Source organism: Streptomyces sp. NPDC005791, from assembly GCF_042871485.1.
Classification (GTDB): Bacteria; Actinomycetota; Actinomycetes; order Streptomycetales; family Streptomycetaceae; genus Streptomyces.
The window spans coordinates 115,008-172,678 of sequence record NZ_JBIAIP010000018.1; the positions used below are offsets into that span (position 1 = coordinate 115,008).

The 57,671-nt window shown below is 71.8% G+C and carries 46 protein-coding genes and 2 pseudogenes; 32 read left to right on the forward strand and 16 right to left on the reverse strand.

Annotation, left to right across the window (positions count from 1 at the left end):
• Positions 1-164: 164 nt before the first annotated feature.
• From ribD to ACFYSH_RS29530, 10 genes are all read left to right on the forward strand, one after another.
• Entirely contained in the window at positions 165-1,265 is a 1,101-nt protein-coding gene (gene ribD / locus ACFYSH_RS29485) for a bifunctional diaminohydroxyphosphoribosylaminopyrimidine deaminase/5-amino-6-(5-phosphoribosylamino)uracil reductase RibD (protein ID WP_359475651.1), read from the forward strand.
• Entirely contained in the window at positions 1,266-1,886 is a 621-nt protein-coding gene (locus tag ACFYSH_RS29490; RefSeq protein ID WP_359475655.1) for a riboflavin synthase, read from the forward strand. It abuts the gene before it with no gap.
• A complete protein-coding gene (locus ACFYSH_RS29495; RefSeq protein WP_388756420.1) occupies positions 1,883-2,527 on the forward strand; it encodes a nicotinamide riboside transporter PnuC in 645 nt (214 codons plus the stop codon). The genes ACFYSH_RS29490 and ACFYSH_RS29495 overlap by 4 nt, the downstream gene beginning before the upstream one ends.
• Positions 2,524-3,810: a bifunctional 3,4-dihydroxy-2-butanone-4-phosphate synthase/GTP cyclohydrolase II gene (locus tag ACFYSH_RS29500; RefSeq protein ID WP_388756423.1), complete on the forward strand. Its 1,287-nt coding sequence runs from the start codon at positions 2,524-2,526 to the stop codon at positions 3,808-3,810. Before ACFYSH_RS29495 ends, ACFYSH_RS29500 begins: the two co-directional genes overlap by 4 nt.
• A gap of 25 nt (positions 3,811-3,835) precedes the next feature.
• Positions 3,836-4,321, forward strand: a complete 486-nt coding sequence (ribH, locus tag ACFYSH_RS29505) for a 6,7-dimethyl-8-ribityllumazine synthase (RefSeq protein WP_359475664.1) — start codon at positions 3,836-3,838, stop codon at positions 4,319-4,321.
• A gap of 34 nt (positions 4,322-4,355) precedes the next feature.
• A complete protein-coding gene (locus ACFYSH_RS29510) occupies positions 4,356-4,628 on the forward strand; it encodes a phosphoribosyl-ATP diphosphatase (protein ID WP_031097852.1) in 273 nt (90 codons plus the stop codon).
• Between the two features lie 53 nt (positions 4,629-4,681).
• Complete coding sequence (gene hisG / locus ACFYSH_RS29515; protein WP_359475667.1) at positions 4,682-5,530, forward strand: ATP phosphoribosyltransferase; 849 nt, start codon at positions 4,682-4,684, stop codon at positions 5,528-5,530.
• A gap of 68 nt (positions 5,531-5,598) precedes the next feature.
• Positions 5,599-6,078 (forward strand): PH domain-containing protein, encoded by a 480-nt coding sequence (locus ACFYSH_RS29520; protein WP_359475670.1) that lies wholly within the window; start codon positions 5,599-5,601, stop codon positions 6,076-6,078.
• A 187-nt stretch (positions 6,079-6,265) separates the two neighbouring features.
• Entirely contained in the window at positions 6,266-7,660 is a 1,395-nt protein-coding gene (locus ACFYSH_RS29525) for a hemolysin family protein (protein WP_359475673.1), read from the forward strand.
• Positions 7,657-8,742: a hemolysin family protein gene (locus ACFYSH_RS29530; protein WP_359475676.1), complete on the forward strand. Its 1,086-nt coding sequence runs from the start codon at positions 7,657-7,659 to the stop codon at positions 8,740-8,742. The genes ACFYSH_RS29525 and ACFYSH_RS29530 overlap by 4 nt, the downstream gene beginning before the upstream one ends.
• Positions 8,743-8,788: 46 nt before the next feature.
• On the opposite strand, the gene ACFYSH_RS29535 is transcribed toward ACFYSH_RS29530, so the two are convergent.
• Both ACFYSH_RS29535 and ACFYSH_RS29540 read right to left on the reverse strand, forming a co-directional pair.
• A complete protein-coding gene (locus ACFYSH_RS29535) occupies positions 8,789-10,696 on the reverse strand; it encodes an AAA family ATPase (protein ID WP_359476340.1) in 1,908 nt (635 codons plus the stop codon).
• Positions 10,697-11,056: 360 nt separating this feature from the next.
• A complete protein-coding gene (locus ACFYSH_RS29540) occupies positions 11,057-11,677 on the reverse strand; it encodes a hypothetical protein (protein WP_359476343.1) in 621 nt (206 codons plus the stop codon).
• A 186-nt stretch (positions 11,678-11,863) separates the two neighbouring features.
• Here ACFYSH_RS29540 and ACFYSH_RS29545 point away from each other — a divergent pair, with 186 nt between their 5' ends.
• Positions 11,864-13,225 (forward strand): peptidase C39 family protein, encoded by a 1,362-nt coding sequence (locus tag ACFYSH_RS29545; RefSeq protein WP_388756428.1) that lies wholly within the window; start codon positions 11,864-11,866, stop codon positions 13,223-13,225.
• 256 nt (positions 13,226-13,481) lie between these two features.
• Here ACFYSH_RS29545 and ACFYSH_RS29550 read toward each other — a convergent pair.
• A pseudogene (locus ACFYSH_RS29550) lies at positions 13,482-13,751 on the reverse strand (chitinase); the annotation flags it as partial.
• A 470-nt stretch (positions 13,752-14,221) separates the two neighbouring features.
• Between ACFYSH_RS29550 and ACFYSH_RS29555 the strand changes: the two are divergent.
• On the forward strand, positions 14,222-15,394 hold the full coding sequence (locus ACFYSH_RS29555) for an acyl-CoA dehydrogenase family protein (protein WP_388756430.1): 1,173 nt from the start codon (positions 14,222-14,224) through the stop codon (positions 15,392-15,394).
• A 296-nt stretch (positions 15,395-15,690) separates the two neighbouring features.
• Here the strand turns inward: ACFYSH_RS29555 and ACFYSH_RS29560 are convergent, their stop codons facing one another.
• The gene (locus ACFYSH_RS29560) at positions 15,691-16,122 is read right to left on the reverse strand and encodes a hypothetical protein (RefSeq protein ID WP_359476352.1); all 432 of its coding nucleotides are present in this window, start codon (positions 16,120-16,122) and stop codon (positions 15,691-15,693) included.
• A 202-nt stretch (positions 16,123-16,324) separates the two neighbouring features.
• Here ACFYSH_RS29560 and ACFYSH_RS29565 point away from each other — a divergent pair, with 202 nt between their 5' ends.
• The 4 genes from ACFYSH_RS29565 (at position 16,325) to fxsA (ending at position 20,450) form a co-directional block, all read left to right on the forward strand.
• A complete protein-coding gene (locus ACFYSH_RS29565; RefSeq protein ID WP_359476354.1) occupies positions 16,325-16,765 on the forward strand; it encodes an Lrp/AsnC family transcriptional regulator in 441 nt (146 codons plus the stop codon).
• A gap of 67 nt (positions 16,766-16,832) precedes the next feature.
• The gene (locus ACFYSH_RS29570) at positions 16,833-18,473 is read left to right on the forward strand and encodes an amidohydrolase (protein ID WP_359476357.1); all 1,641 of its coding nucleotides are present in this window, start codon (positions 16,833-16,835) and stop codon (positions 18,471-18,473) included.
• A 535-nt stretch (positions 18,474-19,008) separates the two neighbouring features.
• Complete coding sequence (locus ACFYSH_RS29575; RefSeq protein ID WP_359476360.1) at positions 19,009-19,776, forward strand: polyprenol monophosphomannose synthase; 768 nt, start codon at positions 19,009-19,011, stop codon at positions 19,774-19,776.
• Between the two features lie 68 nt (positions 19,777-19,844).
• On the forward strand, positions 19,845-20,450 hold the full coding sequence (gene fxsA / locus ACFYSH_RS29580) for an FxsA family membrane protein (RefSeq protein ID WP_388756435.1): 606 nt from the start codon (positions 19,845-19,847) through the stop codon (positions 20,448-20,450).
• A gap of 135 nt (positions 20,451-20,585) precedes the next feature.
• On the opposite strand, the gene ACFYSH_RS29585 is transcribed toward fxsA, so the two are convergent.
• From ACFYSH_RS29585 to ACFYSH_RS29600, 4 genes are all read right to left on the reverse strand, one after another.
• On the reverse strand, positions 20,586-20,960 hold the full coding sequence (locus ACFYSH_RS29585; protein WP_078598328.1) for an RNA polymerase-binding protein RbpA: 375 nt from the start codon (positions 20,958-20,960) through the stop codon (positions 20,586-20,588).
• 264 nt (positions 20,961-21,224) lie between these two features.
• Positions 21,225-22,589: an MFS transporter gene (locus ACFYSH_RS29590; protein ID WP_359476365.1), complete on the reverse strand. Its 1,365-nt coding sequence runs from the start codon at positions 22,587-22,589 to the stop codon at positions 21,225-21,227.
• A gap of 45 nt (positions 22,590-22,634) precedes the next feature.
• Entirely contained in the window at positions 22,635-23,408 is a 774-nt protein-coding gene (locus ACFYSH_RS29595) for a glycerophosphodiester phosphodiesterase family protein (RefSeq protein WP_388756439.1), read from the reverse strand.
• Positions 23,409-23,425: 17 nt separating this feature from the next.
• On the reverse strand, positions 23,426-24,073 hold the full coding sequence (locus ACFYSH_RS29600; protein WP_359476371.1) for a hypothetical protein: 648 nt from the start codon (positions 24,071-24,073) through the stop codon (positions 23,426-23,428).
• 101 nt (positions 24,074-24,174) lie between these two features.
• On the opposite strand from ACFYSH_RS29600, the gene ACFYSH_RS29605 reads away from it, so the two are divergent.
• A complete protein-coding gene (locus ACFYSH_RS29605; protein ID WP_388756442.1) occupies positions 24,175-25,674 on the forward strand; it encodes a PLP-dependent aminotransferase family protein in 1,500 nt (499 codons plus the stop codon).
• A gap of 29 nt (positions 25,675-25,703) precedes the next feature.
• Here ACFYSH_RS29605 and ACFYSH_RS29610 read toward each other — a convergent pair whose 3' ends face one another.
• Together ACFYSH_RS29610 and ACFYSH_RS29615 are read right to left on the reverse strand one after the other, a co-directional pair.
• The gene (locus ACFYSH_RS29610) at positions 25,704-27,305 is read right to left on the reverse strand and encodes an ATP-binding protein (RefSeq protein WP_388756445.1); all 1,602 of its coding nucleotides are present in this window, start codon (positions 27,303-27,305) and stop codon (positions 25,704-25,706) included.
• 37 nt (positions 27,306-27,342) lie between these two features.
• The gene (locus ACFYSH_RS29615) at positions 27,343-27,537 is read right to left on the reverse strand and encodes a hypothetical protein (RefSeq protein ID WP_033304229.1); all 195 of its coding nucleotides are present in this window, start codon (positions 27,535-27,537) and stop codon (positions 27,343-27,345) included.
• A 322-nt stretch (positions 27,538-27,859) separates the two neighbouring features.
• On the opposite strand from ACFYSH_RS29615, the gene ACFYSH_RS29620 reads away from it, so the two are divergent.
• From ACFYSH_RS29620 to ACFYSH_RS29655, 8 genes and pseudogenes are all read left to right on the forward strand, one after another.
• Entirely contained in the window at positions 27,860-28,252 is a 393-nt protein-coding gene (locus tag ACFYSH_RS29620) for an ankyrin repeat domain-containing protein (RefSeq protein ID WP_359476381.1), read from the forward strand.
• Positions 28,253-28,494: 242 nt separating this feature from the next.
• Positions 28,495-29,913 (forward strand): HEAT repeat domain-containing protein, encoded by a 1,419-nt coding sequence (locus ACFYSH_RS29625; RefSeq protein WP_359476384.1) that lies wholly within the window; start codon positions 28,495-28,497, stop codon positions 29,911-29,913.
• 133 nt (positions 29,914-30,046) lie between these two features.
• Positions 30,047-31,177 (forward strand): glycosyltransferase family 4 protein, encoded by a 1,131-nt coding sequence (locus ACFYSH_RS29630; protein WP_388756449.1) that lies wholly within the window; start codon positions 30,047-30,049, stop codon positions 31,175-31,177.
• Positions 31,161-31,636 (forward strand): annotated as a pseudogene (locus ACFYSH_RS29635) (glycosyltransferase family 1 protein); the annotation flags it as partial. The gene ACFYSH_RS29630 and the pseudogene ACFYSH_RS29635, both read left to right, overlap by 17 nt.
• 59 nt (positions 31,637-31,695) lie before the next feature.
• The gene (locus ACFYSH_RS29640) at positions 31,696-35,307 is read left to right on the forward strand and encodes a hydantoinase B/oxoprolinase family protein (protein ID WP_388756452.1); all 3,612 of its coding nucleotides are present in this window, start codon (positions 31,696-31,698) and stop codon (positions 35,305-35,307) included.
• 57 nt (positions 35,308-35,364) lie between these two features.
• Positions 35,365-36,891, forward strand: coding sequence for a hypothetical protein (locus tag ACFYSH_RS29645; RefSeq protein ID WP_359476392.1), 1,527 nt, complete (start codon positions 35,365-35,367; stop codon positions 36,889-36,891).
• A 67-nt stretch (positions 36,892-36,958) separates the two neighbouring features.
• Positions 36,959-37,870, forward strand: coding sequence for a hypothetical protein (locus tag ACFYSH_RS29650; RefSeq protein WP_359476395.1), 912 nt, complete (start codon positions 36,959-36,961; stop codon positions 37,868-37,870).
• Between the two features lie 60 nt (positions 37,871-37,930).
• Positions 37,931-42,670 carry a hypothetical protein gene (locus ACFYSH_RS29655; RefSeq protein WP_388756457.1) on the forward strand — a complete coding sequence of 1,580 codons (4,740 nt, stop codon included), beginning with the start codon at positions 37,931-37,933 and terminating at the stop codon, positions 42,668-42,670.
• Between the two features lie 21 nt (positions 42,671-42,691).
• On the opposite strand, the gene ACFYSH_RS29660 is transcribed toward ACFYSH_RS29655, so the two are convergent.
• Positions 42,692-43,195, reverse strand: a complete 504-nt coding sequence (locus ACFYSH_RS29660; RefSeq protein ID WP_388756459.1) for a hypothetical protein — start codon at positions 43,193-43,195, stop codon at positions 42,692-42,694.
• A 483-nt stretch (positions 43,196-43,678) separates the two neighbouring features.
• On the opposite strand from ACFYSH_RS29660, the gene ACFYSH_RS29665 reads away from it, so the two are divergent.
• The 4 genes from ACFYSH_RS29665 to ACFYSH_RS29680 are packed head-to-tail and all read left to right on the forward strand — an operon-like array spanning position 43,679 to position 47,884.
• Positions 43,679-46,411 (forward strand): nitrate- and nitrite sensing domain-containing protein, encoded by a 2,733-nt coding sequence (locus ACFYSH_RS29665; RefSeq protein WP_388756462.1) that lies wholly within the window; start codon positions 43,679-43,681, stop codon positions 46,409-46,411.
• Positions 46,408-46,851: a roadblock/LC7 domain-containing protein gene (locus tag ACFYSH_RS29670; RefSeq protein WP_359476406.1), complete on the forward strand. Its 444-nt coding sequence runs from the start codon at positions 46,408-46,410 to the stop codon at positions 46,849-46,851. The genes ACFYSH_RS29665 and ACFYSH_RS29670 overlap by 4 nt, the downstream gene beginning before the upstream one ends.
• Before the next feature lie 9 nt (positions 46,852-46,860).
• Positions 46,861-47,298, forward strand: a complete 438-nt coding sequence (locus ACFYSH_RS29675; protein WP_359476409.1) for a DUF742 domain-containing protein — start codon at positions 46,861-46,863, stop codon at positions 47,296-47,298.
• Entirely contained in the window at positions 47,279-47,884 is a 606-nt protein-coding gene (locus tag ACFYSH_RS29680) for an ATP/GTP-binding protein (RefSeq protein WP_359476412.1), read from the forward strand. The genes ACFYSH_RS29675 and ACFYSH_RS29680 overlap by 20 nt, the downstream gene beginning before the upstream one ends.
• Positions 47,885-48,007: 123 nt before the next feature.
• Here the strand turns inward: ACFYSH_RS29680 and ACFYSH_RS29685 are convergent, their stop codons facing one another.
• Entirely contained in the window at positions 48,008-48,355 is a 348-nt protein-coding gene (locus ACFYSH_RS29685) for a DUF962 domain-containing protein (protein WP_359476415.1), read from the reverse strand.
• A 127-nt stretch (positions 48,356-48,482) separates the two neighbouring features.
• A complete protein-coding gene (locus ACFYSH_RS29690) occupies positions 48,483-49,289 on the reverse strand; it encodes a M15 family metallopeptidase (RefSeq protein WP_359476418.1) in 807 nt (268 codons plus the stop codon).
• Between the two features lie 60 nt (positions 49,290-49,349).
• Between ACFYSH_RS29690 and ACFYSH_RS29695 the strand changes: the two genes are divergently transcribed.
• Positions 49,350-49,847 carry an NUDIX domain-containing protein gene (locus ACFYSH_RS29695; protein WP_359476421.1) on the forward strand — a complete coding sequence of 166 codons (498 nt, stop codon included), beginning with the start codon at positions 49,350-49,352 and terminating at the stop codon, positions 49,845-49,847.
• Here ACFYSH_RS29695 and ACFYSH_RS29700 read toward each other — a convergent pair.
• The gene (locus ACFYSH_RS29700; protein ID WP_359476424.1) at positions 49,838-52,201 is read right to left on the reverse strand and encodes a glycoside hydrolase family 31 protein; all 2,364 of its coding nucleotides are present in this window, start codon (positions 52,199-52,201) and stop codon (positions 49,838-49,840) included. The two genes, ACFYSH_RS29695 and ACFYSH_RS29700, sit on opposite strands and share 10 nt — an antisense overlap.
• 217 nt (positions 52,202-52,418) lie before the next feature.
• On the opposite strand from ACFYSH_RS29700, the gene ACFYSH_RS29705 reads away from it, so the two are divergent.
• Both ACFYSH_RS29705 and ACFYSH_RS29710 read left to right on the forward strand, forming a co-directional pair.
• Complete coding sequence (locus ACFYSH_RS29705; protein WP_359476427.1) at positions 52,419-54,395, forward strand: acetoacetate--CoA ligase; 1,977 nt, start codon at positions 52,419-52,421, stop codon at positions 54,393-54,395.
• A 78-nt stretch (positions 54,396-54,473) separates the two neighbouring features.
• Positions 54,474-55,388, forward strand: a complete 915-nt coding sequence (locus tag ACFYSH_RS29710; RefSeq protein ID WP_388756467.1) for a hypothetical protein — start codon at positions 54,474-54,476, stop codon at positions 55,386-55,388.
• Between the two features lie 75 nt (positions 55,389-55,463).
• On the opposite strand, the gene ptsP is transcribed toward ACFYSH_RS29710, so the two are convergent.
• Positions 55,464-57,134, reverse strand: coding sequence for a phosphoenolpyruvate--protein phosphotransferase (ptsP, locus tag ACFYSH_RS29715; RefSeq protein ID WP_359476433.1), 1,671 nt, complete (start codon positions 57,132-57,134; stop codon positions 55,464-55,466).
• A 74-nt stretch (positions 57,135-57,208) separates the two neighbouring features.
• Positions 57,209-57,658, reverse strand: a complete 450-nt coding sequence (locus ACFYSH_RS29720; protein ID WP_033304207.1) for a PTS glucose transporter subunit IIA — start codon at positions 57,656-57,658, stop codon at positions 57,209-57,211.
• Positions 57,659-57,671 lie beyond the last annotated feature (13 nt).

Here is a 57,671-nt window from a genome sequence, read left to right on the forward strand (position 1 = left end):
CGGGTTGTCACAGGTACGCCGCCGTCGGCGGACGTGGGTTTTCCGGGATGCTCCGGAGCGCCTCGTCCGTGCAACCGGTTTTCGGCGTTCCCCTGTTGCCGTCCGCTTCATCTGTCGTCATCGACAGGCCCCGGAGTCCGTGCCCGAAGAGGCAGGAGGACCCGGTGGCCACCGCAGCCGAAACAACCGCCATGCGGCGGGCAGTCATGCTCGCGGCCCGCGGACTCGGCGCCACCAGCCCGAATCCGGTCGTCGGATGCGTCATCCTCGACGCCGCCGGGGAACAGGCCGGCGAAGGCTTCCACCAGCGCGCCGGCGGGCCGCACGCCGAGATTCACGCCCTGCGTGAGGCCGGCGAGCGGGCCCGGGGCGGCACCGCCCTCGTCACCCTCGAACCCTGCAACCACACCGGCCGCACCGGCCCCTGCGCCCAGGCACTCGTCGAGGCCGGTGTGCACCGTGTCGTCTACGCGGTGGGCGATCCGAACCCACAGGCCATGGGCGGCGCCGACACCCTGCGCGCCGCAGGCGTCCAGGTGGAACAGGGCCTCCTCGCCGACGAGGCGGAGGCCGGCAACACCGCCTGGCTCACCTCGGTCCGCCTCGGCCGCCCGTACGTCCTGTGGAAGTACGCGGCTACCCTCGACGGCCGTATCGCCGCCGCCGACGCCACCAGCCGCTGGATCACCTCCCCCGAGGCCCGTGCCGACGTCCACCGGCTGCGCGCCCAGGCCGACGCCGTCATGGTCGGCTCCGGCACCGCCCGCACCGACGACCCCCAGCTCGGCGTACGCGGCATCGAGGGCGCCACCCAGCCGCTCAGAGTGGTCGTCGACACCGGCGCCACGGCCGTCCGGCCGGGGGCCCGGGTCCTCGACGGGACCGCGCCCACCCTGATCGCGGTCGCCGACGACGCCGTAGCCGGCCACCTCCCCCAGGACGCCGTGCTGCGCCTGCCGCGCGCCGCCACCGGGCCCGGGCTGGACATCGACGCCCTGCTCGCGGCCCTCCACGGCCGGGGCATCCGCTCTGTACTCCTCGAAGGCGGGCCGGTCCTGGCCGGCTCCTTCGTCGCCGCGGGCGCGGTCGACACCGTCGTCGGCTATCTCGCACCGGTCCTCCTCGGAGCGGGCCCGTCAGCCCTCGCCGACGCCGGAATCTCCACCCTCGCCCAGGCGTTGCGCCTCGATGTGACCGAGACCGTTCGTGTCGGCCCCGATCTGCGCATCACCGCCGTCCCCGTCCCTGCTCGGAAGGGAAACTGAGTGTTCACCGGAATTGTCGAAGAACTGGGTGAGGTCACCGCCGTCGAGAAGCTCGACGACGCCTCCCGCTTCCGACTGCGCGGCCCCGTCGTGACCGAGGACGCCAAACACGGCGACTCCATCGCCGTCAACGGCGTCTGCCTCACCGTCGTGGACCTCGGGGAGAACGAGTTCACCGCCGATGTCATGGCCGAGACGCTGGACCGCTCCAGCCTCGGCGCCCTCACGGCCGGCTCCCGGGTCAACCTGGAGCGCCCCATGGCCCTCGGCGGCCGCCTAGGCGGTCACATCGTCCAGGGGCACGTGGACGGCACGGGCCGCATCATCGAGCGCCGGGTCTCGGAGAACTGGGAGATCGTCAAGATCTCCCTGCCCGCCGGCCTGGCCCGCTACGTGGTGGAGAAGGGCTCGATCACCGTCGACGGAGTGAGCCTGACCGTCGTCGACGCCGGGTCCGACCACTTCACCATCAGCCTCATCCCCACCACCCTCGCCCTGACCACGCTCGGCATCAAGGAGCCGGGCGACCCGGTCAACCTCGAGGTGGACGTCCTCGCGAAGTACGTCGAACGGCTGCTCGGTCACGGCGCCGTGCCCGGAGCAGGGGAGCCGGTCGCATGAGCGCCCTCGACTGGCTGAACTCGGAGGCGTTCACCGCCTTCGGACAGCGCATCATCTGGTCGGACATGATCGGCAACACCATCGGCCTGATCGCCCTGGCCCTCGGCTGGCTCCGCTCGGTCTGGACCTGGCCCGCCCAGCTCCTGTCCGGCGTCGTCCTGGTCGCCGCCAACGTCTCCGTGCAGCAGGCGGGCAGCGTCGGCAAGCAGCTGATCGTCATCGCCGTCGCCGTCTGGGGCTGGCAGCAGTGGACCCGCGGCAGGCAGCAGGCGCAGGACGGTTCCATCGCCGTACGGTTCGCCACCTGGCGCGAGCGCGGGTACCTGGTGGGCGGCGCCGCGCTCGGCACGCTCGCCGTCGGCGGGCTGTTCACCGCCTTCCCGTCGCTCTCCTGGAGCCCGTGGGCGGACGCCTACATCTTCGCCGGCACCCTCGTCGCGATGATCGCCCAGGCGCGCGGCATGGTCGAGTTCTGGTTCGCCTGGCTGCTCGTCGACCTCGTCGGCGTACCGCTCAACTTCCACGGCGGACTCGCCTTCTCCGGTCTCATCTACGTCGTCTACGGCGCCCTCGTCCTGTGGGGCATGCGCGACTGGTGGCTGCGTACGCGGACACCCGCTCTGGAAGGAGCCACGGCATGACTGCCCAGCCCACCTGGTTGCACGACCGCGTCCTCGAAGACCTCTCCCTCGACCCCGTCGAGCAGGCGATCCGCGACATCGTCGCCGGACGGCCCGTCGTGGTCGTCGACGACGAGGACCGGGAGAACGAGGGTGACCTCGTCATCGCCGCCGAGAAGGCGACCCCCGAGATCATCGCCTTCATGATGAGCGAGTGCCGCGGTCTGATCTGCGCGCCCATGGAGGACGACGAGCTGGAACGCCTCGAACTCCCGCAGATGGTCACCCACAACACCGAGTCGATGAAGACGGCCTTCACCGTCTCCGTGGACGCCTCCACGGAGCACGGCGTGACCACCGGGATCTCCGCGGCCGACCGCGCCACCACGCTCCGGATGCTGGCGGGAGGCAGGGCCGGCCCCGACGACTTCGTACGCCCCGGCCACGTCTTCCCGCTCCGCGCCCGCGCCGGTGGTGTGCTCGTACGCAACGGCCACACCGAGGCCGCCGTCGACCTGGCCAGGCTCGCCGGGCTGCGGCCCGCCGGTGCCATCGTCGAGATCGCGGGCGAGGACGGCGTGATGCTGCGGCTGCCCGAACTCGTCCCGTTCGCCCGCAAGCACGGCCTCACGATCATCTCCATCGAGGACCTGATCGCCTACCGCCGCAGCTCCGAGCCCACCGTGCGCCGCGAGGCCGAGGTCCGGCTGCCCACGGCCTTCGGCCTGTTCACCGCGTACGGCTACCGCTCCGTCGCCGACGGCGTCGAGCACGTGGCACTCGTCCACGGTGACATCGGGGACGGCCAGGACGTCCTCGTCCGGGTCCACTCCGAATGCCTGACCGGTGACATCTTCCAGTCCCAGCGCTGCGACTGCGGCCCCCAGTTGCACGCCTCGATGGAACGTGTCACGGCAGAGGGCCGGGGGATCGTCGTCTATCTGCGCGGGCACGAGGGCCGTGGCATCGGACTGCTGTCCAAGCTGCGCGCCTACGAACTCCAGGAGCTCGGCTCCGACACGCTCGACGCCAACCTCGAACTCGGGCTGCCCGCCGACGCGCGGGACTACGCGGCGGGCGCCCGGATCCTGCGGGACCTCGGCGTGCGCTCCCTGCGCTTGATGACCAACAACCCTGAAAAGACCGCGGCGCTCGTACGGCACGGGCTCGAGATCACCGGGCGGGAACCCATGCCCGTACAGGCCGGTGAGCACAACCTGCGGTACCTGCGCACCAAGCGGGACCGGATGGGACACGACCTGCCCTGGCTCGACGCCCCCGCGTCGGCCTGCAGCAACCAGTAAGCACCGACGAACACACAGGAGAGACATGAGCGGCAAGGGCGCACCCGAACTGTCCGTACGCAACTGCGGAGACCTGCGGGTGGCGGTGATCGCGGCCCAGTGGCACGAGAAGGTCATGGACGGGCTCGTCGACGGGGCCCTGCGCGCCCTGCGCGACCTGGGCATCGACGAGCCGACGCTGCTCCGGGTCCCCGGCAGCTTCGAGCTCCCGGTGGTGGCCAAGGTGCTCGCCGGCCGCGGTTACGACGCGATCGTCGCCCTCGGGGTGATCATCCGCGGAGGCACCCCCCACTTCGAATACGTGTCCCAGGGCGTGACCAACGGCCTCACCCAGGTCACGGTCGACACCGGAGTCCCCGTCGGATTCGGTGTGCTCACCTGTGACAACGAGGAACAGGCTTTGGACCGGGCCGGACTCGAAGGCTCCAACGAGGACAAGGGGCACGAAGCGGTCACCGCCGCCGTGGCCACCGCCGCGACACTGCGCACCGTCAGCGAACCCTGGCGCTGAGCAGCGCCTCGGGACCCCGTATTCTAAGGACATCATGGCGAACAAAACCTTCGAAGAGCTCTTCGCCGAGCTGCAGCTCAAGGCCGCCGACGGCGACCCCTCCACCTCCCGCACCGCCGAGCTGGTGGACAAGGGAGTGCATGCCATCGGCAAGAAGGTCGTCGAGGAGGCCGCCGAGGTCTGGATGGCCGCCGAGTACGAGGGCAAGGAAGCCGCCGCCGAGGAGATCTCGCAGCTGCTCTACCACGTCCAGGTGATGATGGTCGCCCGCGGGATCTCCCTCGACGACGTCTACGCCCACCTCTGAGCCACCCCCGCCCAACCCCCGAACATCCCTCCGCACAAAGGAAACCCGACCTCATGCTGCGCATCGCCGTTCCCAACAAGGGTTCACTCTCCGGACCTGCGATGGCGATGCTCCATGAGGCCGGCTACCAGCAGCGCAAGGAGTCCAAGGAACTCGTCCTGGTCGACCCGGCCAACGAGGTCGAGTTCTTCTACCTGCGGCCGCGCGACATCGCGATCTACGTCAGCTCGGGCCGCCTCGACATCGGCATCACCGGCCGTGACCTGTTGCTGGACTCCGGTGCCGACGCCGAGGAGATCCTGCAGCTCGGCTTCGCACGCTCGACCTTCCGTTACGCCACCAAGCCCGGTACGGCCACCGGCCCCCAGGACTTCGACGGCATGACGATCGCCACCTCCTACGAGGGCATCGTCGCCGCGCACCTCGCCGACGCCGGCGTCAAGGCCTCCGTCGTCCACCTCGACGGAGCGGTCGAGACCGCCATCGAGCTCGGTGTCGCCCAGGTCATCGCCGACGTCGTCGAGACCGGCACCAGCCTGCGCAACGCCGGGCTGGAGGTCATCGGCGAGCCGATCATGACGTCGGAAGCCGTCGTGATCCGACGCAAGGGCGCCGACACCGAGGACCCCAAGGTGCAGCAGTTCCTGCGCCGCCTGCAGGGCGTTCTGGTCGCCCGCTCCTACGTGATGATGGACTACGACTGCCGCGTCGAGCACCTGGAGCGCGCCGTGGCCCTTACCCCGGGCCTGGAGTCACCGACCATCTCCCCCCTGCACCACGAGGGCTGGGTCGCCGTCCGTTCCATGGTCGCGGCCAAGGAGGCCCAGCGGATCATGGACGACCTGTACGAGCTGGGTGCGCGCGCCATCCTCACGACGGCCATCCACGCCTGCCGCCTCTGACAGCCGGCCCCAGCCGGAGCAGACCCCTGAACCGGACCACAGCACACCTCTAAGGACGCAGCGCCGCCATGTCCGACCCCGCGCCCCGGCCGTCCGGGCTCCCCGCTCTTCCGGCCACCTTCAGGCCCACCCTCACCCGGGTGGTCCTGCTGGCCGTGGGGGCGGCCATGTTCGTCGTCATCACCGCCGTCGCGTTCATACTGGAGCACCTCAGCCCGGGGGAGCGGACCAGCTTCGTCTTCGTCGCCCTGCTCTTCTTCGGCGTCCTCGCCCTGCTCAGCAGGCCCCGCATCACCGTCGACGAAGCGGGGGTCACGGTCGTCAACATCACCCGTACCCGCCGGCTCGCCTGGGCGCAGATCCTCCGTGTCAACCTGCGCGCCGGAGACCCGTGGGTCTTTCTCGACCTCAACGACGGCACCAGCATGCCCGCACTCGGCATCCAGCCCGGAATCGCCAGGGAACGGGCCATCAGCGACGCCCGGGCCCTCCGCGCCCTCGCCGAATTCCACGGCAGCGGAGTGAACGACGCCACGGAGAACAGCTGAGCCCACTGCCCCGTACGGGCCGATCCCGATTATTCTGGGACCGGTGGCGCACCGGGTGCGCCCCGCCCCGCAGCGGAGGGCCTTCGAGGCCCGCGGGGCATTTCCTGCGACCCAAGGAGTGACTCCCTCCAGCAATGGACGGATCGTCCGGTAGTACCTGCGCCGCCCTCTCTCCGGAGGCGGCGGCATGACCACCCCCCTGTTGCTGCTCCTCGCGGCATTCCTTCTCATTCTCGCCAACGGGTTCTTCGTGGCAGCCGAATTCGGGCTCGTCACCGTGGAACGGCCGGACGCCGAGCGCGCCGCCGCCGAAGGCGACCGCCGGGCCCGTACCGTCGTCGCAGCCCTGCGCGAGCTCTCCTTCCAGCTCTCCGGCACCCAGCTCGGCATCACCATCACCTCGCTGGTCGTCGGCATGCTCGCCGAACCGGCGCTCGCCCAGTTGCTCGCCGGACCTCTCACCGCCACCGGACTGCCCCACGGGGCTGTTCCCGGGGTGAGCGTCGTGATCGGTATGTTGTTCGCCTCCGCCGTCCAGATGGTGATCGGCGAACTCGTACCCAAGAACTGGGCGGTCTCCCGGCCGCTCCAGGTGGCCCGGTTCGTCGCCGGGCCCCAGCACCTCTTCTCCACCCTCCTGCGGCCGGTGATCACCGCCCTGAACGCCGTCGCCAACCGGCTGGTCCGGCTGCTGGGCGTCGAACCCACCGACGAACTCGCCTCCGCCAGGACCCCGGGCGAGCTCGTCTCGCTGGCCCGGCACTCCGCCGAGGCCGGCACCCTGGAGCAGGACACCGCCGATCTCTTCGTGCGGACCCTGTCCCTCGCCGGTCTCACCGCGCAGCACGTCATGACACCTCGGGTGAAGGTCAGCGCGCTGCAGGCGTCGGCGACCGCGGCGGACGTGCTGAACCTCACGCGGGCCACCGGGCTCTCCCGCTTCCCCGTCTACCGGGACCGCATCGACGAGGTCGTCGGCATGGTCCACCTCAAGGACGCCCTTGCCGTCCCCTCCCAGGACCGGCTGCGCACCCCGGTGAGCCGGATCGCCGTGCCGCCGCTCCTGGTGCCGGAGTCCCTGCCCGTCGAACAGCTGCTCCAGCGGCTGCGCAGCGAGCAGCCGATCGCCGTCGTGGTCGACGAGTACGGCGGCACCGCCGGTGTCGTCACCCTCGAGGACATCATCGAGGAACTCGTCGGCGAGGTACGGGACGAACACGACGCGGAGGGCGCCGACCGCCCCGAGCTGACGCCCGTCGTCGCCGAAGACGGACGGTCCGGCTGGGACGTGGAGGGCAGCACCCGGGTGCTGGCCCTGCGGAGGATGGGCCTCGACGTGCCCGAAGGGCCGTACGAGACCGTGGCCGGGCTGATTGCCGATCTGCTGGGGCGCATCCCCGCACCCGGTGACCGGACCGAACTGCCCGGCTGGCGGATCGCCGTCCGCCAGGTCGGCCACTACCGTGCCGAACAGGTCCGCTTCGTCCGCCTGACGGACGCACCGCCGGCTCAGGCCGGCCGGCCGGAACAGCACGCACAGCCGGAACGGCTCACCCAGGAACTGCTGGAGGCCGTGCGATGAGCCTCGTACAGCTGGTCTTCGCCGGTCTCCTGGTACTGGCGAACGGCTTCTTCGTCGGCGCCGAATTCGCGCTCGTCTCCGTACGGCGCAGCCAGGTCGAACCCCTCGCGGCAGGCGGGTCCAGCCGGGCCAGACAGGTCCTGCACGGACTGGAGAACCTGCCGCAGATGATGGCCGCCGCACAGTTCGGTATCACCATCTGTTCCCTCACGCTCGGCGCCGTCGCGGAGCCGACCGTGGCCCACCTCCTGGAGCCGGTCTTCCACGCGGCGCACCTGCCCGAAGGACTCGTGCATCCGCTCGGCTTCGCGGTCGCCCTCGTCTCCGTGGTCTTCCTTCATCTCGTCATCGGCGAGATGGTCCCGAAGAACCTGGCGATGGCCGCCCCCGAGAAGACCGCGATGTGGCTCAGCCCCGGCCTGGTCGGCTTCGCCCGGCTCTGCCGGCCCGTCACCTCCGCCCTCGGCGCATGCGCCACGCTCGTCCTTCGGCTCTTCAAGGTCGAGCCGAAGGACGAGGTCGACGCGGTCTTCACCAGCGAACAGCTCAATCGTCTGGTGGAGGACGCCGGTATGGCGGGCCTGCTGGAACCGGAGGCGCGTGATCGCCTCGGGGACGCCCTCGAGCTGGGCAGCAGGCCCGTGACCGACGTACTGCTCGACCGGGCCTCACTGGTCACGGTGGACCCCTCCGTCACCCCGCGCCGCGTCGAGGAGCTGACCGTGCGGACCGGCTACTCACGCTTTCCCGTCTGCGCGGAGGGCGGCGGACCGTTCATGGGCTATCTGCACGTCAAGGACGTCCTGGAGCTGGAGGACGGCGAGCGGGCCGTCCCGCAGCAGATCTGGCGCCCGATGGCGACGGTACGGGCGGAACTCCCGCTGGACGACGCCCTGACGGTCATGCGCCGCGCGGCCACACATCTCGCCCAGGTCGCCGACGCGTCGGGCAAGGTACTCGGCCTGGTCGCCATGGAGGACGTCCTGGAAAAGCTCGTGGGGGAGGTCCGGGACCCGGCCCACCGCGTCTCTGTGCCCCGCCGCGCGGTGGAGGCGCCGAGGGCCATGGCTCCCCTCGGCTGAGCGAAGCTGCCGTCGGACAGCCCCGCGGGGCTGCCCGACGGCAGCTTCACCGGTCCCCGGGCTCCTGTGTCCTGCGGTCGGCCGGGCCACGGCCCGACAGCACCTCGCCGTACGCCTGCATCAGATCGGGCAGGCGCAGCGTGGCCAGATCGTCCCGGGTCGGCGGGGCGGCGCAGCCGGACAGCCGCAGGTCACGGTAGGCGCAGCTCTTCTCGTACAGGGTGCGCAGGAAACGGCCGTTGCCCAGCTCGTCGATCCAGCCCTGCTCGACCACATGTCCGCTGATGCTGCGCAGCTCCTCGAGGGACTCCTCGTCCCAAACGTCGCCGTTCTCGGAGGCCAGCACCTCACCGATCGCGGTGAGTTCGAGGGGACGGTAGCTCGGGAAGTCGACCCGCGTGGTGAAGCGTGAGGAGAGCCCTGGGTTGGTGGAGAGCAGCCGGTCCATGCCCTCCGGGTAGCCGGCGAGGATGACGACCAGGTGGTCCCTGTTGTCCTCGGCCCGCTTGAGCAGGACCTGAAGGGCCTCGTCGCCGTACGCGTCGCCCTTGCTGTAACCCGAGTTGGCGAGGCTGTAGGCCTCGTCCACGAACAGCACCCCGCCGAGAGCCGAGTCGATCAGCTCGTTGGCCTTCACCGCCGTCTGTCCGAGGAACTCGCCCACCAGGTCGGACCGTTGGGCCTCCACCAAGTGGTCCCCGCCGAGCAGCCCGAGTGCGTAGAACACCCGGCCCAGGATGCGGGCGACCGTGGTCTTGCCCGTCCCGGACGGGCCGGAGAAGATGAAGTGGCGCTTCGGCGGCTGCACCGGAAGACCCTGCTCGGCCCGCAGACGCGCCATGTTCAGCTGCGCGGACAGGGCCTTGACCTGACGCTTCACCGGTTCGAGCCCGACCATGCGCTCGAGCTCGGCCAAGGCCGCCGCGAGCATCACCGGGTCGCTCGGTCCTGCGGGGAAGACGGCGGCCCGCGGCGCACCGGGCTTCGCCCGTGCCCCGTCACCGCCGGACTTGGAAGGTGGCACCACAGCACCCGGCGGGATCTCCGGGTCGCCGCCGAGCCAGGGCTCACGGCCCTCCACCAGGTCGGTGCCGAGAACCATGTCCCCGTCCGCCCGGGACTCCACGCCCGAGCCGTCCGAGCCGAAGCCGGCCAGCGAGACCGCGGCGAGATCGGAGGCCTCGTCGTAGCCGTCCCCCTCGGAGATCGCCGCGAGTCTGGCGGAGGTGTCCATGAACGCCGGGTCCACACGGTGTACCGCCCGGTACAGCGGCAGGGCCGCCGCGCTGCGACCGGTGCCCTCGTGGGCCCGCGCCAGCCAGTAGCGGAGCTCCTTGCGCTGCGGCTGTTCGCTGCGACAGCGCATCAACGCGGCGGACAGGAAGGGCTCCGCCTGCCCGTACATCTCCAGGCGCACCCGCGCCATGCCACCGAAGAGCCCCGCCTCGATGCCGAGCAGCGGATCGTCGATCAGCCGCTCAGTGGTGCGTACGAGCTGTTCCCAGTCCTTGACCAGGTACGAGCGGCAGGCGTGCAGGAAGCGCACCTGGGCATCGGCGTCGACCGGCGGAAGGCCCGCCAACGCCCGGTCCAGCTCCGGCACATGGCGGCCGTCCAGCCAGTGCGAGGCGTGCGCGAGAAGCAGATCGCGTGGACTCTCCAGCACCGGCTGCACCCACCACCCCAGCCAGTACCACGAGTTGAGCGTGCGGCGATGACGGGTGCGCTGCTCGCCGAAGCGCTCACGATGGTGGTACATGCGTAACAGCGCCGTGGTGGTGTCGATCCGCAGCGCGTGCAGACCCAGCCAGCCGTCGGCCATGCCGGGATCAAGGCGCACCGCGGTCCTGAACTCCTCCTCGGCCTGGGGGTACGCGCCCATGGTGTAGGCGTCCACCCCGCGCAGCCAGGCCAGGTCGGCCGGGGCCTGCGCGCCCGGCGTGCCGATGTCCATCAGGTCCCCCACAAACCGTGCCCCCAGAATGTCCCGCCCGCACAGCATGCCCAGCGCGGCGCACCTAATCACCGTGCCGGGGACGGGAATTGACCACACCCGAGAGGCATCGTACCTGCACAGGGAGTGAGCGGTTAAGGGTGCAATCGGCGCATCGGGGGCGGTGACCGAGGGTGAGTGAAGGGCTCGGTGCACCGGAGTGGGAGGGCAGAACGAAGCCCCCGATCACGGGGGAACAACCGGGGGCTTCGCGTCTGCGGGGCTTCGAAAAGCCGCACATCGCGAACGTAGGACCTGTACGGCCCGCCGGTCAAGCCGAGTAGGAGCCTCTTCGGGGCATTCCCCTACCGGCCGGTACGGCTACCCTCGAGTTTCACTTTCCGTCACGACCTGACTCGCCACCGCTGTCGGACGGGGCCCTTCCAGCCACGCGTACCCCGTGGGTGTCCGCCGTATCACCGCGTCCGCGAACGGGTAGGAGGGGTCTTCGGCGAAATGCCGCCGCTCCGCGACGGTCCAGCCGTCCCAGAAGTCCGACAGCTCGGGGCCGTCGCGGTGCCTGCCCTGCTCCCAGGAGGCCTCTCTCTCCCCCTCGACCCACAGCAGCCCCGCGAGGAACGGCCGCACCGCGGCGCGGCCCGCCCCCACCCCCTCGAGAAGCACCACGGGGGCGGGGAGCAGCGTGCCCGGCGGTCCGAAGCGCCGGGCCGTCCAGTCGTACGGGGCGTACCGCGCGGGCTCTCCCCGTGAGAGGGGATCCAGGACCTGTCGCCGCAGCCTGTCCGTCCAGGCGAAGAGCTGCTCGTGTGTGGCCAGGTCGTCCAGGTGCAGCACGGGCGCGTCGCCGAGTGCCGCGGCCAGACGGCCGGCGAAGGTGCTCTTGCCGGACCCCGCGTGGCCGTCGACCGCGATCAGCCGCACCGGCCCGCAGGACGGGGCGAGGGAGCGCAGTCGGCGGGCGGGGTCCGCCAGGTCGTTCATGCATCCCACCCTACGAGTCCTGCGGGCCCGACCGTGGCGCCGCCCTGGTCACATCAGTGGACCAGACCCATATTGCTTGCGCGGCACAGGGCGAATCACTGGCCGGACCCGGCTTTGACCCGCGATAGTTGGCGCACCGATCGGCACCCGCAGCCCCAATCCGCTCGATGACCGGGGGTCTCGCCCATGACCAGACCGACTTCACGCAGAACCGTGCTCACCGCCGCACTCGCGGCAGCAGCCGGGACAGGCGCCGTGGCCTCCCCCGGCCCGGCGACCGCCGCATCATCCCGTACCGACTCGTCACCGGCGGCAGCCTCGCTCGTGGACAACCGTTTCTGGACCACCTACTCAGACTGGCGCTGCGGGACGTCCACGGGAACCCGCGCCGTCGCCGGCCCCCGGCCGGGCCTGGTGATCTCCACCCCCGTCGGAAGCACCGACTACACCGACCCGCACACCGGCGCGACGCGTGCCTGGGAGTACGCGACCTGGACCTCCCCGGTCCACCGCTCGGCCGTACCGGCCACCGAGGTGATCGCCTCCTGGAACGCCCACACCCCGCCGGGCACCTGGATCCAGATCGAGCTGCGCGGCCGCTACTCGGACGGCACGGACACGCCCTGGTACGTGATGGGCCGCTGGGCCGCCGGTGACGCGGACATCCGCCGCGCCTCCGTGGACGACCAGACCGACGACAGAAGTACGGTCTGGACCGACACCCTCTCCGTGGACGACGCGGCGAGCGGGCTGCGGCTGGTGTCGTACCGCCTGAGGCTCACGCTCCACCGGGCTCCCGGCACCCGCCTCACGCCCACGGTCCACCGGGTCGGCGCGATGGCCTCGGACATCCCTGACCGCTTCACCGTCCCCGCCACAGCGCCCGGCACCGCACGTGAGCTGGTGGTGCCCCGCTACTCGCAGAACATCCATGAGGGGGAGTACCCGGAGTACGACAACGGGGGTGAGGCCTGGTGCAGTCCCACCTCCTCACAGATGATCATCGAGTACTGGGGGCGCAAGCCCACCCCGGAGGACCTGGCCTGGGTCAGACCCGGCCTCGCCGACCCGCAGGTCTGCCACGCGGCCCGCTACACCTTCGACCACCAGTACGAGGGCTGCGGCAACTGGCCTTTCAACGCCGCCTACGCCTCGACGTACAGGGACATGAACGCCGCGGTCACCCGGCTCGGGTCGCTGGCCGACCTGGAGGCGCTGATCGGCGCGGGAATCCCGGTCATCACGTCCCAGTCGTTCCTCAAGGGCGAGCTGACGGGCGCGGGATACGGGACCTCGGGCCACCTGATGACAGTCATCGGCTTCACGGCCGACGGCGACGTGATCGCCAACGACCCCGCATCACCGTCCAACGACGCGGTGCGGCGCGTCTATCAGCGGCGCGAGTGGGAGAACATCTGGCTGAGGACCAAGCGCTACGACGCGAACGGGCAGGTCAGAAGCGGTACGGGAGGGGTCTGCTACGTCTTCTGGTCGACTGCCCTCACGGCGGCTCAGAGGCGCGTTCTGCGCCACCTCGACTTGTTCTGAGGCCACCCCGGCTTCTCACGGCCGAGTGAGACGTCCCGACCTTCTCGGTGCGCCCTGCTGATCTTGCACCGTGCTCGAACTCGGGCGAACCCCGCCCTCGCGGCCACCGACGGAGGCGGCGGGCCGGCGCGCGGGGTTCTCGGTCGCTCCCCTCCAGCGCGAGGGGCGGGCGCCCGTTGCTCACGACGGGTGGGGTGGGGCGCCCGCCCGGCACCCCACCCCTGACCCGCCCTGCGGTGCGTGTACCCCGCCCGGGTCAGATGATGGCCTTGATGAGCTCGCCGTTCGTGGTGTCGCCGCTGAGCTCCCAGAAGAAGGTGCCGCCCGGGCCCTGCCGGTCCTTGTGGTCCGTCTTCGTGGCGATAAGCGGGAGTGCCGTAGCCCCACCAGCTCGTGCCGCAGTGGGCGTACGCCGTGCCCGCCACGGGGCAGCTGTTCTTCAGGACCTTGCAGTCCTCGATGCCCGCCTCGTACGTCTGCGGCGCTCCCCGGTCGCCGTACCGCCCGGCTCCGCCTGCGTCACGCCGGCCTCGGCGAAGCCGCCGGACCGACTCCACCCGCCGAAGGACCAGATGGTCTCCGGGCGCTCGCCGCCACCGCGTGCACCGCCGAGCTGCGCCGGGGCGGCGAAGTCCGGTCGTAGTGGCTCCTCGTGGGGGGAGGGCGTGAGTGCGGGGAGGCATGCTCGCGGCTCCCCGAATGGGCATGGACGCGATCGTGGGCGTGGGAGGAGGCCGCAGGAGGACTGGACCAGTTGGGTCAATGATTTTCGGGCCGGATTCCCTGGTGACGGTCGTCAGCAACCGGTGACGCATGCGCTCCGATCGGGCATACTCAACGCGCCACAGCCGCTGGCCAGCACCTCCCGTGATCCGGGAAGGCAGGATCGGCGGTGGAGCCGTAGATTTCCGGGCATCGCCCGGGACCACCCGGCGGTGCCGCGCACACCCCGCGCGCGCGACCGTCGTCACGCCCGACAGGGAGGAGAGCGCCGTCATGTCCGACCGTGCCCCGCAGCCGGTGGAACGCCGTCTGCCCACCGAGGAGTCCCGGCAGCTCGTCGAGCTCGTACGCGACATCGTGTCGAAAGAGATCACGCCCCGGACGGCCGAGGAGGAAGAGGCGGGCTTCTTCCCGCGCCCGGTCTTCACCCTGCTCTCCGAAGCCGGGCTGCTGGGACTGCCGTACGACTCCGCGTACGGAGGCGGCGACCAGCCCTACGAGGTGTACCTCCAGGTCCTCGAAGAGCTGGCGGCCGCACGGCTCACCGTCGGCCTCGGCGTCAGCGTCCACTCGCTGGCCTGCCACGCACTCGCCGGATACGGCACGCAGGAGCAACGGGCCGACCATCTCCCGGCGATGCTCTCGGGCGGCCTGCTCGGCGCCTACTGCCTCTCCGAGCCGTCCTCGGGCTCCGATGCCGCCTCGCTCCGCACCAAGGCCGTACGGGACGGTGAGGACTGGGTCCTCACCGGAACCAAGGCATGGATCACCCACGGCGGCATCGCCGACTTCTACACGGTGCTGGCCCGCACCGGGGGGGACGGCCCCCGTGGCATCACCGCCTTCCTCGTCCCCGGCGACGCCGAGGGCCTCGACGCGGCACTGCCCGAGAAGAAGATGGGCATGAAGGGCTCACCCACCGCGCAGCTGCACTTCGACGGCGTACGGATCTCAGGCGACCGACGCCTCGGTGACGAGGGGCAGGGCTTCGCCATCGCCCTGTCCGCGCTCGACTCGGGACGGCTGGGAATCGCCGCCTGTGCCATCGGCGTCGCCCAGGCGGCCCTGGACGAAGCGGTCGGATACGCCACCGACCGGCGCCAGTTCGGCCGGCCGATCGCGGACTTCCAGGGGCTGCGCTTCATGCTCGCCGACATGGCCACCCGCATCGAGGCCGGACGCGCCCTCTACCTGGAAGCCGCCCGGCTCCGTGACGCGGGACTGCCGTTCTCGCGGCAGGCTGCCATGGCGAAGCTGTTCTGCACCGACGCGGCGATGCAGGTGACCACCGACGCGGTCCAGGTGCTCGGGGGCTACGGCTACACCCTCGACTTCCCCGTCGAGCGGCTGATGCGCGAGGCCAAGGTGCTCCAGATCGTCGAGGGCACCAATCAGATCCAGCGCATGGTCATCGCCCGTCACCTCGCTGGTCCCGAGACCCGCTGACCCGCACGGGCCGGCGGTGTGCGGCACGGACTGCCCCGCGGACCGGCCCGAGCGGCCTCCCGGCCGGGGCCCGTCCCGTGGTCCGATCCACCGGACGACGGTGCGGCGGCCGACGGCCGTTGCCTGCGGCGGGGTCCTGCAGAGCCGACGCCGCTGAGGGGCCGGGTGTCACTGGCGGCCGATCGGCGTGCCCGTTCCCCGGGGGCGCGGCCACCGGCCGTCCGATGGCCTGTCCGCACCACGCCGGCCCGGCCGTCGTGGTGCGCGCAGAGTGCGCCTTTCGCGGCGCTGGGACCTCAGGCGGCGTGACGCCGCGTCTGAGGCGGCACGTACCGAAGGGGACGCGAACCCGGACCGCCGGCGTGCGAGAAGGGCTGCATCCGCCAGTCGAGCCCCTGAGGCAGCGTCAGCAGCAGAGCGGTCTCCTGCTCCTGCGCCTCGAGCGTTTCGTCGGCCGGGCGCGCCTTGGAGGCGTCGCGGTTCGTGCCGGGGCAGACGGTGAGGACGAACGGGTTCCACGGCGTGGGGCACAGCGCGTGTTCGGGAAGCACGTCCTCGTCCGCCAGCAGGGCGATCGGCTGGGCGCAGTCCGGGCAGATCACCCGGTACATCTCGAATGTGTCGTACGCGTCGAGAACGGTGTCCTCGTCGGGAGCCGCGTACGCGGCGTCCTCGGTGTCTGTGTCCGGCTGCGGTTCGGTACGTCCGGTGAGCTTCAGGCTCTGCATGGGTCATTCCCCCCTCGGGTGGGCCGACAAGGCGCCACGGCCTCGGCCACAGCAAGCACTTCCCGTGGGAAGTCGGCCGTAACCGCGAGGTCCTCGGCTACCCACCCGTAAACCTGTGGCATTCGTCACATGCCCCTCGAACGTGCCCTTCCGGGGCTCCCACGGCTGTGCCTGGAGCGCCCGGGGCCTTAGGTTGATCCGCATGGAGGAGCTGGACCGTCAGATCGTGGAGTTGCTCGTCAAGGACGGGCGGATGAGCTACACCGACCTGGGCAAGGCCACGGGCCTGTCCACCTCGGCCGTTCATCAGCGCGTCCGCCGGCTGGAGCAGCGCGGGGTGATCCGGGGCTACGCCGCGGTCGTCGACCCCGAGGCCGTCGGCCTGCCTCTCACCGCGTTCATCTCGGTGAAACCCTTCGACCCGAGCGCACCCGACGACATCGCCGAACGGCTGGCGGACGTGCCGGAGCTGGAGGCGTGCCACAGCGTCGCGGGTGACGAGAACTACATCCTCAAGGTGCGGGTCTCCAGCCCCCTGGAGCTCGAGCACCTGCTCACCCGGATCCGTACGCTGGCCGGCGTCTCCACCCGTACGACCGTCGTCCTCTCCACGCCCTACGAGGCTCGGCCACCGCGTATCTGAGGCGCCCCGCCCCCGCTGCGGAGGGGGCGGAGGAGGAACCGGTCCCGCCAGGCGCGAGACTGGTGCCATGACCGAGAACGCCGCCCCCCAGAGCGAACACCGCACCGTGCTGCTGCGCGGTGGAGACGTCCACAGCCCCGCCGACCCGTTCGCCACCGCGATGGTCGTCGAACGCGGCCATGTCGCCTGGGTGGGCTCCGAGGGGGCCGCCGACGCCTTCGCGAGCGGTGTCGACGAGGTGATCGACCTGGAGGGGGCCCTGGTCACCCCGGCCTTCACCGACTCGCACGTCCACACCACATCGACCGGACTCGCCCTCACCGGGCTGGACCTGTCAGGTGCGCGCACGCTGGCGGAAGCCCTCGGTCTCGTACGTGCGTTCGCGAACGGACACGCCGGGGACGGGGTGATCCTCGGCCACGGATGGGACGCGGCACGCTGGCCCGAGCAGCGGCCCCCGTCGCGCGCGGAGCTCGACGACGCGGGCGGCGGCAGGGCCGTCTACCTGCCCCGTGTGGACGTCCACTCGGCCGTGGTGACCACGGCGCTCCTGGACCTCGTCCCCGGCGTCACAGGGCTGCCCGGCTACCACCCGGAAGCCCCCTTGACGGGCGACGCGCATCACGCGGTGCGGGCGGCCGCCCACGGCGCCGTCACCGCACGGCAGCGGGCGCAGGCCCAGAGTGCCGCCCTGGCGCACGCCGCCTCCCTCGGAATCGGCACCGTGCACGAGTGCGCGGGTCCCGAGATCTCGGACGAGGAGGACTTCACCGGGCTGCTGAGGCTGGCCTCCGAGCAGCCCGGCCCCCGGGTCTTCGGTTACTGGGCCGAGCCCGTGGAGGACGCGAAGGGTGCCCGCCGCATCCGTGAGCTCGGTGCCGTGGGCGCGGCCGGTGACCTCTTCGTCGACGGTTCTCTGGGCTCGCACACCGCCCTCCTGCACGAGCCCTACGCCGACGCCCCGCACACCGGCACAGCCCGGCTCGACGCCGCGCGGATCGCCGCGCATGTGACGGCGTGCACCGAGGCGGGGCTCCAGGCCGGCTTCCACGCCATCGGTGACGCCGCGGTCTCCGCCGTGGTGGCAGGCGTCCGCGCCGCCTCCGAAGCCCTCGGGCTCGCCCGGATCCGGGCCGCAAGGCACCGTGTCGAGCACGCGGAGATGCTCACCCCGGAGACCGTCGCCGCCTTCGCCGAACTGGGCCTCACCGCCTCCGTCCAGCCGGCCTTCGACGCGGCCTGGGGCGGCTCCGACGGCATGTACGCCCGGCGCCTGGGTGCCGAGCGCGCGGCCACCCTCAACCCGTACGCGGCGCTCCTGCGTGCCGGTGTGCCCCTCGCCTTCGGCTCGGACAGTCCGGTCACCCCGCTCGACCCCTGGGGAACCGTGCGGGCCGCGGCCCATCACCGCACACCCGGGCACCGTGTCTCGGTACGCGCCGGCTTCACCGCCCACACCCGGGGCGGCTGGCGGGCCGTCGGCCGGGACGACGGGGGCGTGCTCGTCCCGGGCGCCCCGGCCGACTACGCCGTCTGGCGAACCGGTGAACTGCTGGTCCAGGCCCCCGACGACCGGGTGGCGCGATGGTCCACCGATCCCCGTTCCGGCACGCCTGGCCTGCCCGATCTCACCCCTGGGGCGGACCTGCCGGTCTGTCTGCGCACGGTGGTCTTCGGACGGACCGTCTATGTAAGGCCGAACGAGTGACGTCGGGACGTTTCGTACCGCCGATTGAAGGCGCGAAAGCGCTGGCTCGACCTCCGTCCCCTCGGTACTGACCAGGTGTTTTCGGGAGAAACAGCAGGTCGAGCGACTGTTGACAGGAAGCGCCCACGGGCCGGTAGGTTCGGCCGGGTCCACCACTGGACGTCCGACCGGTCAAACCTCCACGCAGTCGTCGAACGCCGCTGGGTCACGGGGTCGGTGTGCCGAACCGGCGCACCACCACTGACAGCCAGGTTCAGCGCCCGCGCCTCGGGGGCGAGGGAAGGTTTGTTCCGGACGGCAGGTGCGACCCGGGTGGGGCCCGGAGGTTCAGTAGACAACGGCTCTCGGTCGACCCGCAGCCAGCGGGCCCCAGGTCGGCCCGAAGGACGCCGGGCCCCGATCCGCAGCGCTGCCCTTCTGTCCACAGTTCCATGCTTCTGTCCAGGCGGCACAGGTCACCCCGTGACCGGGTCGGAGCCGGGCCGTGCCGTGCTGGATATGGTGTGCACCTGCGTACGGACTTTAAGGGGCAGTAGTGAACGACGGCGGTCAGAGGCAGTTCGGCCCGCTCGGCAGAGTCTTGGTGATCATTCCGACCTACAACGAGGCCGAGAACGTCAAGCTGATCGTCGCCCGGGTACGCGCCGCGGTTCCGGAAGCGGACGTCCTCGTCGCCGACGACAACAGCCCCGACGGCACCGGCAAGGCCGCCGACGAACTGGCGGCCGGCGACAGTCAGGTGCACGTCCTGCACCGCAAGGGCAAGGAAGGGCTCGGCGCCGCCTATCTGGCCGGTTTCCGCTGGGGCTCCGAACACGGCTACGGCGTCCTGGTCGAGATGGACGCGGACGGCTCGCACCAGCCCGAGGAACTGCCCCGCCTCCTCACCGCGCTGAAGGGCGCGGACCTGGTCCTCGGCTCACGCTGGGTCCCCGGCGGCCGGGTGGTCAACTGGCCCCGGCACCGCGAGATGATCTCGCGCGGCGGCAGCCTCTACTCCCGGATGCTGCTGGGCCTCGCGGTGCGGGACGTCACCGGCGGCTACCGGGCGTTCCGTACCGAGACCCTGGACCATCTCGGTCTCGACGAGGTCGCCTCGCAGGGCTACTGCTTCCAGGTCGACCTCGCCCGGCGGGCCGTCGAGGCGGGCTGTCACGTCATCGAGGTGCCGATCACCTTCATGGAACGGGAGATCGGCGACTCCAAGATGAGCCGGGACATCCTCGTCGAGGCCCTGTGGCGGGTCACCGGCTGGGGGATCACCGGCAGGGCCAACAAGGTGCTGGGCCGCAAGGCGCCCTGACCGCCCGGTGTCAGCCGCATGATCACCCCCTTACGTCGCTCGCACGCCCGTACAGGCACACTGGGGGCATGACGACCGGCACACCGCCTCCGAACCGTCCCCGGCGCTCGCGCGCCCGTACCCTCCTGCCCCTGGGCGTCGCCGCCTGGCTGGTGCTGGAGATCTGGTTGCTGACCGTGGTGGCCGGGGCGGCGAACGGCTTCACCGTGCTGCTGATCCTGGTCGCCGGCGCCGTGCTCGGTGCCGCGGTGATCAAGCGGGCGGGCCGACGGGCCTTCCGCAACCTCACCGAGACCCTTCAGCAGATGCCGGGGCAGCCCGGCGCTCCCGCGGCAGGCCCGGCCGCGCCCCCGGCCGGCAGCAAGGGCAACGGCTTCCTGATGCTGGGCGGCCTGCTCCTGATGATCCCGGGCGTGATCTCCGACGCGGCGGGGCTCCTGCTCCTGCTGCCCCCGGTCCGCTCCGTGCTCGGACGCTACGCGGAGCGCTCCCTGGAACGCCGGATGAGGGCGGCGACGACGCCAGGAGGCCTCCAGGACGCGTTCCAGCAGGCCCGTATCCACCGTCCGGACGGAAAGGTGGTCCAGGGCGAGGTCATCCGCGAGGACGGCCCACCCGCCCGCCCGCGCCCCGATGACGGCCCGGGAGCGGACCGCCCCACGCTGATCCCCTGAGTATGCGTGTCGGCCGGGAGTCCGGCGGGGCCCAGGCGGCGTGAGCCGCGGGCAGCACCGGACGCACAAGCCGAGGGCCGCGACACATGATCTGTGTCGCGGCCCTCGGCTCTTGTGCGGTGCGGTGATACGCGGTCAGGCAGACTTCCTGCTGTCCCGCGGGTGCACGGCGATGTTCATGGCGCCGGAGCGCAGGACCGCCAGCCTCTCGGCCAGCACTTCCTCCAGCTCCTCGCGGGTGCGTCGCTCCATGAGCATGTCCCAGTGCGTACGCGCAGGCTTGCCCTTCTTCTCTTCGGGGCCGTCCCCGTCCACCAGAAGTGCCGTGGCGCCGCACGCCTTGCACTCCCACTCCGCCGGAATTTCCGCCTCTACCGAGAACGGCATCTCAAATCGATGTCCGTTCGGGCATGCGTACTCCACCGCCTGGCGCGGGGCCAGATCGATGCCGCGGTCCGTCTCGTAGCTGGTAACCACGAGTCGCGTACCGCGGAGAGCTCGCTCACTCATGAATCGTGCCTCCCGGGCTTGTCGCCCACAGGACAGGTGTCGCTGTCGTCGTCATCCGGTCAACGTCCGGTCGGCGGCAAAGATTCCCGTTGCCGGTCATGCGTCGCCCGTCGTGCCGCTGCTTGGTCTGGGTCTCCTACCCACCGGTGCCCGGATTGTCACCTCTGGTCGAAGTTGTCACCCTAGGGTTCGGCTTCTTCCGCTCGCAGTAACGGTCCGCCGGGCACACCAAAGGCGTACACTACCGGCCTTTCACTTCAACGTCTAAATCCGGTCCGGCACGGGGTTGCCCGCGGCGGCCACCGCGGCCCGTACGGGAACCCTCGCCAGGAGCACGGCACCGAGCGCGAAGAAGAGCACCAAGGACAGGATCGCGTCACGGTAGCTGCCGGTGAGCTGGTAGCCGAGACCGAAGACCAGGGGCCCCAGCCAGCTGAGCCCGCGGTCGCTCATCTCGTAGGCGGAGAAGTACTCCGCCTCCTTCCCGCGCGGTACCAGATGCGAGAACATCGACCGCGAAAGCGCCTGGCTGCCGCCCATCACCAGGCCGATCGCGGCGGCCAGGGTGTAGAAGAACACCGGCGCGCCGGCGGGCAGCGCGTAGGCGGCGGCGAGGATCAGCGTCCAGACGGCCAGGGAGGCGAGGATCGTGCGCTTCGCTCCGTACAGCCGGGCGAGCCGTGCCATCCCCAGCGCCCCCGCCACGGCGAGCACCTGCACCAGCAGTACCGCGGTGATCAGGGTCGTCTGGTCGAGGCCGAGCTCCTCGGAGCCGTACAGCGAGGCCTGGGAGATCACCGTCTGGATGCCGTCGTTGTAGACCAGATAGGCGAGCAGGAAGGACAGGGTGAGCGGGTGGCGGCGCATGTCGCGCAGCGTCGCCCGCAACTGCCGCCAGCCGGAGCCGACCGCACCGTCGCCACCGGGCGCCACCCTGCGGTCGCGCAGCCGCCGCAGCGGTACGAGGGCGAAGGCGCCCCACCACACGCCGGCCGACGCGATGCAGATCCGGACCGCGTCGGGCTCGGACAGCCCGAAGGAGTCGTGGCCTGTGTAGAGGACCAGATTCAGGACGAGGACGAGCGCGCCCGAGGTGTATCCGAAGGCCCAGCCGCGCGAGGAGACCGCGTCGCGTTCCTCCGGGGTGGCGATCTGTGGCAGGTACGCGTTGTACAAGGCCATCGACACGGAGATCGACGCGTTCGCCACGATCAGCAGGAACGCCCCCAGCAGGTAGCGGTGGCCCTCCAGGAAGAACATGCAGGCCGTCGCAGTCGCGCCCGTGTACGCGGCAGCCGCGAGCAGGGGCTTCTTGCGTCCCGTGCGGTCCGCCGCCGCACCCACGACCGGCATCACGAGCACGGCCACGACGATGGACACCGACACGGTGTACGCGAAGAGGGAGCCGGCCCGCACGGGTATGCCCAGGGGATGCACGTACCCGTCCGCGTCGGCGGCCGCCTTGGCTATCGACGTCAGATAGGGGCCGAGGAAGACCGTCACGACACTGGTGGAATACACGGAGCAGGCGAAGTCGTAGAAATACCAGCCGCGTTGCTCTCGCCTGCGTGCGGCGGCCTCGACCGGCTGTCCGGCCGGATCCGCCGTTCCCGCGGTACCGGTGCTCACGCCGCGCCCCCTCGTCCGTCAGTGCGCACGCGGCAGGTTCCGGCGTCAGGCCCAGGCCCCCCGCTCGCTCAGCACCGTGCGCAGCGTCTCGATGTGATCGGTCATGATGCCATCCACCCCGAGGTCCAGGAGCGCCGCCATCCGTTCCGGTTCGTTGACCGTCCAGACATGGACCTGCAGGCCGCGGGCGTGCGCCGTGCGGACGAAGCTCCGGTCGACGACGCGGATGCCGTTCTGGCTCTCCGGGACCTGCGCGCAGACCGCGCCTGCCCGGAGTGCCGCCGGAATGCCGTACGAGCGCAACCGCAGCCCGAGCACGCCGCGTACCCCGTAGGAAGTGGCCAGGCGAGGGCCCGCGAGGCGGTGCGCCCTGGCCACACGCGCCTCCGAGAACGAACCCACACACACCCGGTCCCAGGCGCCGGTCCTGCGGATCAGGTCGATGAGCGGCGCGAGGGCGGGCTCCGCCTTGATGTCCACGTTCCACCGGGCCTCGGGGAATTCCTCCAGCAGTTCCTCGAAGAGCGGCAGCGGCTCGCTGCCCGCCACCCTCGCCCGGCGTACCTCGCTCCAGGGGAGCCCGGCTATCCGCCCCCGGGAGTCCGTCACCCGGTCCAGGGTCGGGTCGTGGAAGGCGACCAGGCGACCGTCCGCCGTGGCGTGCACATCGGTCTCGAAGTAGCGGTAGCCGGCGTCGGCCGCGCGCCGGAACGCGGCTGCGGTGTTCTCCAATCCGTCCGCCGCTCCGCCGCGGTGGGCGAAGGGAATCGTCGAAGGGTGGTCCAGATAGGGGTGGCGCCCCGAAGTCGCTGCGGTCACCGCGGAAGTATCGCCCCTCACGGTGTCCGTCCGGCGACGGCCGGGGTGCGGGCGCCGGACGAGGGGACGTGGAAGAGGCGCAGGAAGAGCTGGGCGAGCGGACCGATGGCCAGGGCGTACAGGACCGTGCCCGCGCCGAGTGAACCGCCGAGCAGGAAGCCGGTCACGACCACGGCCACCTCGATCGCCGTACGCACCAGCCTGATGGAACGGCCCGTGAGCCGGTTCAGCCCGGTCATCAGGCCGTCGCGCGGCCCCGGGCCGAAGCGCGCGGAGATGTACAGACCGGTGGCTACGCCGTTGAGCACGATGCCCGCGGCCATCGCGGGGATCTGCGCCCCGAGACCGTGGACTTCGGGGACGAGGGCGAGTGTGCCGTCCATGGCGATGCCGACGGCGAACACGTTGGAGACCGTCCCGAGCCCCGGTCGCTGCCTGATCGGGATCCAGAGGAGCAGGACGACCGCTCCGACGACGATCGAGACGACGCCGATGGAGATGCCGGTCCGCTCCGCGAGCCCCTGGTGCAGCACCCCCCACGGTTCGAGTCCGAGACCGGCGCGAACCAGCAGCGCCGAACTCGCCCCGTACAGGGCCAGCCCCACGTAGAGATGGACCAGCCTTCGGGTGAGCCGGGCGCCGCCCCGGGCGGTGGAGTCGGACAAGTGGTGCCCCCTGTGTGGTGGTGGTGGACTGCTTCGTGTCACTCTGTGGCGGGGAATCGGCCACCAACTAGGGCCAATCCGAGGAAGGTGGACTGATTTACATGGTGCAGTGGACTTCGACCGTCGGCGCGGCACAGCTCGCACGTCAGCTCCAGGGCCAGCAGGCACGCCCGCTGGCGCCGGGCACCCGTAAACCGCCCGCCTACCGGGCTCTCGCCGACGGAGTGCGTCTGCTCGTCCTGGAAGGCCGGGTCCCGGTCGCCGCGCGGCTCCCCGCCGAACGTGAGCTCGCCCTGGCCCTGTCCCTCAGCCGGACCACCGTCGCCGCCGCATACGAGGCGCTGCGCGCAGAGGGGTTCCTGGAGTCGCGCCGCGGGGCGGGCAGCTGGACCGCCGTCCCGGCGGGGAACCCGCTGCCCGCCCGGGGCCTCGAACCGCTGCCCCCGGAGTCGCTCGGCTCGATGATCGACCTGGGATGCGCCTCGCTGCCCGCCCCGGAGCCGTGGCTGACCCGGGCCGTCCAGGGCGCGCTGGAGGAACTGCCACCGTACGCGCACACCCACGGCGACTACCCGGCCGGCCTTCCCGCGCTGCGGCAGATGATCGCGGACCGTTACACCGGGCACGGCATCCCCACGATGCCCGAACAGATCATGGTCACCACCGGGGCGATGGGCGCCATCGACGCCATCTGCCACCTCTTCGCCGGACGCGGCGAACGCATCGCCGTGGAGTCCCCGAGCTATGCCAACATCCTCCAGCTCATGCGGGAGGCGGGCGCCAGGCTGGTGCCCGTGGCGATGGAGGAGGGCCTCGGCGGCTGGGACATGAACCGCTGGAGGCAGGTCCTGAGGGATGCCGCGCCCAGGCTGGCCTACGTCGTCGCCGACTTCCACAACCCCACCGGGGCCCTTGCCGACGAGCAGCAGCGCCGCGCCCTGGTCGAGGCCGCCCGGTCGGCGGGCACGGTCCTGGTGGTCGACGAGACGATGCACGAACTGCGCCTGGACGCGGACGTGGAGATGCCCCGCAGGGTCTGCGCGTTCGACCCCGCGGGCAGCACCGTCCTGACCGTCGGCTCCGCGAGCAAGGCATTCTGGGCCGGCATGCGGATCGGCTGGGTGCGGGCCGCCCCCGACGTCATCCGCAGCCTGGTCGCGGCACGCGCGTACGCCGACATGGGTACGCCGGTGCTGGAACAGCTCGCCATCAACTGGCTGCTGAACACCGGCGGCTGGGAGCAGGCGGTGGCGGTCCGGCGTGAGCAGGCGCGTGAGAACAGGGACGATCTGGTGCGGGCGTTGCGCCGGGAGCTCCCGCAGTGGGAGTTCGAGGTCCCGGCCGGCGGCCTCACCCTGTGGGTGCGCACCGGCGGGCTCTCCGGCTCCCGGCTGGCCGTGGCGGGCGAGAGGGTCGGCGTCCGCGTCCCCTCGGGGCCCCGTTTCGGGGTCGACGGAGCCTTCGAGGGCTATGTGCGGCTGCCCTTCACCGTGGGCGGCCCGCTGGCCGACGAGGCGGCGCTCCGGCTCGCCGCGGCCGCCGGGCTGGTCGGCTCCGGGGCCGGCGTGGGAGCGGAGGCGCCCCGCACCTTCGTGGCCTGAGGCGCCCGGGCTGTCGTGGCCCGAGCGGCTCATCCCTCCGCGACGGCCGGTGTCCCGATCGGATGGTCCTTGTGCGTGGACACGGGCCCGGCGGTTTCAGGCGCGGCCTGTTCCACTGCCGTCGTCCCGCCGGGCAGCAGGTCGAGCACCGCCCGGCGGTGCGCCTCGCTCGTGGCCCCGTCGTACGGGTCCGGGGTGGCGGGCACCTGGAGCCGCAGGACGGGTCCGTTGCCCAGCCGGGTGTAGCCGCGCCCCGGCGGGACGTCGGGGGTGGGCGTGGTGTGCGGCGGGGTGCCCAGGACCGCCGCGACCTGTTCGCGGTCCGCCGGCCCGAGGACGGCGCGTGCCCTGGTGTGGGTCCGTACGGTCTCGGTGAGGGCGTCCAGGCTGTCGAAGGCGTCCGCGACGACCACCGTCACCGCGGCGGCGCGGCCGTGCCGCAGCGGCACCTGGAGGAGCTCCTGAGGATCCTGTCTGCGGTCGGCGGCCGCCAGGTGGCCCAGGGCGCTCGGGCGGTCCAGCAGGATCCAGAGCGGGCGCTTGATGTCCTCGGGTTCGGGGTGCCCGGCCTGACGGGCCCGGTTGGCGGCGATGAGCCGCCGCTCGGTCTCGTGCGCGGCCCACTCGAGTGTCGCGAGGGCCCCGGCCAGACCGGACTCCACCGCCAGTACGCCGTCTTGGCCGGTCAGGAAACCGTACTCGCCGGTGCCGCCGCCCTCCACGACGAGGACGTCACCGCCGTGCTGGAGCGCCTGCAGGGCGAGGGAGCGCATCAGGGTCGTGGTGCCGCCGCCGGGGTGCCCGACGATCAGCAGATGGGGCTCCGTCGACCGGGCGCCGGTCCGCCAGATCACCGGGGGGGCGTCCCGCGTCACCTCGCCGTCCCGTACGGGGACGGTGCGCCGGACCGCGTCGGCATCGGTGAAGCCCAGCACGGTCTCCCCGGGGGCGGTGACGAAGCGCTGGGCGGCGATGGTGGTGGGGAGCGCGGCGAGCACGCTCATGTGAAGGCGGTTGCCTTCCTCGTCCCAGACGAAGTGGTATTCGCGGCCCCGGCCCGACTTGGCGTGGAGCACTTGTTCGACCCGGGCGCGGGACAGGGGATCGCCGTCGGTGAAGTACGCCGGATAGCTCACCTGGAGCCGGGTGAGGCGCCCGTTGCCGTCGAACTCGTACGACGTGCCGAAGGCCTTCTCCCAGTCGCCGCCGTGGGAGAACAGCGGACCGGGGTCGTCTGGCACGGAGAAGTGCGGCACCAGCGCCTCGTAGAGCGCCCGGAGCCGTTCCGTCTCCGCCTCGCCGGGGCGGGTCTTCGCGGGGGTGCGGTCGTGTCCCCGCCATGCGGCGGCGCCCATCACCGAGATCAGGGCCAGGAGGGGTCCGTAGGGGATGAGCGCCACCGCCAGTGCACAGGCGGCGCCCAGGAACAGCACGTGTCCGCGCCGGTCCCTGGGCGTCGCGGACCATTTCCGCCCTCCTGCTCCCGCCAGCAGCCGCAGACCACGGGTGACCGTGATCAGCGGGTGCAGGACGTCGGTGGCGTTGTCGGCGGCCGTGCGCGCGATCTCGCGACTGCGGGTGATCGAAGCACTGCCGCTGCTCAGAATGCGGGGGAGTGGTCGCCGGGCCACGTCGGTCTCCTGAAGTGGTGGGAGCGGTTTCGGAGCGTCAGAACTTGATCCCGCCCAGCATGCCGGCGAGGCTCGCCCCGCCGGCCGTGATGCTCGGGGCGATGGCCGTACCGGCCAGGTAGAAGCCGAACAGTGCGCAGATGAGGGCGTGGGAGGCCTTGAGCCCGTCCTTCTTGAAGAACAGGAAGACGATGATGCCGAGCAGTACCACGCCCGAGATGGAGAGGATCATGAGCGGTTCTCCTGGTTGAGGGGACAGTCACCATGAGTACTTCCAGGATCACAAGATGTACCTATACGATAAAAGGTGCAACCGAGTGAATACCGATTCATTTCACTCGACCGGTGGGCGAAAAGTGGGCACCAGGGGGTTCCGGGAGTCGCACGGGCCTTGTCCCAGCCGGAAAGTGACGCCCGGCACCGTGACCCTCCGCTGCTCCGGGCAGGCTGACGACTGCCCGGAGCAGTACCCTGTCGATTCACTCGTACGGCCCCCGCCGTACCCCTCACCAGGCCGGTAACGGCCGAAACGGCCATGGAAGGCGGTCCGTCCGATGAGCGAAACCCCCGATCCCGAGGTGGTCGGACTGGCGACCAAGGTCTTCGACCTGGCGCGCCGCGGCGACAGCGAGGCGCTCGCCGCCTATGTCGACGCGGGTGTTCCCGTGAACCTCACCAACGACCGGGGCGACTCCCTGCTCATGCTCGCCGCCTATCACGGGCACGCCCCGGCCGTCAGTGCGCTCGCGGCCCGTGGTGCCGACGCGGACCGGGCCAACGACCGGGGGCAGACCCCGTTGGCCGGAGCGGTCTTCAAGGGCGAGCGCGAAGTGATCGACGCACTGCTCGCCGCAGGGGCCGATCCTTCCGCCGGAACACCCTCCGCGGTGGACACCGCACGCATGTTCGGCAAGGGCGACCTGCTGGAACTCTTCGGTGCGCGCTGAGACGCGCTCCGGTCCGCCGGCCGGCCGGTGCGTCGTAAATGTGGTCGCGTCGGCGAAATGGCTGGGTCATCATGACGTCGCGGGTCCGTTTCGGGCCACCGACGAGAGGCAGAGGAAGATGAGCACCAGGCAGAAGACGGCGGTCGGCCGATCATGTTGCTGCGCGGCCTAGGGGATGTCACCCCGGCACATGGAACAGCACAGTCCCGGTTGCGTCGACAGCTTGATGTGAGGCTTTCCCCATGTTCGATCCGTTCATAGCGCCGAGCGGCACACTGCTCGGCCTGCTGCAGAGGGGCCGCGGCGACGGCACGCTCCACGCTCTCGCCGCTCCGCGCACCGAGGCCCTCGCGGCCCTCAGCCACTGCGTCCTGAGCGATCCGCGGCACGACTGGCAGGTCGAGAACCGCTCCCTCTACTACGCCCGCCTCTACCTCGACCTCGACGGTGGTACCGAGGAGATCGAGCGGCACCTCTTTGATCCCGAGGACCACCTCGACACCGGCGAATCACGCACGGGTCTCGCGCTCGCCGTCCTCGGGCACCTGGCCTCCTACGGCCGCGACGACGCCCTCGTACTCCTGCGCCGGTACGCCGCGACAGGGGCCAACTGGGCCTGGGCGCTCGACGAGCTGGCCCTGCGCGACGACGACGCCGGGCTGCGCTCCCTCGCCGAGCCGGTGCTCGCCCGTTTCCCCGCCACGGCGGAGGGCTTGGCCGAGCTCGCCGCCACTGTGCGGGACGCCTTCGAGCCCCGTCCCTGGCGGCTCTGGGCCGACGACCCGCGTGCCACGGTCGGCGCCCGGATCAGGGCGGCGACGGAGCAGGGTTCCTTCGACCGGTGGCAGCGGCAGATGCGGCCCGGCGGACCGCGCCCCGGCTGGAGCGTCCAGGCCGTCTTCGACTGGGCCCAGGAAGGGCTGGAACGCGGCAGCGCGCTCCACATCCCCGCGGCCCGCTGCCTCTCCGCCGTCGCCGGGACCGAGGACCGGCCCCTGATCGTCGAGGCCGCCCGCAACGGCTCCGACGGCGCACGCTGCGCAGCCCTGCACTATCTGGCAGAGGCCCAGGACCCCGCCGTGCTCGACATCGTCGAGGAGGCCGTCGTCGGTCCGTCCCGCACCGTCGCAGACGCGGCCGTGGCTGCCTTCGAGCGCATGTGCGGAGACGCGGCGGTCGACCGGGCCCGGCGCTGGGCCCACCGGCCCGACGCCCTCGGAGCCTCGGCGGCCGGGGTCCTGGCCTGCCGCGGCGCCGCCCAGGACGCCCCGCTCGTACTCGCCGCACTGCGCGAGACGGTCAGGGGCGAGGGCCCCGACGCCCCGCTCCTGTGGACCCTCGTCGACGGAACGGGGCGCCTGGGCATCGCCTGCGCCGCACCCGTACTGCGCCATGTGTACCGGGAGACCTCCTCCTCGCACCTGCGCGGACGGGCCGCCCGAGCACTGGCCGTCACGGATCCGTCCTTCGCGAGCGGGTTCGCCGTCGAATGCCTCTGGGACTGCGAGGAGACCACCCGGGAGCTGGCCGCGCACCACGCGGAGACCGGGGACGTCAGGGTCGCCGAACGGCTGAGGCGGCTCGCCGCCGACCCGGCCGAGGAGGCCGAGGTCCAGACCGCCGTACGCAGCAGGATCGGGCCGGACGCGCCCGCCGTCTGAGCCAGGGCCCCGCCGGCACACGGAGCCCGGAGGCCGCGCGCCGGGGGCGCGCGGCGCACACGCTCATAGGATGTTTCCCGGACGGAAAGATCCAAGTCGGCAAGGGCACGCCCGGCGCGGTGACAACACCCGTATGCGTGTCGTCATCGTCACCGAATCCTTCCCGCCCGACGTCAACGGTGTGGCCCACTGCACCCTGCAGACCGCCCGGCACCTCGCCGCCCGCGGCCACCAGCCGCTGGTGATCGCCCCCGCCGGGGCGACGGCCACCGCCCACTCCGCGCCCTCCGGCGATCCCTGCCCCGTGGTGCGCGTCCCCTCGCTGCCCCTGCCCGGATACCCGCAGGTCCGCGTGGCCCTTCCCGGTCGGCGGCTGGCCGCCGCGCTCACCGGACACCGCGCCGAACTCGTCCACCTGGCCGGCCCGTTCGTCCTCGGCGTGCGGGGCATGGCGGTCGCCGCCCGGCTGGGGCTGCCCGCCGTGGCCGTCTACCAGACCGACCTGGCTGGCTACGCCCGCACCTACCTGGGCACCGGCGAGAGCACCGCCTGGCGCCGGATGCGCGCCGTGCACAGCGCCGCCGACCTCACCCTCGCCCCCTCCTCCGCCGCACTCCGGGACCTCACCGACCACGGCGTGCCCCGGGTGAAACTCTGGCCGCGCGGAGTCGACACCGTGCGGTTCCGCCCTGGTCTGCGCGACGAGGCACTGCGCCGCGCCCTCGCCCCCGCCGGCGAGAAGCTCATCGGATACGCGGGACGGCTCGCCCCGGAGAAGCACGTCGAACTCCTCGCCGGCGCCTGCTCGCTGCCGGGAGTGCGCGTCGTGGTCGTCGGCGACGGACCGAGCGAGGCGTCGCTGCGCTCGGCACTGCCCGGCGCGCTCTTCCTCGGGCGCCGTACGGGGAAGGAGCTCGCCCGCTTCTTCGCCTCCCTGGACGTCTTCGTGCACACCGGGCCGTACGAGACCTTCTGCCAGACCGTCCAGGAGGCCATGGCCTCCGGAGTCCCGGTCGTCGCCCCGGCGGCCGGCGGGCCGCTCGACCTCGTCGCCCACGGGAGCACCGGGCTGCTGGTACCGCCCCACGAGGCGGGGGCGGTACGCGAGGCGGTCGCCGCACTCGTCGCGGACCCGGCGCGCGCCGACGCCTTCGGCAGGACCGCGCGGGCCGCGGTCGAGGGCCGCACCTGGGAAGCCGTCGGGGACCAGCTGCTGGGCCACTACGACGAGGTCCTGCGCGGCCGGACGGCGGTGGCCGCGTGAACCGGCCCGGCGGACTCAGGATCGTCCGGCCAACGCGCGCAGTGCACACGCCTACGCGCGGATCGTGTGCACCACCGAATGGGCGGAGCGCGAGTTCGCACGGATCGGCGTACGCAACGTGGCGCGCGCCCCGCTCGGGGGGACCTGCGGCGCTTCCGGCCGGGACTGCGCAGTACGGCGCTCCGCGCCCGCCACCTGCGTGGCGCGGACGTCCTGCTGCCGCTCGGCTCACGGCTCTCCGTGGAGAAGCGGCCTGGCCGGGCGGTGGACGCATTGGCGGCACCGCGCCACCACGGTGTGCGGGCGGCCCTGGTGGTGGCGAAGGACGGCCCACTCCGTGCGGACCTGGAGCGCAGGGCCCGGGCCCAGCGGCTGTCGGCCGAGTTCCTGGGCCACGTACGCGACCGCGCGCACCTGGCCCGCCCCCAGGCGAGCGCCGACCTCTGCCTCGCACCGGGGCGGCCGGCAGCCCGTACGCCGTATCTGCGGTGGTCCGTCCCGCGCGCCAGAATGGAGGGATGACCGGACGCTGGGAGTTCTGGATCGACCGCGGCGGCACCTTCACGGACGTGGTGGGACGTGACCCCGGCGGCCGGCTCGTTTCCCGCAAACTGCTGTCGCACGATCCGGACCGCTACCGCGACGCGGCCGTCGCGGGTATCCGGCTGCTGCTCGGTCTCGGCCCCCGCGACCCGGTCCCCGCCGACCGGGTCGCGGGCGTGAAGATGGGCACGACCGTCGCCACCAACGCCCTCCTCGAGCGGCGGGGCGAGCCGACCGTCCTGGTCATCACCGAAGGCTTCCGGGACGCCCTGCGCATCGCGTACCAGAACCGGCCGCGCCTCTTCGACCGGCGCATCCTCCTCCCCGAGGCCGTGTACGAACGGGTCGTCGAGGTCCCGGAGCGCGTCGACGCCCGCGGGGACACCGTGAAGGCCCTCGACCGCGACGCCGTGGCCGGGCGGCTCCAGGAGGCTGCGGAGGACGGGTTCCGCAGCGCCGCCGTCGTGCTCATGCACGGCTACCGACACCCGGACCACGAGAGAGCCGTCGTGGAGGAAGCCAGGGCCGCGGGCTTCACCCAGGTCAGCTGTTCGCACGAGGTCAGCCCGCTGATCAAGCTGGTACCACGCGGGGACACCACCGTCGTCGACGCCTACCTCTCGCCGATCCTGCGCCGTTACGTCGACGAGGTGGCGGCCCAACTCCCCGGGATCCGGCTCATGTTCATGCAGTCGAACGGGGGGCTGCGCGAGGCCGCGCACTTCCGGGGAAAGGACGCCGTGCTCTCCGGCCCGGCCGGCGGTGTCGTCGGCATGGCGCGTACGTCGGCACAGGCGGGTCACCACCGGGTCATCGGCCTCGACATGGGCGGGACCTCCACCGATGTCTCCCACTACGCGGGTGAGTTCGAACGCGAGCTCGGGACCCAGGTGGCCGGGGTGCGGATGAGCGCTCCCATGATGAGCATCCACACCGTCGCCGCGGGCGGCGGGTCCGTCCTGCACTTCGACGGACGGCGCTACCGGGTCGGCCCAGACTCGGCCGGAGCCGACCCCGGACCCGCCTGCTACCGCCGGGGTGGGCCGCTCACCGTCACCGACGCCAATGTGATGCTCGGCCGCGTCCGCCCGGAACACTTCCCCGCCGTCTTCGGCCCCGAGGGCGACCAGCCGCTGGACGCCGGCCTCGTGGAGGAGCGCTTCGACGCGCTGGCCGAAAAGGTCTCCCGCGCCACCGGGAACACGCGTACGGCCGCCGAGGTGGCCGCGGGCTTCCTGGAGATCGCCGTTCTGAACATGGCGAACGCCGTCAAGAGGATCTCCGTCCAACGCGGCCACGACATCACCCGCTATGCCCTCACCGGCTTCGGCGGCGCCGGAGGGCAGCACGTCTGCGCGGTCGCGGACGCCCTGGGTATCGACACCGTCCTCGTCCCACCGCTCGCCGGTGTCCTGTCCGCGTACGGGATCGGTCTCGCCGACGCCACCGCGATGCGCGAACAGTCCGTCGAAGCCGCGCTGGACGAGGAGACCGGGGGCCGGGTGCGCGGCATCTGCGAGAACCTCGCGGAACGCACCCGCACCGAACTCCGTGCCGACGGGGTCCCGGACGCCGCCATCGGCACCCGTGCGCGGGTCCTCCTGCGTTACGCCGGCACGGATGCCGCCCTGCCCGTCGCCCACGGCGCCGTCGCCGCCATGGCCGGCGAGTTCACCGAGACCCACCGGGCACGGTACGGATTCACCATGGACAAGCCGCTGGTGGTCGAGACCGTCTCCGTGGAGTCCACCGGAACGGCCGGACCGCACACTCCTCCGCGCGTGGGTGCGGGCGCGGGGGAAGGGCCGCTCCGCCCCCTCGGAACCGTGACGATGTTCGCCGGGGGCGGATGGCGGGACGCCGGACTGTACCGCCGCGCGACACTGCGCGCCGAGGACGCCGTGACCGGCCCGGCCGTCGTCACCGAGGACGACGCCACCACCGTCGTCGACCCCGGCTGGCAGGCGACGGCCGGGCCGGCCGGACACCTCGAGCTGCGCCGGGCCGAGCCGCGACCCGAGCGGACCGCCGTCGGTACCCGGGTCGACCCGGTCATGCTCGAAGTGTTCAACAACCTCTTCATGTCGATCGCCGAACAGATGGGCGTACGACTGCGGAACACGGCGCACTCCGTCAACATCAAGGAGAGGCTGGACTTCTCGTGCGCGCTGTTCGACGCGGACGGCAACCTGGTGGCCAACGCCCCGCACATCCCGGTCCATCTGGGTTCGATGGGGGAGTCCATCAAAGAGGTGCTGCGGCGTAACCAGGGCACCCTGCGGCCCGGTGACGTGTACGCCGTCAACGATCCGTACCACGGCGGCACCCACCTGCCGGACGTGACCGTCGTGACGCCCGTGTTCGACGAGCCGGCCGACGGGCAGGAGAGCCGGCTGCGCTTCCTGGTCGCCTCGCGCGGCCATCACGCGGAGATCGGCGGCATCACCCCGGGCTCCATGCCCGCCTTCAGCCGTACGGTCGACGAGGAGGGCGTCCTGTTCGACAACTGGCTGCTGGTGCGCGACGGGACCCTTCGCGAGGCGGAAACCAGGGAACTGCTCACCACGGCCGTCCATCCTTCGCGCGACCCGGCCACCAACCTCGCCGACCTGCGCGCCCAGATCGCGGCCAACGAGAAGGGCATCACGGAACTGCGGCGCATGACACGCCAGTTCGGGCAGGACGTCGTGCAGGCGTACATGGGCCACGTCCAGGACAACGCCGAGGAGTCCGTACGCCGGATCGTGGCCGGACTACGCGACGGCTCCTGCCGTTACGAGACCGACAACGGCGCCGTCATCCACGTGAGTGTGACCGTGGACCGCGACGCCCGCCGGGCCGTCCTCGACTTCGCGGGCACCTCGCCGCAGCAGACCGGCAACTTCAACGCCCCCACGTCCGTGGTCAAGGCCGCCGTCCTCTATGTGTTCCGGACCCTCGTGGAGGACGACATCCCGCTCAACAGCGGCTGCCTGAAGCCCTTGGACATCCGCGTCCCGGAAGGATCGATGCTGGCCCCCGTCCACCCGGCTGCGACCGTGGCCGGCAACGTCGAGACCTCCCAGGCCGTCACCGGCGCCCTCTACGCGGCCCTGGGCGTCCAGGCCGAGGGATCGGGCACCATGAACAACCTCACCTTCGGCAACGAGCGCGTCCAGTACTACGAGACCGTCGCGAGCGGTTCCGGCGCCGGCGACGGCTTCGACGGGGCCGACGCCGTGCAGACCCACATGACCAACTCCCGGCTCACGGACCCCGAAATCCTCGAGTGGCGTTATCCGGTGCTGCTGGAGAGCTTCGGCGTACGCGAGGACAGCGGGGGCCCGGGCCGGTGGCACGGCGGCCGCGGGGTGGAGCGCAGGCTCCGCTTCCTCGAACCCGTCACCGTGGCCCTCCTGTCAGGACACCGCCGGGTGCCGCCCTACGGCATGGCGGGAGGGGGGCCGGGAGCCCTCGGTGAGCAGTACGTCGAACGGGCGCCCGGCTCGTCCGTGACCCCGCTCGAAGGCTGCGACACCGCCGCGCTGGACACCGGCGACGTCCTAGTGCTGCGCACCCCCGGCGGAGGCGGTTACGGACGCCCGTGACCGGTCGCTTCTGCGCCGTTTCGACCGTTGTCGGTGCGAGGACCTAATCTGTGCAGCGTGACTTCGCCTGCCGACACCCAGACAGCTGCGCCCCAGCTCAGCGCGGGACCGAGGCCCGCCCAGGGCCCGGCCGCCGATGAGGGGCTCTCACGTCGGCTGCGCGCGCTCGCCTGCACCGCCCCCCTGCACGACCTCGACGTGCGCAAGGCCAATCTGGCCGGCGAGTACACGGTCTACGCGATGGCGGAAGTGGCCCTCGCGGCGATCGATCTGGTCACGCTCAACATGGACTTCGACACGGGCGCCGACCACGACCAGATAGTGGCCAGACTCCTCCCGCGCGTCGCCGCCCAGGCACCGCGCCGGCCCGTCACCGAGCACGAACGGGTCGCGCGCTGGGTCCTGGAGAACCTGATCAACGTCGGCAGCGTGGACCGCGGCTTCCGAGCGGTGTACGGCACCTTCGGGCCCGACGGCGTATACGTCCGCAGGGATTACGACTTCAAGCTCATCGAGGAAGTCCCCGGCCACGGAGGCACCGTCTACCTCCGCGCCACCGACGAGGCGGTCAACGTCCTGGTCGGCGCCCTGGACACGGACGTCACCAGCGCCCAGATCGCCGCCGAGGTGAAGCTGGAAGTCCTCATCAGCAGGGGCCGTCTCGCCGACGCCCAGCTCGCCGCCGAGCAGGCCCGCTACCGCACCGTGCAGTACGCCGAGACCCTCCGCAGGACGCTGGAGGCGACCCGGCGCAACGTCCGTGCCGTCGACTGGCTCAACGCCGTACCCGACATGATCACCGAGGCGTTGGACCACGTCGCCGACCGCTACCGCCACGAGAACGCGATCCTCACCAACATCCGCAAGGCCAGGGACGAGGCGGAGGAGCCCGAGCACAAGCGCCGCGCCGCCGAGCTGGTCGACATCGTCAAGGACTGCATCCGCCGTCACACCCAACTCCAGTCCAGACTGCTGGAGGCGGGGCCGCTCTTCCGGGCCGAGCAGGACCGACAGGCATTCGCCACGCCCACCGCGCAGACCGGCCTCGACCTGTACGGCCAGCTCGTCGTCCCGCTGCTGCCGCTCCCCGTCGAGCAGGCCACCCGGGCCACCGACGCGTTCTTCGCGCACGGCACCGGGCTGCGCACGCCCACCTCCGTCCGGGTCGGCGACCTCGTCGACCTGCTGCTCATGCCCCCGGTGGAGCGCGAGCACCTGGGCGCCGAAATGCCCGAGCCCGACCTCATCGCCACCCCGGACGACAGCCGGTTCAGCGAGGAGCAGCTCGGACACGCCATGGAGCTGCTCGACCTGGAGCACGACGCCCCCCGCCGGCTCTCCGGGCTCCTGGCCGAAGCCAGGCTGCGCGACCCCGAGCTTCCCTACCTGGTGGCCCTGCTCGCCGTCCACGCGGCGAGCCCCCCGGTCGGCACGGCCTACCGCCAGGGCGAACGCCGGCTGCTGTTCGCCGTCGACGACGGCACCCCGCTCGAGGACCACGAGTTCGGCGGAGCCGACCTGATAGTGGGCATGGCCCTGCTGGACGCGGCAGGAATGGCCGCGGCCCGCAAGGACGCCTCGTGAGCGCACCCGGTCCGACCACCCACCCACTGCCGCGCGGGAGCGGCACCCGTACCGAGGAGTCACCGAGTTGAGCGAGCAGCACGCCGAGCACAGCGACGCGTGGGGCGATCAGCCCCTCACGCAGGCGGCCGACGCCGCACGGCAGGCCGCTCCCGCCGCTGTCACCCCCGCCGACGCGGCCGACGCCGCCCGGCTGGTCTCGTTCGGTCTGCAGCCGAAGCTGATGCCCGCCCGCGACGCCGAGTACACCGAGCTGCTCCGCCGGTACCGCGAGGACTCGGTCTTCGCCCGGCTCGCCGACGCCGTCGCCACCGGCCTGGGGCTCATCGTCCTGGAGGTCTCCACCCGCGCCGGGATGGCCGTGGCCGCCGGCGAGGACTCGGTCTTCGCCGTACGCATGGGTGACTACGCCCGGCGCGCGTCCTCCGACTCCGCCGACCGCTTCCTGCACGGCCTCGCCCACCTCGCCGTGGCCGCCATGGCCTTCCCCCGGCCCGAGGACCTGGCCGACGACTCCTACATCGGCCGCATCACGGTCAACGGTGTCGACGCCTTCGTCCGCCAGGCCTGCCGACGCCTGGAGGAGCGCGCCGAAGAACAGGGCGACAACACCGATCCGGCCACCGACGCGCCCGGCCTGGAATCCGGGTGGCGTATCTACGCCCGCCGCAGCGCCACCGGAGCCACCAAGGACGCCCGCCGGCTGGCCGGCTCGACCACCGGCATCATCGGCAAGGCCGTCGCCTTCCTCACCGACTCGGGTTTCCTCCAGCGCACCGGGGACGACGCAGGCGGTGCCTACCGCACCACGGCCCGCTACCAGCTCCAGGTACGCGACATGGCGGGCAGTGCCGCCATGGCCGAGCTGCTGGAACTCGGCGTCGTCCCGGTCACCGACGGCTCGGCCACCCTGCTGCCCCCGCCCGATCCCGAAAGCCTGGAGCTCGCCGCCGACGCGGGGCTCCCCTTCCACTCCTGACCGCCCACCCACGCCGCCGCACCAGTTGCCCCGCCGCCTGAACGACGAGAGTCCGCCGCCATGTACGAGTTGTCCCGGGTCCGCCTCTACTCCATCGGACCCGCCGGTGCGCGCTACGCCGACACGGTGCTCGACCTGCGCGGAGTCGGCGAGCCGGTGCCCAGGCCGGCGCCGGCCCAGGCGGAGTTCTTCGAGGACGAGCCCGTCGGCCCCCCGCGCCGCCCGGCGCCCGCCGGTGTGCTGTTCCTGGAGAACGGCGGCGGCAAGTCCGTCCTGCTGAAGCTGATCTTCTCCGTGATGCTGCCGGGACACCGCAACACGCTGGGTGGCGCCAGCTCCGGCGTCCTGCGCAAGTTCCTCCTCGCCGACGACTGCGGACACGTCGCCCTGGAGTGGCAGCACACCCTCACCGGTGAGTGCGTCGTCGTCGGCAAGGTCAGCGAGTGGCGTGGCCGCCAGGTCTCCAACGACCCGCGCAAGTTCGCCGAGGCCTGGTACTCCTTCCGCCCCGGTCCCGGCCTCAGCCTCGACAGCCTCCCCGTCGCCGAGGCCACCTCGGTGGGCCGCCCCGTCGAAGGCGTCTCGGGCGCGCGCGGCAGGCGCCGCACCATGAAGGGTTTCCGCGACGCCCTCACCGACGCCGGCAAGTTCTACCCGCACCTCGATGTGCACTGGGAAGAGATCCACGACCGCTGGAACGAACACCTCGGCGATGTCGGGCTCGACCCGGAACTCTTCCGCTACCAGCGGGAGATGAACGCCGACGAGGGCGAGGCCGCCGGCCTCTTCGCCGTCAAGAAGGACTCCGACTTCACCGACCTGCTGCTGCGGGCCGTCACCGACACCCGTGACACGGACGGCCTCGCCGACCTCGTCAGCGGCTTCGGCAACAAGCTCGGCCGCCGCGCCGAACTCACCGCCGAACGCGACTTCACCGCCGGTTCCGTCGACCTGCTGGGCCGGATCGTCGACGCCACCGCCACCAGGGCCCGCAGCCGCGACGTCCACGCCGGGGCCGAGCGGCGCACCCGCACCCTCGCACGCAGGCTCTCGGGCCGCGCCGCCGAGGAGCGCGGCCGCACCGCGGAGCTCGCCCAGCGGGTCACGGCCGCCGCCCACACCGTCACCGAGGCCGAAGCCACCCGCGGCCACCGGGACCTGGTCGCCGCCGAACTGGCCTACCGGCACGCCTCCCTGGCACTCACCGCCGCCGAGAAGAGCGCTGCGGCCCAGCGCCGCGAGCTGGGCGAGGCACGCACCCTGCACGCCGCCTGGCAGGCCGCCGAAGCCGTCCTGCGCCACCGCGCCGCCGCCGACCGCTCGGCCCGCGTCGCCGTCGCCATCCGGGAGGCGGAGCGCGACGCGGCCCCCGCCCTGGCCGCACGCGCCACGGCCGCCGCCGACCTCGTACGCGCCCTGCACACCGCCGCCGAGGCGGGGGAGCGGGTGGCCGACGAGGAGGAGGAGCGCTCCGCGACCCTCCAGATCACCGGGGAAACGGCGCACCGGGACGCCACCACCGCCGCCACCGAGGCCCAGCGCGCGCGCAGCGAGGCCGGCCATCTGCGCCAGCGCCTCGCCGAGGTCGAGCAGGAGACCGCCGAGGCCGTACGGGCCGGCTGGCTCGACGACACCGCGCCGGACGCCGACCCGGCCCGCGCGGCCCTCGCCGCGAACGACGCGGAGAAGGCCGCGGTCGCCGCATGGGACAGCGCACGGGAGGCAGCCAGGTCCACCGCCGACCACGCCCGGGAAGCCGCGGCGGTGGAAAGCCGTACGGAGCTCGCCGCGGCCCGCGCCGCCGACGGTGCACAGGCCGCCGAGCAGTCGTACGAAGCCGAGCACAGGGCCGCCGAGTCGATCGCCGCCGAGCACCGCCTCACCGACCTGCTGGGCCTGCCGGCAGCGGCCGGAGCGGGCATCCCCCGCGGCGGCGCCGACGGCACGGACGACCCCGCCGACAGGGTGCGGGAACCGGCGTCCGAGAGCGCGCAGCCCCTCACGGCCGAGGAGTTCGACAAAAGCGCAGACGAGCTGAGGGAGCTCCTCGACCAGGGCATCGCCGCAGCCGAGCGCAGGCTCTTCGACCTGCGCACCGCCGCCGCCGACGACTCCCGCATCCTCGGCGCCCTCGGGGACGGTGGGCTGCTGCCCCCAGGACCCGATGTCCTCGCCACCGTCGAATTCCTCGGTGAACACGGCATCCCCGCCCTGCCCGGCTGGCGCTACCTCGCCCAGGCCGTCGACCCCGCCGACCACGCGGCGGTCCTGGCCGCACGACCCGAGCTCGTCGACGGTGTGGTCATCACCGACCCGGACGCGCACACCCGTGCCCGCGACGTCCTGGCCGCCGCCGCCCTGCTCCCCCGGTCGGCCGTGGCCGTCGGCACCACAGCGGCCCTCCTCGCCCCCGTACCGGCTCCCGGCGGGGCAGGTGAGGGCGACGTGTTCCTCGTCCCGCCCAACCCCGCGATGCACGACGAGCAGGCAGCAGACGAGGAGCGTCAGGCCCTCAGGGCACGGGCCACGGCACGTGACGAGGACATCAGGACGCTCGCGGCGCGGCTCACCGCCGACCGCTCCCTCGCCGCGCGCATCGGTTCCTGGCGCGCCGACTGCCCGCCCGGGATGCTCGCCGAGCTCGGTGAAGCCGCCCGCACCGCCCGCGCCTCCGCGGTAACCGCCGAAGCCGCACTCGCCGAGGCGCGTACAGTCCGCGCGGAGGCCGACGAGGCCGCCGCCGACGCCGCGCGCGTCCGCGACGACCGGCAGGAGGCTGCCCAGCGCGCCCGCCGCGCCGCCGACGCACTCGCCGGTCTCGCCCACCGTCTGCGTGACCGGGCGGGCTGGCAGGCGCGGCTGCGCGAACTGACCGACGAGGCAGCCGAATCCGAGGCGCGCGCCACGGCCTGTCTGGAGCGGGCACGCGCCGCCGACGAGGACCGCAGGGCTGCCCAGCGCGCCGCGGACGATGCCCACCGCACCGCCCGTGCCCTGCGTGCCGAGCGAGCCGAGATCGCGGGCGCCCCGGAGACGCTTCCGGAGCCCGACCCCTCCACCGCGCGTACGTCGCTGCCCGCCCTGCGCGAGGCGTACCGGGCGGCCTCCCAGCTGTACGAGAAGGTGGGCGTCGGAGCCGACCTGCGCGCCGAGCAGGCGCGCGCCGAGAGTGACGAGAGCGCCGCCCTGGCCGAACTCGACCGCCTCACCAACAAGGTCCGCACCCGTGCCTCCCAGCTCCTCGAGGGCACCGACGGAGCCGACGGGCCCTCACGGCAGGCGGCCGCGGCCCGCGCCGAGTCCCACGTGCAACTCCTGGAGACCCGGGCGTCCACGGCCAGCGAGCAGCTCGGACGGCTGCGCGGCGAAGCCGAACGGCTCGCCCCCGCCGACGAGGCGTCGCACCACACCGAGCTCCCCGCCGACCTGGTCCCGGCCGACGCCGACCAGGCGCAGACCCTCCTGCGTACGGCCACGGCCGAACTGGCCTCCGCCACCGCCGCGCTGGACACCGCGCGATCCGCTCACGCCGAACTGCTGCGCGCCCACCGCACCGCCGAGGACTCGGCGAGCGGCTTCGACGAGACCGCCGCGCTCCTGCGCGACCTGCTCAGGGACCACGGCGCGGAGGACGAGACCGAGGCCCCCGACCCGTACCCGGGCACCCTGGACGAAGCGCGGCAGTCCGCGGCCGAGGCCCGTCGCTCACTGCGTGGCTGCGTCACCGACCTGTCGGCTGCGGAGAGCTCCGTGCGGGAGGCGAGCGACGTCCTCGTACGGCACGCCAACTCCACCCGCTACGAACAGGTCCGCACGCCGGCCCGGCAGCAGATCCGGGAGCTCCCGGCAGCGGCCCTCCCCGACCACGCCGAGAAATGGGCGGCGGCCTTCGCCCCCAGACTGCGTGTACTCACCGACGAGCTGGCCCAGCTGGAGCGCAACCGTGACTCCATCGTCGACCGGCTCCGCGGGCTCGTCGAGTCAGCCCTCACCACGCTCCGCTCCGCCCAACGGCTCTCGCAGCTGCCCGAGGGTCTGGGGGAGTGGTCAGGCCAGGAATTCCTCCGCATCCGCTTCGAGGAACCCGACCAAACCACGCTCACCGAAAGGCTCGGAGAGGTCATCGACGAGGCCACGCACGCGGCCCTCAGGAAGAACTCCGACCTGCGCAGGGACGGCATGTCCCTCCTGCTGCGCGGGGTACAGGCGGCACTCCAGCCCAAGGGCATCGCCGTGGAGATCCTCAAGCCGGACGCGGTGCTCCGCGCCGAGCGCGTCCCGGTCGGACAGATGGGCGACGTCTTCTCCGGCGGCCAGCTGCTCACCGCCGCGATCGCGCTGTACTGCACGATGGCAGCCCTGCGCAGCAACGACAGGGGACGCGACCGGCACCGGCACGCCGGCACGCTCTTCCTCGACAACCCCATCGGACGCGCCAACGCCACCTACCTGCTGGAGCTGCAGCGCGCCGTCTCCGACGCTCTGGGAGTCCAGCTCCTCTACACGACAGGGCTGTTCGACACCACGGCGCTCGCCGAGTTCCCGCTCGTCATCCGCCTCCGCAACGACGCGGACCTGCGGGCGGGGCTGAAGTACATCAGCGTCGAGGAACACCTCAGGCCGGGGCTGCCCAAGCAGGACCCCGAGGGCGGGACCGTCCACGGGGAGATCACCGCGACCCGCATGTTCAAGCGGACCGGCGACGCCTCCGGCGGCGCGGGCAGGGCGGCGGTCCCCGCGATGCGTACGGAGACGACGGATACGCACGCGGAGGCGGCCCAGGCCTCGGAACAGCGTTAGGGAGAGCAGGGGCGCAGGCGGTCAGGCCCGGGAGAGCCGGCCTTCGCCCCGGCGCCGTATCCGGGCCTCCCTGCGGACCTGGGCCCGGGCGGCGCGCCTGGCCGCCCGGCGCTCCCGGCGCATGCGGCGCGCCGTGCTGCTGGGGACGGACACCACGCCGTTGCGCTGGTTCCACACCTGCCGGGTCACCCAGACGTCCAGCACCGACCAGGTCGCCACCACCGTGCCCGCGACACCGCTCAGCACCATCGGGAAGGCGAGCCAGGACTCCGCGAGCGTGCACAGGAAGGCCACCATGGCCTGAATGACGGTCAGCGACATGATGAGGACGGCGCGAACGGCGGCCGCCCGCACAGGATCCGGCATCCTCCGCCGTATCGCCGGTTCCTCCACCCACAGCTGCCGTGGGATCCGAGCCCCGACCGCAGACGCGTCGACCGCAGACGCGTCAACCACAGACGTACCGACCACAGACGTACCCGCCGCCGACGGTGTCGCCTTACTCCGGCGCTCATCCGTGTCCAAGGACCTTCAACTCCCCACCACTGTCCGACTCAAGGGTGGCTGCCCGGCTTGCGACCGTTCTACGCGGAATGAGCCGCTTGCCTGTCGCACGTACCCCCGTGAGGTTCTTCTGCCCCGTACGTCTGGACGAACGCCAGGCCGCGAAGATTCCCGGCGGGGGCCTCAACCGGCCCCGCGGAGGTACGGAACGAAGACTTCCAGCCAACTGCCGTGCGTGTAGGCAACGCGTCCGGCCAGGAGTTCTCTGTCGCTTTCGCGAATTTCTTCGCCGGGAATACCGGGACAACTGGTGAGCAACTCGGGGCAGAGCGGCTGGAAATCGTCCGGACACGTCTTCGAGTTACCGGTAGGTCAGTAGTAGGCTCGCGCCGTTTGTTGACGGAACACCGGCCCACGCCCGATGGACCGAGGCAGGGAACACCGCAACAACCGGGTACACAGACACGACCACCCCCGCGGTGCGGGGCCGAGCTGGGGGAGGCCATGCGCTTTCGCGGGAAGTCCATCCGCAGGAAGATCGTGGCGTTGCTCCTGGTGCCGCTCGCCTCTCTCACGGGTCTTTGGGTCTTCGCCACGTACGTCACCGGCCGTGAGGCCGGTGAACTGATGGGCGCGAGCGCCATCGTGGAGCAGGTCGGCCACCCGCTGGAAGACACCATCCGCGCCGTTCAGGACGAACGCCGCCAGACGCTCGTCTTCCTCGCCGACCCCCGGGCCTCGGACGCCCTGCCTCTGCTGCGCCGCCGGCGCGCCGCGACCGACCGCGTCGTGGCCGACGTCAGGCAGAGCGCGAAGAGCCAGGACATCCGGGAGAAGCTGAGCGCGGAGTCGGAGGCCCAGCTCGACTCGGTCCTGAACGAGATCGACGGCCTGGACGCGCTGCGCACGTCCGTCGAGAAGCGCACCATCGACCGGACCAGGGCCCTCGACTTCTACAACGGTCTCGTCGACCCCTGCTACCGCTTCCTCAACGGTCTCCACACGATGGAGAACGTATCGATGGACAAGCAGGTCCGGGCCCTCGTCGGCATCTCCCGAGCCCGCGAGATGCTCTCCCGCGAGGACGCCCTGATCGCGTCGGGCCTCGTGGCGGGACGGCTCGGCGCTCCTGAACTCCGCGTGGTCTCCGACCTCGCCGCCAGCCGCTCACTCCTGTACGAGGTCAACCTCGAGCTGCTGCCGGCGAGCGAGCGCGGACGTATGGAGCAGTACTGGAGCAGCCCCGACACCGAGCCGCTGCGAACGACCGAGCAGCGGCTCATCGCCGCGGGTCCGGTCACGAAACCGGGCGCCGTCGACGCCGGACGCTGGGAGGAAGTGGCTCCCCCGGTCCTGGAACACCTGGCCAACGACGGCACCGAGATGACCAACCGCTTCCAGGACCGCGCCGAACCCGCCGGCTACCGCGTCCTGATCCAGGCCGGTGTCGCCGGTGTACTGGGGTTCGTCGCCCTGCTGGTGTCCGTCTTCGTGTCCGTACGGGTGGCACGCGAACTCGTCCGCGACCTTTCCCGGCTGCGGAAGGACGCCCATGAGGTGTCCGGCGTACGGCTGCCCAGTGTGATGCGGCGGCTGGCCGCGGGCGAGCAGGTCGACGTGGAGACCGAAGCCCCTCACCTCAGCTACGAGCCTGACGAGATCGGCCAGGTCGGGCAGGCTCTCAACACCCTGCAGCGGGCAGCCGTCGAGGCCGCCGTCAAGCAGGCGGACATGCGCCGCGGCGTCTCCGAGGTCTTCGTCAACCTCGCACGCCGCAACCAGGTGCTCCTGCACCGTCAGCTGACGCTCCTGGACACCATGGAGCGGCGCACCGAGAACAGCGACGAACTCGCCGACCTCTTCCGCCTCGACCACCTCACCACACGCATGCGCCGCCACGCGGAAGGCCTCGTGATCCTGTCCGGGGCGGCCCCGTCCCGGCAGTGGCGCAAGCCGATCCAGCTGATGGACGTGGTGCGGGCGGCGGTCGCGGAGGTGGAGGACTACGAGCGGATCGAGGTCAGGCGGCTTCCCCGCATCGGCGTGGGCGGCCCGGCCGTCGCCGACCTCACCCACCTGATCGCGGAACTGCTGGAGAACGCCACGGTGTTCTCGCCCCCGCACACCGCGGTCCAGGTGCACGGCGAACGTGTGGCCAACGGCTTCACTCTCGAGATACACGACCGGGGCCTCGGCATGGCGCCGGAAGTCCTCCTGGACGCCAACCTGAGGCTCGCCGAGACACCCGACTTCGAGCTCTCCGACACCGACAGGCTCGGCCTCTTCGTCGTCAGCCGGCTCGCCCAGAGGCAGAACGTCAGGGTGTCGCTGCAGACCTCGCCCTACGGAGGGACGACCGCGGTCGTCTTCATCCCGGCGCAGCTGCTCACCGACGCCCCCGACACGCACGGCACCGGCTTCCGCCTCGACCGCCGGGCCGAGAAGGCCATCGGCAGCTCCGGCCGGCCGGGCAGCCAGGCGCCGGGCAGCGACAAGGCCCGTAGGGACGGAGTCGCGGACACGAACCTTCAGGGCCGGCCGGCCGGTCTCTCCCCGGTTCCCACCGGTCTCACCGACCCATCGGTGCTCGACGGGCCCGTCGAACTGGAAGGCCCGGTGGGCACACTCGGGTTCACCGACGATCCGGCACTCGACCGGGAGCTCGATCCGGCGCTCGCCCCGGTCCTCGACGGCGTATCGGACCTCGAGGACACCGAGAGCGAACGAGGTGGCATCTTCCGGGCCCGCGACCTGCGCAGGGAAACAGACAGGGAGCAGCATCAACAGGCCTTCGACGCTTCGGACGGCCGCTCCGCGGACGTCCGGCCGATGCGGCCCGCCGGCCCCGTCCCGCTGCCCCGACGCAAGCCGCCGACCCTCGTCGCCGAACACGGCCGCCGTATCGGCGACGGGGGCCGCCCGCACCCCGGTACCTCGGACGGACCCGCGCCCGAGGCCACCGACGCCGAGCCCGGTACGGACACACTGGGCGGCCTCCCGCGCAGGGTCCGGCAGGCGAGCCTCGCCCCACAGCTCCGGGAGGACTCCGCAGGGCGGACTTCCGGCCACGTCCCCGCGGACACCGACGACGACCTCGAACGTGACGCGGACGACGTACGCAATCGCATGGCTTCGCTTCAACGCGGCTGGCAGCGCGGCCGTCGGCAGAACGCCGAGGACGCGACCGGCCCTGGAGAGACAGCACCAGGAACGACTCCGGGAGGGGACGGTCGATGACCGCACCGAACGCCGCAGCACCCAACGCCACACGCCAGGGCTCCGGCCAGCTCAACTGGCTCCTCGACGAACTGGTCGAGCGCGTCGCGAGCATCCGCAAGGCGCTGGTCCTTTCCAGCGACGGCCTCGCCACCGGCACGTCCCAGGACCTGACCCGGGAGGACAGTGAGCATCTGGCGGCCGTCGCCTCGGGATTCCACAGCCTCGCCAAGGGGGTGGGCAGCCACTTCGACGCGGGCAAGGTCCGCCAGACCGTGGTCGAGCTCGACGAGGCCTTCCTCTTCGTCACGGCCGCCGGCGACGGAAGCTGCCTCGCCGTCCTGGCCGACTCCGACTCCGACGTCGGGCAGGTGGCGTACGAGATGACCCTGATGGTCAAGCGCGTGGGGGCGCACCTGGCCAACGCCCCCCGGACCGATGGTCTGCCCGCCGGAGGGTGAGGTGAGGGGATGAGCGCAGATTCCGTCCGGGACACCGCGCCCGGATCACCACCCGCTCCCACCGGAGCGGGCTCCTCGCGCTGGTACGACGCCGAAGCGGGGCCGGTGGTCCGGCCCTACGCGATGACCCGGGGGCGTACCAGCAGCGCGTCCCGTCATCGCCTCGACCTGATCGCGATCGTCGTCCCAGAACCGGCGGCGGACGATCCAGGCCGGGACCAGACGCTCTCCCCGGAGCACGTGGAGATCGTCGAACTGTGCAGCGACATGCCCCAGTCGATCGCCGAGCTCGCCTCCGGGCTGGATCTTCCCGTGGGGGTGGTCCGTGTCCTGGTCGGTGACCTGGTCGAGGACGAGCTGGTGCACGTCACCCGTCCCGTTCCGCCGGCCGAGCTGCCGGACGAGAGCCTTCTTCGCGAGGTGATCAATGGCCTTCGGGCGCTCTAGCCGCAGAAAGCGGCACGTCGAACCCGTCACTCTCAAGATTCTGGTGGCGGGCGGCTTCGGTGTGGGCAAGACGACCCTGGTGGGCGCGGTCAGCGAGATCAGACCGCTGCGCACTGAGGAGACGCTGAGCGAGGCGGGCCGTCCCGTCGACGACGTGGCGGGGGTCGAGGCCAAGAACACCACCACGGTCGCCATGGACTTCGGCCGGATCACCCTGCGCGAGGATCTGGTCCTCTATCTGTTCGGGACCCCGGGGCAGGACCGTTTCTGGTTCCTCTGGGACGAGCTCGCCCAGGGCGCCCTGGGCGCGGTGGTCCTCGTGGACACCCGGCGGCTGGAGGACTGCTTCGCGGCGGTCGACTACTTCGAGCGCCGGGGGATCCCGTTCACGGTCGCGGTCAACCTCTTCGACGGCGCCGCGCAGTTCCCCACCGAGACGGTCCGGGCCGCGCTCGACCTCGACGCCGACGTGCCGGTCCTGCTCTGTGACGCGCGTGACCGGGCGTCCGCCCGGGACGTGCTGGTCACGGTCGTGGAGCACGCCATGGTCCACGGCGACCGGCTCCGCGAACCCGCCGGGACCTGACCACCGCACGTGACGCGGCCCGTACCCCCGCCGACCGGGGTACGGACCGCGCGTACGGTGCGGGGGGCGTGAAAAAGTCCTCACCCGGAGTGACGGGCCGTCAACCCCGCGGGAGCCGCGGGGTCACGAGTTCTCGGCCAGCCACTTGGCCGCGGTCCCGGCCAGTTCGCCGTCCCGCCCGGCGAGCATCATTCGGATCATCTGCACATCGCCGCGCAGCGACCACGCGGGATGCCCGAAAGTTGCCGGATTATTCCTCTCGATGAGGAAGTGCGCGGGCCAGGCGGCGCCGTATCCGATCAGAGGAAGGGCCAGGGCGTAGCGCTTACGGCCGCGCGCCAGACCGTACGCGGTGACTGCGAGGCCGGTCAGGGTCCCGGTCAGATGGACCCACCGGGTCGCCGCCCTGGAGTGCATGGCGACGTAGTAGGGCCAGAACTCTTCGTACGAGTCGAACGTCTGTTGTGGCATGAGGGCACGGTAATGGCTCGGCCGGCAACCGGACACGGCAATTCCGCGTCCGATACTGAGAACGGGCGGCCGGAGCCCACGGGGGTGGTCCCGGTCGTCCGTTCTCCGCCCGTCGCCGTCCTGGCCGTCAGTGCCCCGCGACGGAGCGCCTGGCCACCGGGAAGTCGAAGTACGTGTCAGGGAAGAGCTCGGGCTTGTAGGTGAAGTGCCACCACTCCTCCGGCAGATTCACGAACCCCAGACCGGTGAGCGTCTCCTTGAGGAGCTGCCGGTTGGCACGCTGCACCCCTTGCACCCGAGGGTCGTCCGTGTGCGACAGGGTGTCGAAGCAGTCGTACCCCGTGCCCATGTCCACCGAGTTGTCGGGGAAGCGCTCGCCCTGCGGCGCGTAGCACGGTGCCGGCGCCTCGCCCGGTTCGTACGGCCTGGTCGGCTCCGCGGGCAGCTTCACCAGGGTCAGGTCCACGGTGCTGCCCCGGCTGTGCCCGGACTTCTCCGCGATGTAACCGTCCTCGAACAGTCGCGCCTTGTCGACCATCGGGTAGAACTCGTCCTTCATGGCCTGGTCGTCCAGATCCTTCGCCCAGCGCACGAAGTGGTCCACGGCGCGCTGCGGCCGGTAGCAGTCGTACACCTTGAGCGAGTAGCCCTGACGCAGGAGACTCCGCTGAGCCGTGCGCAGCGCGGAAGCGACGGGCCGGGTCAGGATGCAGACGGACTGCCGATACCCCTCCACCGGCTCTCCCATGAAATTGTGCGCGGTGGTGTAGCGCATCTCCGTGAGAATCGTCGGGTCGACGGAGCGCAGGTCGACGAACTCCGGCGGAGCCTTGGGTTCGGGCCTGGCCGCCGCCACCGGTGCGGCGGCGGTCACGGTGAGCAGAGCGGCGCCGGCGACGGCCAGGGCGCGGAGTGCACGAGCTATTCCTGTCATGGGCACACCGTCTATCAGTTTCGGGGACGCAAGAGAAGAGTGATCGGATACAGTCCGCTCGTGAAGGACTCCCACTGCGACAGCTGCGGGGCCCCGTACGCCGCGGACACCTGGCCCCGCGTCTGCGCAGCGTGCGGCCACACCGCCTATCGCAACCCGCTCCCCGTGGCCGTCGCCCTGCTGCCCGTCACCGGACCGCACGGCACCGGCCTCGTCGTCATCACCCGTGCCATCCCTCCACACAAAGATGGGATCGCACTGCCCGGCGGCTACATCGACCAGGCCGAGGACTGGCGCCACGCCGTGGTCCGCGAGCTGCGCGAGGAGACCGGCATCCGGGCCGACGAGACGGACGTACGCCTCGCCGACGCGCTGAGCTCCCCGGACGGCCATCTGCTGCTCTTCGGACTGCTCCCGCCGCGCCCCGCCGAGAACCTCCCGCCCTCCGCACCCACGGACGAGACCTCGGGCCACGACGTGCTGTACTCCCCGGACGCACTCGCCTTCCCGCTGCACACCCGGGCCGTACGCTCCTGGTTCGACGGCGCCTACCACTGACCCGACAACCCCCGCACGCGGACCGGGTACGGCACCAGCCCCTCCTCACCGTCACGCTCCACGACCACGCGCCCGGCCCTGAGGCACGACGTGTAACGCTCCACCTCGGCCGGCGCCCACCCCTCGCCCACATCCCGTACGACCAGCCCGCCCCCGGTGCGCCCCGCGGCCGGAGCCCACACCTCCAGCTCGACCCCACCCTCAGGTCCCCGTACCGGAACCACCGCACCGGCCCGCGCCAGCACCGGAATCCGGGACAGCGGCGCGTCCACCACCACCTGGCCCGGCCCCTCGTACGTCCGCCCGGTGGCCGTGTCGTACCAGCGCCCGGGCGGCAGGCGCACCGAGCGGCGGTCCGTTCCCTCGTCCAGCACCGGCGCGACCAGCAGCGCGTCCCCCAGCAGGAACACGTCCTCGCAGTCCCGCAGCTCCCGGTCCCCCGACGCGCCCCACCACACCGGCCGCACGTACGGCGCACCGGTCAACCGGGCCAGCTGCGCCAGCGTCACGAAGTACGGCAGCAACCGCTCCCGTTCCCTCAGAGCCTCTCCGGCATGGACGAGTACCTGCGGCCCGAACTCCCACGGCTCCCGGCGCCCCGCGCCGATGGCCGCATGCGTACGGAACAACGGCATGTACGCGCCCAGTTGGAACCAGCGCAGGTACAGCTCCGGCGACGGTGACCCGTCGAACCCCCCGATATCCGGACCGGAATACGGCACCCCGCAGAGCCCGAGCCCCAGCACCAGGGCCAGCGAGGCCCGGAGCCCCGGCCACCCCGTCGCCACATCACCGGACCAGGTGCCGCCGTACCGCTGCATCCCCGCCCAGCCCGAACGGGAGAACAGGAACGGCCGCTCCTCGGGGCGCAGCCGACACAGCCCTTCGTACCCGGCCCGCGCCATCGCCAGCGCGTACACGTTGTGGGCCTCCCGATGATCACCGCCACGGCCTTCCAGGGAGTGCCGGGACGAACGCGGCAGCGAAGGATCCCCGAAGGCCGAGAACGACACGGGCTCGTTCATGTCGTGCCACACGCCGGCGAACCCCTGTCCGAGCCGCTCCTCGTACAGCGCTCCCCACCACTCCCGCACCAGCGGATCGGTGAAATCCGGATAGACACACGCACCCGGCCACACCTCACCGAGCACCGGCACCCCCTGCGGATCACGGACGTACGCCCCCTCCGCACCGACATCGAGGCCGCTGTCGAACACCGTGTCGCCCGCCGACGCACGCACCGCGGGATCGACGATCGACACCAGCCGGACGCCCTCCGCGCGCAACTCCTCCGCCAGACGGGGCAGGTCAGGGAACCGCTCCCGGTCGACCGTGAACACCTGATGCGCGTCGTAGTGGTCGATGTCCAGGTGCAGCACCGACAGGGGCAGCCCTCGCTCCCGGTACCCCGCCACGATCCGCCGCACCTCCCGCTCGCTGCCGAACCCCCAGCGCGCGTGCTGCGGGCCCAGCGCCCAGGAGGGCGGCAGCGCGGGCGCCCCCGTCAGCGCCGTCCACCCCTGCAGCACCCTGGCCGGCGTACCCACGACGACCCAGCAGCGGAGCGGACCGCCGTCCATCCTCGTCTCACAGGTGCCGGCCCGGTCATGTCCTGAGCCGGCGCCTTCCTCGCCCTCCCGGACGGTCACCCCGCCCGACCAGGAGTTGTCATGGAACGCCAGGTGCGTGCCCGCGTCGGACACCACCATCTGCACCGGCATCGTCACGTACAGCGGGTCGTCCCCAGGACCGAAACGCCCGCCCGGATCGGTGTTCCACAACCCGTACGTGCCCTCTCTCAGCCGCGGACCGCCGGGCCGCCCGCCCAGCCCGAAGAAGCGCGCGTCGGCAGGGACCTCGGACCGCTGCACCCACCGTGCCTCGCCTCCGTCCACCGGTTCCCACCAGCGCGGCGGCAACTCCCGGCGCAGCAGTACACCCCCCGGAGTACGCAGCTCCACCGCTCCGTGCCGCGACACGACGACCGTCAGCCGTTCGGACACGACCTGCCAGCCGCCGTTCGTGTCCGGCTCGAGACCCGCCCGCGGATCGGGCTCCGGCTCGGCCCCCGGCAGGGCGTACGACGGCAGCGGCTCCGCGCCGTCCCAGGACCAGAACACCGCACCGCCCACGGCGACCCGGACCCGCAACTGCGAGCGCGCGAACCGCACGACCCCACCGCCCGGACCGGGCTCCGCACCGATCAGGAGGCCGGGCACACGGGCCCGCTCCGCACCACGCGGCTCCAGGCCCCGGGCATCCGCACGACGGTGCCGCCAGGCCGAGCGCACCGTCCGCATCCCCTGCACGGAACCGACCATCTTCACCGAACGCACCAGGTCACGACCATCCATGCAGGCCACCCTGCCATCCGCCGTGACGGAAACGTGTTCCGTTCAGCTTCCGTTCACCTGAGGCACACGACACCGGCGGACACGCAACCACGCGGGGGACCCTGGTGCGTAAGACGATCACATGGCATCGTCCGTGAAAGCCGTGCACGCGCACACCCGAGCCGTGCGCGCGACGCACGCGCACCCCGCGTACACCCCGAAAGGCCAGGGAGCCTCCATGACCTCAGCAGCCGGCGAAGCCCCCCTCTGGCAGCCCGAGCCCGAGCGCGTCGAGACCGCGGCCGTCACCCGCTTCCAGCGATGGGCGGCCGGGCGCTACGGAGCCCCGGCCGACGGCGGCTACGCGGCGCTGCACCGCTGGTCGATCGACGAACTCGACACCTTCTGGCAGGCCGTCGCCGACTGGTTCGACGTACGCTTCTCCACCCCGTACGAGGCGGTTCTCGGCGACCGCACCATGCCCGGCGCCCAGTGGTTCCCAGGCGCCACCCTCAACTACGCCGAGCACGCCCTGCGTACGGCCGACGACCCGCTCCGCGCGGACGCCCCCGCCCTGCTGTACGTCGACGAGACCCACACCCAGGTCTCCGTCAGCTGGTCCGAACTCCGCCGTCGGACAGGCTCACTGGCCGCGGAACTCCGCGCACTCGGCGTCACCCCGGGCGACCGGGTCAGCGGGTACCTCCCCAACATCCCGCAGGCGGTCGTCGCATTCCTCGCCACCGCCGCGGTCGGCGGCGTCTGGACCTCCTGCGCCCCCGACTTCGGCGCCCGCAGCGTCCTGGACCGTTTCCAGCAGATCGAACCCGTGGTCCTCTTCACCGTCGACGGCTACCGTTACGGCGGCAAGGAGCACGACCGCACCGGCACCGTGGCCGAACTCCGCCGCGAACTCCCCACCCTGCGCGCGGTCGTCCACATCCCGCTCCTGGGGACGGACGCGCCCGAAGGCGCACTGGAGTGGTCGGCCCTCACCACCTCCGACACCCCACCGGTCTTCGAGCAGGTCCCCTTCGATCACCCGCTGTGGGTGCTCTACTCCTCCGGTACGACCGGACTCCCGAAGGCGATCGTCCAATCCCAGGGCGGAATCCTCCTCGAACACTTCAAGCAGATCGGGCTGCACTGCGACCTCGGCCCCGACGACCGCTTCTTCTGGTACACCTCCACCGGCTGGATGATGTGGAACTTCCTCGTCTCGGGCCTGCTCACCGGCACCACCGTCGTGCTGTACGACGGCAGCCCCGGGCATCCGGACGTGAGCGCCCAGTGGCGCGTCGCCGAACAGACCGGAGCCACCCTCTTCGGTACCTCGGCCGCCTACGTCATGGCGTGCCGGAAGGCCGGCGTCCACCCGGGCCGCGACCACGACCTCAGCCGTGTCCAGTGCGTCGCCACCACAGGCTCCCCGCTTCCGCCCGACGGTTTCCGCTGGCTGCACGACGAGATCGCCGACGACCTGTGGATCGCCTCCGTCAGCGGCGGGACGGACGTCTGCAGCTGCTTCGCGGGCGCGGTCCCCACGCTGCCGGTCCACATCGGCGAACTGCAGGCACCCTGCCTCGGCACCGACCTCCAGTCCTGGGACCCCGAAGGCCGACCGCTCACCGGAGAGGTCGGCGAACTCGTCGTGACCGCACCCATGCCGTCCATGCCGGTCCGCTTCTGGAACGACCCCGACGGGCGCCGCTACCACGACAGCTACTTCGACATGTACCCCGGCGTCTGGCGCCACGGCGACTGGATCACGCTCACCGACCGCGCCTCGGTCGTCATCCACGGCCGCTCCGACTCCACCCTCAACAGGCAGGGCGTACGGATGGGGTCCGCCGACATCTACGAGGCGGTCGAGCGGCTCCCCGAGATCCGTGAGTCCCTCGTCATCGGCCTCGAAGAACCGGACGGAGGCTACTGGATGCCCCTGTTCGTCCACCTCGCCGAGGGCGCCACACTCGACGACGGACTCCGCGACAGCATCAGACGGACCATCCGCGAGAACCTCTCACCCCGCCATGTACCGGACGAGGTCATCGAGGTCCCCGGTATCCCGCACACCCTCACCGGCAAGCGCATCGAGGTTCCGGTCAAGCGACTGCTCCAGGGCACAGCCCTTTCCAAGGCGGTCAACCCAGGTTCTGTCGACAACCTCGAACTCCTCCGCTTCTACGAGGAACTCGCCCGCGCACGCCACTGATCCGTCCGCCGGACCGGCCGTTGTCAGTCCCTCTGATTACGCTGAGTGAGCATCGATCACCAGTGCACAGGGGGACCCATGGCGCACATCAAGCAGACCAGGCGCAGCCGGCAACGCTCCGGCACATCCATGCGACGCACACTGCGCCGCGAAGCACCCAGTACGGTCGGCCTGCTCGTCGACCCCGAGGACTTCGCGGCCATGCGGCACTACCGCAGCTTCCCCTTCGACGACCACGCGGTCTACCTGCAGCACGTCGAAGGTCTGCTGCGCACACTCACCGCCCAGGGGACGCACACCATCGTCGCCCTCTTCGACCCGGAGGACTACGCGGTGTTCTGCACCGAGTCCGGTCTCGATCCCGACGAGCGTACGAGCCGCAGCCAGTTCACCGCCGAGATCGCCGCGGGCGGAGCCACCGTGGCTTACACCGGGCAGCCCATCGACACACTGATCCCATTGCTCGTCTCACGAGCCGTCCGCCGCGCGACATGGGAATACGCCACGATGCTGCTGGCCGGCCTCGGCGACTGCGCGGACTGCGGGCAGGACATCGGCCGGGCCGCCTTCGACAGGGCGTCCCACCTGCTGGTGCGCCTGCTGGACACGGCGGGACCGGGCACCCACCACATCGTCTGCAGCACGCCCACGGAGAACGAACAACTCCTCGCCGTCCTCCATACCGCCGGCGACAGGACCGGACCGGCCCGGCTCGAATCGTCGGAAGGGGCGGAGTTCACCACGGTGCTCGCCGTCGGCGTCGCGCTCGAGACGCAGGGAGGCGTCGTCCTGCGCACCACGGCGCCCGGCGCCCCTGACCGGGTGCACGGCTGGCGCCTGCACCGGGGCAGCCTCCTCCCGCTCACGGCGGGCGAGGTCTTCAACGCCTACTGCACCGACGCCGACACGGGCGAACCCGTGGCGCCGGAATCCGGCGTCGAGTACTGCGCGGGCTTCGACCTCGGAGCCGACGAACCGGAACCCCATCACTGACAGACCGAAGGGGTTCCCACCGGTACCGGAACCGATGGGAACCCCTTCACATCCGACCGTGTGCGGCGGACGGCGTCACTCGCCCGACAGCACCGCCTGCGCGGCGAGCCGTGCCTCTTCGGCGGAGTCCGCCGCACGCGCGGCGGAGGCGGCACGCTCGCACTGTGCGAGCGTGTGCTTCGCCAGCGTCGCCCGCACATAGGGAATGGATGCCGCACCCATCGACAGAGAGGTGACACCCAGGCCGGTCAGCACACACGCCAGCAGGGGGTCCGAAGCGGCCTCGCCACAGACACCGCAGCTCTTGCCCTCGGCCCTGGCGGCGTCGGCGGAAAGCGCGACGAGGTCGAGCAGGGCGGGCTGCCACGGGTCCTGCAGCCGGGACACGGCGCCCACCTGACGGTCGGCCGCGAAGGTGTACTGCGCCAGGTCGTTGGTACCCAGCGACAGGAACTCCACCTCCTGAAGGATCGAACGGGCCCTGAGCGCGGCGGACGGGATCTCCACCATCGCCCCGAACTTCGCCTGCAGTCCCGCCTCACGGCAGGCGTCCGCGAACGCCTTCGCGTCGGCACGGTCGGCGACCATAGGGGCCATGACCTCGAGGTACACCGGCAGACCCTCGGCGGCCCTGGACAGTGCCGTCAGCTGGGTCCGCAGCACATCGGGGTGGTCCAGCAGACTGCGCAGCCCGCGCACACCCAGTGCGGGGTTGGGCTCGTCGGCCGGTGTCAGGAAGTCCAGCGGCTTGTCGGCACCGGCATCCAGCACCCGCACCACGACACGTCCCTCGGGGAACGCCTCCAGCACCGCGCGGTACGCCGCGATCTGCTTCTCCTCGGACGGCGCCTGCTTGCTGTCGTCCAGGAAGAGGAACTCCGTACGGAACAGCCCGACACCCTCGGCGCCGGCTTCCAGTGCCGCCGGCACGTCACCGGGGCCACCGACATTGGCGAGCAGCGGCACCTTGTGACCGTCCGAGGTGGCCCCGGGACCGGTCACGGCCGACAGCGCCGCCCTGCGGGCCGCCGAAGCGCTCTCCATCTCGGCGCGCTTCTCCTGGCTCGGCTCGACGAAGATCTCGCCGGTGCTGCCGTCCACCGCCACGACCGTGCCCTCGGCGATCTCACCCGCACCGGGCAGAGCCACCACGGCCGGCACCCCGAGCGCCCGCGCGAGGATGGCGCTGTGGCTGGTCGGCCCGCCCTCCTCCGTGACGAAGCCGAGCACCAGGGCGGGATCGAGCAGGGCCGTGTCCGCGGGGGCCAGGTCACGAGCGATCAGGACATACGGCTCATCGCTGTCGGGTACACCCGGCATCGGCACGCCGAGCAACCGCGCCACGATCCGGTTCCGGACGTCGTCGAGGTCGGCGACGCGCCCAGCCAGGTACTCCCCGGCATTGGCCAGCAGAGCCCGGTACGCGGCGAAGGCGTCGTAGACCCCACGCTCGGCGGTGCTGCCGACCGCGATGCGGCGCTCGACGTCGGCGATGAGCTCGGGGTCCTGCGCCATCATGGCCTGGGCCTCGAGCACGTGCTGCGCCTCGCCCCCTGCCAGATTGCCGCGCGCGATGAGGTCGGCCGCAACAGCTTCCACGGCCTGGCGCGCACGCCCCTGCTCGCGCTCGGCCTCGTCCGCGGGGATCTGTTTGGCCGGCGGCTCGAGGACCGCCGTACCCATGTGCCGAACCTCGCCGATCGCCACACCGTGGCTCACACCGACGCCTCGCAGCGTTGTCTCCATTTCACCCGTCTCCGATTGTGCGGCGGCTGCACCGCCGCGGTGGATACCAACTGGCTCTAACTGCGCAGAGGGTGTCACTGCCAGCCGAACAGCGTCTCGCCGACCTTCACGTCGCCGTCCTCGCGGACGTCGGAGAGGGACTCGGCGGTGGCCTCCAGGGCCACGACCGGGCAGATCGCGGACTTACCGGCCGCCTCGACGCCGGCCGGGTCCCACCGGACGATGCCCTGCCCGCGGGTCACCGTGTCCCCCTTGTTCACGAGCAGCTCGAAACCCTCGCCGTTGAGCTGCACGGTGTCGATCCCGAGGTGCGTCAGCACCCCGTGCCCCTGGTCGTCGACGACGACGAAGGCGTGCGGGTGGAGGGAGACGACGATCCCGTCGACCGGCGAGACGGCCTCGGAGGGCTCGCGCACGGGGTCGATAGCTGTACCGGGACCCACCATGGCTCCGGAGAACACGGGGTCGGGAACCGCGGTGAGTCCGATGGCACGGCCGGCGAGAGGGGACGTCACTGTGGTCATGGAGAGCCTCCAG

Excerpts from the sequence above, each read along its gene's own strand:
- ACFYSH_RS29520 (WP_359475670.1), top strand. The coding sequence starts at position 5,599 with ATGTCCGACCCCGCGCCCCGGCCGTCCGGGCTCCCCGCTCTTCCGGCC.
- ACFYSH_RS29630 (WP_388756449.1), top strand. The coding sequence starts at position 30,047 with ATGCGTGTCGTCATCGTCACCGAATCCTTCCCGCCCGACGTCAACGGT.
- ACFYSH_RS29720 (WP_033304207.1), bottom strand. The coding sequence starts at position 57,658 with ATGACCACAGTGACGTCCCCTCTCGCCGGCCGTGCCATCGGACTCACC.
- fxsA (WP_388756435.1), top strand. The coding sequence starts at position 19,845 with ATGACGACCGGCACACCGCCTCCGAACCGTCCCCGGCGCTCGCGCGCC.
- ACFYSH_RS29620 (WP_359476381.1), top strand. The coding sequence starts at position 27,860 with ATGAGCGAAACCCCCGATCCCGAGGTGGTCGGACTGGCGACCAAGGTC.
- ACFYSH_RS29560 (WP_359476352.1), bottom strand. The coding sequence starts at position 16,122 with ATGCAGAGCCTGAAGCTCACCGGACGTACCGAACCGCAGCCGGACACA.
- ptsP (WP_359476433.1), bottom strand. The coding sequence starts at position 57,134 with ATGGAGACAACGCTGCGAGGCGTCGGTGTGAGCCACGGTGTGGCGATC.
- ACFYSH_RS29655 (WP_388756457.1), top strand. The coding sequence starts at position 37,931 with ATGTACGAGTTGTCCCGGGTCCGCCTCTACTCCATCGGACCCGCCGGT.
- ACFYSH_RS29685 (WP_359476415.1), bottom strand. The coding sequence starts at position 48,355 with ATGCCACAACAGACGTTCGACTCGTACGAAGAGTTCTGGCCCTACTAC.
- ACFYSH_RS29665 (WP_388756462.1), top strand. The coding sequence starts at position 43,679 with ATGCGCTTTCGCGGGAAGTCCATCCGCAGGAAGATCGTGGCGTTGCTC.
- ACFYSH_RS29710 (WP_388756467.1), top strand. The coding sequence starts at position 54,474 with ATGGCGCACATCAAGCAGACCAGGCGCAGCCGGCAACGCTCCGGCACA.
- ACFYSH_RS29625 (WP_359476384.1), top strand. The coding sequence starts at position 28,495 with ATGTTCGATCCGTTCATAGCGCCGAGCGGCACACTGCTCGGCCTGCTG.
- ACFYSH_RS29690 (WP_359476418.1), bottom strand. The coding sequence starts at position 49,289 with ATGACAGGAATAGCTCGTGCACTCCGCGCCCTGGCCGTCGCCGGCGCC.
- ACFYSH_RS29705 (WP_359476427.1), top strand. The coding sequence starts at position 52,419 with ATGACCTCAGCAGCCGGCGAAGCCCCCCTCTGGCAGCCCGAGCCCGAG.
- ACFYSH_RS29615 (WP_033304229.1), bottom strand. The coding sequence starts at position 27,537 with ATGATCCTCTCCATCTCGGGCGTGGTACTGCTCGGCATCATCGTCTTC.
- ACFYSH_RS29570 (WP_359476357.1), top strand. The coding sequence starts at position 16,833 with ATGACCGAGAACGCCGCCCCCCAGAGCGAACACCGCACCGTGCTGCTG.
- ACFYSH_RS29700 (WP_359476424.1), bottom strand. The coding sequence starts at position 52,201 with ATGGATGGTCGTGACCTGGTGCGTTCGGTGAAGATGGTCGGTTCCGTG.
- ACFYSH_RS29675 (WP_359476409.1), top strand. The coding sequence starts at position 46,861 with ATGAGCGCAGATTCCGTCCGGGACACCGCGCCCGGATCACCACCCGCT.
- ACFYSH_RS29680 (WP_359476412.1), top strand. The coding sequence starts at position 47,279 with ATGGCCTTCGGGCGCTCTAGCCGCAGAAAGCGGCACGTCGAACCCGTC.
- ACFYSH_RS29525 (WP_359475673.1), top strand. The coding sequence starts at position 6,266 with ATGACCACCCCCCTGTTGCTGCTCCTCGCGGCATTCCTTCTCATTCTC.
- ACFYSH_RS29510 (WP_031097852.1), top strand. The coding sequence starts at position 4,356 with ATGGCGAACAAAACCTTCGAAGAGCTCTTCGCCGAGCTGCAGCTCAAG.
- ACFYSH_RS29640 (WP_388756452.1), top strand. The coding sequence starts at position 31,696 with ATGACCGGACGCTGGGAGTTCTGGATCGACCGCGGCGGCACCTTCACG.
- ACFYSH_RS29530 (WP_359475676.1), top strand. The coding sequence starts at position 7,657 with ATGAGCCTCGTACAGCTGGTCTTCGCCGGTCTCCTGGTACTGGCGAAC.
- ACFYSH_RS29540 (WP_359476343.1), bottom strand. The coding sequence starts at position 11,677 with ATGAACGACCTGGCGGACCCCGCCCGCCGACTGCGCTCCCTCGCCCCG.
- ribH (WP_359475664.1), top strand. The coding sequence starts at position 3,836 with ATGAGCGGCAAGGGCGCACCCGAACTGTCCGTACGCAACTGCGGAGAC.
- ACFYSH_RS29670 (WP_359476406.1), top strand. The coding sequence starts at position 46,408 with ATGACCGCACCGAACGCCGCAGCACCCAACGCCACACGCCAGGGCTCC.
- ACFYSH_RS29495 (WP_388756420.1), top strand. The coding sequence starts at position 1,883 with ATGAGCGCCCTCGACTGGCTGAACTCGGAGGCGTTCACCGCCTTCGGA.
- hisG (WP_359475667.1), top strand. The coding sequence starts at position 4,682 with ATGCTGCGCATCGCCGTTCCCAACAAGGGTTCACTCTCCGGACCTGCG.
- ACFYSH_RS29545 (WP_388756428.1), top strand. The coding sequence starts at position 11,864 with ATGACCAGACCGACTTCACGCAGAACCGTGCTCACCGCCGCACTCGCG.
- ACFYSH_RS29585 (WP_078598328.1), bottom strand. The coding sequence starts at position 20,960 with ATGAGTGAGCGAGCTCTCCGCGGTACGCGACTCGTGGTTACCAGCTAC.
- ACFYSH_RS29535 (WP_359476340.1), bottom strand. The coding sequence starts at position 10,696 with ATGGACATCGGCACGCCGGGCGCGCAGGCCCCGGCCGACCTGGCCTGG.
- ACFYSH_RS29500 (WP_388756423.1), top strand. The coding sequence starts at position 2,524 with ATGACTGCCCAGCCCACCTGGTTGCACGACCGCGTCCTCGAAGACCTC.
- ACFYSH_RS29605 (WP_388756442.1), top strand. The coding sequence starts at position 24,175 with ATGGTGCAGTGGACTTCGACCGTCGGCGCGGCACAGCTCGCACGTCAG.
- ACFYSH_RS29565 (WP_359476354.1), top strand. The coding sequence starts at position 16,325 with ATGGAGGAGCTGGACCGTCAGATCGTGGAGTTGCTCGTCAAGGACGGG.
- ACFYSH_RS29555 (WP_388756430.1), top strand. The coding sequence starts at position 14,222 with ATGTCCGACCGTGCCCCGCAGCCGGTGGAACGCCGTCTGCCCACCGAG.